The sequence below is a fragment of the Luteimonas sp. S4-F44 genome (genome assembly GCF_022637415.1).
Classification (GTDB): domain Bacteria; phylum Pseudomonadota; class Gammaproteobacteria; order Xanthomonadales; family Xanthomonadaceae; genus Luteimonas.
In genome coordinates, this window is record NZ_CP093340.1 from 57672 (window position 1) to 114173 (window position 56502).

General features: G+C 71.2%; 50 protein-coding genes and 1 pseudogene (1 of these 51 cut by a window edge). 27 read left to right on the forward strand and 24 right to left on the reverse strand.

Going from position 1 to position 56502, the window contains the following annotated elements; translation table 11 throughout:
- Positions 1-10: 10 nt before the first annotated feature.
- Entirely contained in the window at positions 11-442 is a 432-nt protein-coding gene (locus MNO14_RS00285; RefSeq protein ID WP_241944833.1) for a hypothetical protein, read from the reverse strand.
- An 85-nt stretch (positions 443-527) separates the two neighbouring features.
- On the opposite strand from MNO14_RS00285, the gene oleC reads away from it, so the two are divergent.
- Positions 528-2195 (forward strand): olefin beta-lactone synthetase, encoded by a 1668-nt coding sequence (gene oleC / locus MNO14_RS00290; protein ID WP_241944834.1) that lies wholly within the window; start codon positions 528-530, stop codon positions 2193-2195.
- Positions 2188-3771, forward strand: coding sequence for a winged helix-turn-helix domain-containing protein (locus tag MNO14_RS00295; RefSeq protein WP_241944835.1), 1584 nt, complete (start codon positions 2188-2190; stop codon positions 3769-3771). The genes oleC and MNO14_RS00295 overlap by 8 nt, the downstream gene beginning before the upstream one ends.
- Here the strand turns inward: MNO14_RS00295 and MNO14_RS00300 are convergent.
- Complete coding sequence (locus MNO14_RS00300) at positions 3755-4861, reverse strand: serine hydrolase (RefSeq protein ID WP_241944836.1); 1107 nt, start codon at positions 4859-4861, stop codon at positions 3755-3757. The genes MNO14_RS00295 and MNO14_RS00300 overlap by 17 nt on opposite strands.
- A gap of 170 nt (positions 4862-5031) precedes the next feature.
- Between MNO14_RS00300 and oleD the strand changes: the two genes are divergently transcribed.
- The 4 genes from oleD (at position 5032) to ubiB (ending at position 8695) form a co-directional block, all read left to right on the forward strand.
- Positions 5032-6051 (forward strand): 2-alkyl-3-oxoalkanoate reductase, encoded by a 1020-nt coding sequence (gene oleD, locus MNO14_RS00305; RefSeq protein WP_241944837.1) that lies wholly within the window; start codon positions 5032-5034, stop codon positions 6049-6051.
- A 57-nt stretch (positions 6052-6108) separates the two neighbouring features.
- A complete protein-coding gene (locus tag MNO14_RS00310) occupies positions 6109-6267 on the forward strand; it encodes a DUF1328 domain-containing protein (RefSeq protein ID WP_047137175.1) in 159 nt (52 codons plus the stop codon).
- 104 nt (positions 6268-6371) lie between these two features.
- A complete protein-coding gene (locus tag MNO14_RS00315; RefSeq protein WP_241944838.1) occupies positions 6372-7016 on the forward strand; it encodes an SCP2 sterol-binding domain-containing protein in 645 nt (214 codons plus the stop codon).
- Complete coding sequence (gene ubiB, locus MNO14_RS00320; RefSeq protein ID WP_241944839.1) at positions 7013-8695, forward strand: ubiquinone biosynthesis regulatory protein kinase UbiB; 1683 nt, start codon at positions 7013-7015, stop codon at positions 8693-8695. Before MNO14_RS00315 ends, ubiB begins: the two co-directional genes overlap by 4 nt.
- Before the next feature lie 36 nt (positions 8696-8731).
- Here ubiB and MNO14_RS00325 read toward each other — a convergent pair whose 3' ends face one another.
- The 3 genes from MNO14_RS00325 to MNO14_RS00335 all read right to left on the reverse strand — a co-directional run bounded on the left by MNO14_RS00325 (position 8732) and on the right by MNO14_RS00335 (position 12529).
- A complete protein-coding gene (locus MNO14_RS00325; RefSeq protein ID WP_241944840.1) occupies positions 8732-9628 on the reverse strand; it encodes a pirin family protein in 897 nt (298 codons plus the stop codon).
- Between the two features lie 232 nt (positions 9629-9860).
- Complete coding sequence (locus MNO14_RS00330) at positions 9861-10670, reverse strand: TatD family hydrolase (protein ID WP_241944841.1); 810 nt, start codon at positions 10668-10670, stop codon at positions 9861-9863.
- A 92-nt stretch (positions 10671-10762) separates the two neighbouring features.
- Complete coding sequence (locus MNO14_RS00335; RefSeq protein WP_241944842.1) at positions 10763-12529, reverse strand: endonuclease; 1767 nt, start codon at positions 12527-12529, stop codon at positions 10763-10765.
- Positions 12530-12572: 43 nt separating this feature from the next.
- Here MNO14_RS00335 and hrpB point away from each other — a divergent pair, with 43 nt between their 5' ends.
- A complete protein-coding gene (hrpB, locus tag MNO14_RS00340; RefSeq protein WP_241944843.1) occupies positions 12573-15221 on the forward strand; it encodes an ATP-dependent helicase HrpB in 2649 nt (882 codons plus the stop codon).
- 179 nt (positions 15222-15400) lie between these two features.
- Here the strand turns inward: hrpB and MNO14_RS00345 are convergent, their stop codons facing one another.
- Together MNO14_RS00345 and MNO14_RS00350 are read right to left on the reverse strand one after the other, a co-directional pair.
- On the reverse strand, positions 15401-15961 hold the full coding sequence (locus MNO14_RS00345; RefSeq protein ID WP_241944844.1) for a dihydrofolate reductase: 561 nt from the start codon (positions 15959-15961) through the stop codon (positions 15401-15403).
- Positions 15958-16587: a hypothetical protein gene (locus tag MNO14_RS00350; RefSeq protein WP_241944845.1), complete on the reverse strand. Its 630-nt coding sequence runs from the start codon at positions 16585-16587 to the stop codon at positions 15958-15960. Before MNO14_RS00350 ends, MNO14_RS00345 begins: the two co-directional genes overlap by 4 nt.
- Positions 16588-16728: 141 nt before the next feature.
- Between MNO14_RS00350 and MNO14_RS00355 the strand changes: the two genes are divergently transcribed.
- From MNO14_RS00355 to MNO14_RS00365, 3 genes are all read left to right on the forward strand, one after another.
- Positions 16729-17094 (forward strand): hypothetical protein, encoded by a 366-nt coding sequence (locus MNO14_RS00355; protein ID WP_241944846.1) that lies wholly within the window; start codon positions 16729-16731, stop codon positions 17092-17094.
- 205 nt (positions 17095-17299) lie between these two features.
- A complete protein-coding gene (locus tag MNO14_RS00360; protein WP_241944847.1) occupies positions 17300-18349 on the forward strand; it encodes a patatin-like phospholipase family protein in 1050 nt (349 codons plus the stop codon).
- A 337-nt stretch (positions 18350-18686) separates the two neighbouring features.
- A complete protein-coding gene (locus MNO14_RS00365) occupies positions 18687-20300 on the forward strand; it encodes a mechanosensitive ion channel (RefSeq protein ID WP_241944848.1) in 1614 nt (537 codons plus the stop codon).
- Between the two features lie 76 nt (positions 20301-20376).
- On the opposite strand, the gene MNO14_RS00370 is transcribed toward MNO14_RS00365, so the two are convergent.
- The 4 genes and pseudogenes from MNO14_RS00370 to coaBC form a co-directional block, all read right to left on the reverse strand.
- The gene (locus MNO14_RS00370) at positions 20377-21282 is read right to left on the reverse strand and encodes a DNA ligase (RefSeq protein WP_241944849.1); all 906 of its coding nucleotides are present in this window, start codon (positions 21280-21282) and stop codon (positions 20377-20379) included.
- A gap of 126 nt (positions 21283-21408) precedes the next feature.
- On the reverse strand, positions 21409-23712 hold the full coding sequence (locus MNO14_RS00375; protein ID WP_241944850.1) for a phosphomannomutase/phosphoglucomutase: 2304 nt from the start codon (positions 23710-23712) through the stop codon (positions 21409-21411).
- A 12-nt stretch (positions 23713-23724) separates the two neighbouring features.
- On the reverse strand, positions 23725-24183 hold the full coding sequence (gene dut / locus MNO14_RS00380) for a dUTP diphosphatase (RefSeq protein WP_241944851.1): 459 nt from the start codon (positions 24181-24183) through the stop codon (positions 23725-23727).
- A pseudogene (coaBC, locus tag MNO14_RS00385) lies at positions 24180-25396 on the reverse strand (bifunctional phosphopantothenoylcysteine decarboxylase/phosphopantothenate--cysteine ligase CoaBC). Before coaBC ends, dut begins: the two are co-directional and overlap by 4 nt.
- Before the next feature lie 177 nt (positions 25397-25573).
- On the opposite strand from coaBC, the gene radC reads away from it, so the two are divergent.
- The 3 genes from radC (at position 25574) to MNO14_RS00400 (ending at position 28062) form a co-directional block, all read left to right on the forward strand.
- Entirely contained in the window at positions 25574-26248 is a 675-nt protein-coding gene (gene radC, locus MNO14_RS00390; protein WP_241944852.1) for a DNA repair protein RadC, read from the forward strand.
- 64 nt (positions 26249-26312) lie between these two features.
- Entirely contained in the window at positions 26313-26696 is a 384-nt protein-coding gene (locus MNO14_RS00395) for a YchJ family metal-binding protein (RefSeq protein WP_241946375.1), read from the forward strand.
- Positions 26697-26838: 142 nt separating this feature from the next.
- Positions 26839-28062 (forward strand): lytic murein transglycosylase, encoded by a 1224-nt coding sequence (locus tag MNO14_RS00400; RefSeq protein ID WP_241944853.1) that lies wholly within the window; start codon positions 26839-26841, stop codon positions 28060-28062.
- 90 nt (positions 28063-28152) lie between these two features.
- Here the strand turns inward: MNO14_RS00400 and MNO14_RS00405 are convergent, their stop codons facing one another.
- Positions 28153-28386 carry a hypothetical protein gene (locus tag MNO14_RS00405; RefSeq protein WP_241944854.1) on the reverse strand — a complete coding sequence of 78 codons (234 nt, stop codon included), beginning with the start codon at positions 28384-28386 and terminating at the stop codon, positions 28153-28155.
- A 164-nt stretch (positions 28387-28550) separates the two neighbouring features.
- On the opposite strand from MNO14_RS00405, the gene MNO14_RS00410 reads away from it, so the two are divergent.
- From MNO14_RS00410 to MNO14_RS00420, 3 genes are all read left to right on the forward strand, one after another.
- Complete coding sequence (locus tag MNO14_RS00410; protein WP_241944855.1) at positions 28551-28775, forward strand: hypothetical protein; 225 nt, start codon at positions 28551-28553, stop codon at positions 28773-28775.
- A gap of 331 nt (positions 28776-29106) precedes the next feature.
- Positions 29107-29967: an efflux RND transporter permease subunit gene (locus MNO14_RS00415; protein ID WP_241944856.1), complete on the forward strand. Its 861-nt coding sequence runs from the start codon at positions 29107-29109 to the stop codon at positions 29965-29967.
- Positions 29968-30142: 175 nt separating this feature from the next.
- On the forward strand, positions 30143-31795 hold the full coding sequence (locus tag MNO14_RS00420; protein WP_241946376.1) for a M28 family metallopeptidase: 1653 nt from the start codon (positions 30143-30145) through the stop codon (positions 31793-31795).
- Between the two features lie 134 nt (positions 31796-31929).
- On the opposite strand, the gene MNO14_RS00425 is transcribed toward MNO14_RS00420, so the two are convergent.
- Positions 31930-32238 carry a hypothetical protein gene (locus MNO14_RS00425; RefSeq protein ID WP_241944857.1) on the reverse strand — a complete coding sequence of 103 codons (309 nt, stop codon included), beginning with the start codon at positions 32236-32238 and terminating at the stop codon, positions 31930-31932.
- 355 nt (positions 32239-32593) lie between these two features.
- Between MNO14_RS00425 and MNO14_RS00430 the strand changes: the two genes are divergently transcribed.
- The 8 genes from MNO14_RS00430 to MNO14_RS00465 all read left to right on the forward strand — a co-directional run bounded on the left by MNO14_RS00430 (position 32594) and on the right by MNO14_RS00465 (position 40228).
- On the forward strand, positions 32594-33583 hold the full coding sequence (locus tag MNO14_RS00430) for a DUF4105 domain-containing protein (RefSeq protein ID WP_241944858.1): 990 nt from the start codon (positions 32594-32596) through the stop codon (positions 33581-33583).
- Entirely contained in the window at positions 33580-35592 is a 2013-nt protein-coding gene (locus MNO14_RS00435; protein WP_241944859.1) for an alpha/beta fold hydrolase, read from the forward strand. The genes MNO14_RS00430 and MNO14_RS00435 overlap by 4 nt, the downstream gene beginning before the upstream one ends.
- Positions 35593-35819: 227 nt before the next feature.
- Positions 35820-36596 carry an ATP-binding cassette domain-containing protein gene (locus tag MNO14_RS00440; RefSeq protein ID WP_241946377.1) on the forward strand — a complete coding sequence of 259 codons (777 nt, stop codon included), beginning with the start codon at positions 35820-35822 and terminating at the stop codon, positions 36594-36596.
- A 52-nt stretch (positions 36597-36648) separates the two neighbouring features.
- Positions 36649-37392, forward strand: coding sequence for an MlaE family lipid ABC transporter permease subunit (locus MNO14_RS00445; RefSeq protein WP_241944860.1), 744 nt, complete (start codon positions 36649-36651; stop codon positions 37390-37392).
- A 67-nt stretch (positions 37393-37459) separates the two neighbouring features.
- Entirely contained in the window at positions 37460-38005 is a 546-nt protein-coding gene (gene mlaD / locus MNO14_RS00450) for an outer membrane lipid asymmetry maintenance protein MlaD (protein ID WP_241944861.1), read from the forward strand.
- Between the two features lie 5 nt (positions 38006-38010).
- The gene (locus MNO14_RS00455) at positions 38011-38676 is read left to right on the forward strand and encodes an ABC transporter substrate-binding protein (protein ID WP_241946378.1); all 666 of its coding nucleotides are present in this window, start codon (positions 38011-38013) and stop codon (positions 38674-38676) included.
- Positions 38673-38963, forward strand: coding sequence for an STAS domain-containing protein (locus MNO14_RS00460; RefSeq protein WP_241944862.1), 291 nt, complete (start codon positions 38673-38675; stop codon positions 38961-38963). The genes MNO14_RS00455 and MNO14_RS00460 overlap by 4 nt, the downstream gene beginning before the upstream one ends.
- Before the next feature lie 182 nt (positions 38964-39145).
- Positions 39146-40228 carry an MlaA family lipoprotein gene (locus MNO14_RS00465; protein ID WP_241944863.1) on the forward strand — a complete coding sequence of 361 codons (1083 nt, stop codon included), beginning with the start codon at positions 39146-39148 and terminating at the stop codon, positions 40226-40228.
- 48 nt (positions 40229-40276) lie between these two features.
- Here the strand turns inward: MNO14_RS00465 and MNO14_RS00470 are convergent, their stop codons facing one another.
- Both MNO14_RS00470 and rmuC read right to left on the reverse strand, forming a co-directional pair.
- Entirely contained in the window at positions 40277-40822 is a 546-nt protein-coding gene (locus MNO14_RS00470) for a glutathione peroxidase (protein ID WP_241944864.1), read from the reverse strand.
- Positions 40823-40897: 75 nt separating this feature from the next.
- A complete protein-coding gene (rmuC, locus tag MNO14_RS00475; protein ID WP_241946379.1) occupies positions 40898-42331 on the reverse strand; it encodes a DNA recombination protein RmuC in 1434 nt (477 codons plus the stop codon).
- Positions 42332-42430: 99 nt separating this feature from the next.
- Here rmuC and MNO14_RS00480 point away from each other — a divergent pair, with 99 nt between their 5' ends.
- Entirely contained in the window at positions 42431-42973 is a 543-nt protein-coding gene (locus MNO14_RS00480) for a nucleoside 2-deoxyribosyltransferase domain-containing protein (RefSeq protein ID WP_241944865.1), read from the forward strand.
- Between the two features lie 18 nt (positions 42974-42991).
- Here the strand turns inward: MNO14_RS00480 and MNO14_RS00485 are convergent, their stop codons facing one another.
- Positions 42992-44140 (reverse strand): aldo/keto reductase, encoded by a 1149-nt coding sequence (locus MNO14_RS00485; protein ID WP_241944866.1) that lies wholly within the window; start codon positions 44138-44140, stop codon positions 42992-42994.
- Positions 44141-44389: 249 nt separating this feature from the next.
- Between MNO14_RS00485 and MNO14_RS00490 the strand changes: the two genes are divergently transcribed.
- Positions 44390-44962 (forward strand): LysE family transporter, encoded by a 573-nt coding sequence (locus MNO14_RS00490; protein WP_241944867.1) that lies wholly within the window; start codon positions 44390-44392, stop codon positions 44960-44962.
- A 29-nt stretch (positions 44963-44991) separates the two neighbouring features.
- Here the strand turns inward: MNO14_RS00490 and MNO14_RS00495 are convergent, their stop codons facing one another.
- From MNO14_RS00495 to MNO14_RS00515, 5 genes are all read right to left on the reverse strand, one after another.
- Positions 44992-46956 (reverse strand): S9 family peptidase, encoded by a 1965-nt coding sequence (locus MNO14_RS00495; RefSeq protein ID WP_241944868.1) that lies wholly within the window; start codon positions 46954-46956, stop codon positions 44992-44994.
- The gene (locus tag MNO14_RS00500) at positions 46953-47933 is read right to left on the reverse strand and encodes an alpha/beta hydrolase (protein WP_241944869.1); all 981 of its coding nucleotides are present in this window, start codon (positions 47931-47933) and stop codon (positions 46953-46955) included. Before MNO14_RS00500 ends, MNO14_RS00495 begins: the two co-directional genes overlap by 4 nt.
- Positions 47930-48562, reverse strand: coding sequence for an FMN-binding negative transcriptional regulator (locus tag MNO14_RS00505; RefSeq protein ID WP_241944870.1), 633 nt, complete (start codon positions 48560-48562; stop codon positions 47930-47932). Before MNO14_RS00505 ends, MNO14_RS00500 begins: the two co-directional genes overlap by 4 nt.
- Positions 48562-50016 (reverse strand): amidase family protein, encoded by a 1455-nt coding sequence (locus MNO14_RS00510; protein WP_241944871.1) that lies wholly within the window; start codon positions 50014-50016, stop codon positions 48562-48564. Before MNO14_RS00510 ends, MNO14_RS00505 begins: the two co-directional genes overlap by 1 nt.
- 70 nt (positions 50017-50086) lie before the next feature.
- The gene (locus MNO14_RS00515; RefSeq protein ID WP_241944872.1) at positions 50087-52336 is read right to left on the reverse strand and encodes a TonB-dependent receptor; all 2250 of its coding nucleotides are present in this window, start codon (positions 52334-52336) and stop codon (positions 50087-50089) included.
- Between the two features lie 295 nt (positions 52337-52631).
- Here MNO14_RS00515 and MNO14_RS00520 point away from each other — a divergent pair, with 295 nt between their 5' ends.
- Complete coding sequence (locus tag MNO14_RS00520; protein ID WP_241944873.1) at positions 52632-53123, forward strand: Lrp/AsnC family transcriptional regulator; 492 nt, start codon at positions 52632-52634, stop codon at positions 53121-53123.
- 20 nt (positions 53124-53143) lie between these two features.
- Here MNO14_RS00520 and MNO14_RS00525 read toward each other — a convergent pair whose 3' ends face one another.
- The 3 genes in view from MNO14_RS00525 to MNO14_RS00535 are tightly spaced (at most 57 nt apart) and all read right to left on the reverse strand, a layout consistent with a single transcriptional unit that may run on beyond the window.
- The gene (locus MNO14_RS00525; protein ID WP_241944874.1) at positions 53144-55249 is read right to left on the reverse strand and encodes an NHL repeat-containing protein; all 2106 of its coding nucleotides are present in this window, start codon (positions 55247-55249) and stop codon (positions 53144-53146) included.
- Position 55250: 1 nt separating this feature from the next.
- Positions 55251-56423, reverse strand: a complete 1173-nt coding sequence (locus MNO14_RS00530; protein WP_183424986.1) for a class I SAM-dependent rRNA methyltransferase — start codon at positions 56421-56423, stop codon at positions 55251-55253.
- Between the two features lie 57 nt (positions 56424-56480).
- A protein-coding gene (locus MNO14_RS00535) for an endonuclease/exonuclease/phosphatase family protein (RefSeq protein ID WP_241944875.1) crosses the window boundary here: on the reverse strand, positions 56481-56502 show its final stretch. It continues 746 nt past the right edge of the window; the window shows 22 of its 768 coding nt (coding positions 747-768); its start codon lies off the right edge, out of view — the gene reads right to left on this strand; the stop codon is at positions 56481-56483.

Genomic DNA, 56502 nt, shown 5'->3' on the forward strand with positions numbered 1-56502 from the left:
CCCGGGCCGGCTATTCGCCTTCCCAGAAGTCGGGCAGGCCGCTGACGTTCCACCAGGTGCCGGCGTCCGGGTCCCAGCGCCAGCGCTCGGTGTGGCGCAGCGTGCGTTCGGCCATCGAGTGGCGGTTGACCACCCGGATCTCGACCTCGCGCAGGGCCTCGTCCTGGCCGGCCTGACCGCCGAGCGGGCGGTAGCCGGTGACCTGTAGCTGGGCGTAGCGGGCGAACGCCAGCTCGCCCATCGGTCGCTCGGCACGCACGTCCGGGTCGACCAGCTGCCAGGCGCCCTCGATGTCGTTCCAGCGCATCGCGCTCGCCCAGGCGTTATGCACTCGCTCCAGTGCGCTGCGTTGCTTGCCACTGCTGGCGCAGCCGCCGATCGCCAGCGCCAGTGCGGTGAGCAGGACCAGCAGCGGCAGGGAGGAGCGGCGGATCGCGCGCATCGGCAGGGTCCAGGACAACGGGCGTTGGTGCATCGTAGCCGCAACGCCGGTCGGCCGGGCCCGGCTCGCCGGTATCCTGTCGCCGATGACGCCTTCTGATGCCCCCAGCCCCGCCGGCGAGGCGGTCAACATCGCAGCCGCGTTGCCGCGTCTGGCGCGCGAGCGCCCGGCGCAGATCGCACTGCGCTGCCCCGGCCCCGATGGGCGCTACCGCGATGCGCATGCGCTCAGCTACGCCGCGCTCGATGCGCGCAGCGACGCGATCGCCGCGGGCCTGGCCGCGCGCGGCATCGTCCGCGGCACCCGCACGGTGCTGATGGTGCGGCCCAGCCCCGAGTTCTTCCTGCTGATGTTCGCGCTGTTCAAGGCCGGCGCAGTGCCGGTGCTGGTCGATCCGGGCATCGACCGGCGCGCGCTGCGACAGTGCCTGGACGAAGCGCAGGCGCAGGCCTTCATCGGCATTCCGCTGGCGCAGGTCGCGCGCGTGCTGCTGGGCTGGGCGCGCTCGGCGGCGATCCGCATCACCACCGGTCGCCGCGCTGTGCTGGCCGACGCGACCCTGGCCCAGGTCGAGCGCGACGGTGCGCGCGCCGGGCCGCAGTTGGCGGCGACGGCCGCCGACGAGGTCGCCGCGATCCTGTTCACCAGCGGCTCGACCGGCGTGCCCAAGGGCGTGGTCTACCGGCACCGCCATTTCGTCGCGCAGATCGCGATGCTGCGCGACGCGTTCGGTATCCCGCCCGGCGGCGTCGACCTGCCGACGTTTCCGCCGTTCGCCCTGTTCGACCCGGCGCTGGGGCTGACCTCGATCGTCCCGGACATGGACCCGACCCGCCCGGCGCGGGCCGACCCGCACAAGCTGCACGCCGCGATCGCGCGCTTCGGCGTCGACCAGCTGTTCGGCTCGCCGGCGCTGATGCGGGTGCTCGCCGAGCACGGTGCGCCGCTGCCGGGCGTGCGCCGGGTCACCTCGGCCGGGGCGCCGGTGCCGCCGGATGTCGTGGCGACGATGCTCGCGCTGTTGCCGCCCGAGGCGTCGCTGTGGACACCGTACGGCGCCACCGAATGTCTGCCGGTCGCGGTCGTCGAAGGACGCGAACTGCTGGCACTGCGCAGTCGCACCGAGCAGGGCGCAGGCACCTGCGTCGGCCGGCCGGTCCCGCCCAACGAGGTGCGCATCATCGGTGTCGACGATGCCGCGATCGCCACGTGGTCGGATGCGCTGGAGGTGCCGCGCGGGCAGATCGGCGAGATCACCGTCGCCGGACCCACCGCGACCGATACCTACTTCGGCCGCGAAGCGCAGACCCGGCTGGCGAAGATCGCCGAGACCCTGCCTGACGGCAGTACGCGCGTCGTCCACCGCATGGGCGACCTGGGCTATTTCGACAGCGAGGGCCGGCTGTGGTTCTGCGGGCGCAAGGGCCATCGCGTCGTTACCGCCGGCGGCACGCTGTGCACCGAACAGGTCGAGCCGGTGTTCAACGTCCATCCCGATGTGGCGCGCACCGCGCTGGTCGGCGTGGGCCCTGCCGGTCGACAGACCCCGGTGCTGTGCGTGGAGCTGCAACCCGGTGTGGGCAAGAGCGAGCACGCCCGCATTGCCGACGAACTGCGTCACATCGGTGCCGGCTTCGTGCACACCGCCGGCATCGCGACGGTGCTGTTCCACCCGCGCTTCCCGGTCGATATCCGCCACAACGCCAAGATCGGCCGCGAGACGCTGGCGGCTTGGGCCGCCGCCCGTGTCTGAGTCCGCCGCCGCGTCGCCTGCGCACTATCGTCTCGACGATCTGCGCATCGACGTGGCCCGGCAGCGGGTGGTGCGCGACGACGGCCAGGTGCTGGAGGTGGCCGGGCTCAGCTTCCGCCTGCTGCGCTACCTGCTGATGCAGGGCACGCGGGTGGTCGGCTTCGACGAATTGATCGCACAGGTCTGGGCGCCAGCGCTGGTCGGCGAGGAAACGGTCACCCAGCGCGTGCGCCTACTGCGCCAGGCGCTGGGCGACGACGGACGCCGGGCGCGTTACCTGCGCTCGGTGCGCGGCTGCGGCTATCAGCTGTGCAGCCCACCACGTCCTGACGACGACGCGCTGCGCGTGTCCGACGTCCGCGGCCGGACGCTCGTTGCCGCTGCGGTGCTGGCGCTGCTGCCGGTGATCGCTGCGGTCGGCTGGTGGTCGTGGCCGAGGCCGGCTGCGCAGGCGCTGTCGCCGCTGCTGCAGCGTGCCGACTACTACGCCAGCATCGGCCAGCGCGAGAACAACGCGCGTGCGCTCGCGCTGTACCGCGAGCGGCTGCACGAGGCCCCCGACGACATGCAGGCCGCGCTGGGCTTGGCCCGCGCCCATGCCGCGCGACTGTGCCTGTATGGCGGCGACCTCGCCGATGCCGACCGCGCGCAGGCGCTCGCCGAACACGTGCTCGCGCGCCAGCCGCGCCTGGCGGCCGCGCACGCGGCACTGGCCTATGCGCACGACTGCCGGGGCGAGGTGGCCGCGGCGCTGGCCGGCTACGAACGCGCGGTGGCCCTGGACCCCGACGCCGATGCCGCGCGGGCGTCGGCCGCCTACCTGTACGCGCGCCAGGGCCGGCTGGCCGATGCGCTGGCGGCCAACCTGGCCGTGCACCGTCCCGAGGATGCGCGGTTTCTGGCGCTGCAGATCGCCGCCGACCTCGACCTGCTCGGCTATACCGACGCGGCCGAAGGGCGCTACCGGCGCAGCTTCCAGCTCTACCCCGACAACGTGTTCTCCAATCTCGCTTGGCCGAACTTCCTGTACCGCCATGGGCGCGGCGCGCAGGCGCAGGCGGCGCTGGACGAGGCGCTGTCGCGCGGCACCGACCACGCGGGCCTGCAACTGCTGGCTGCCGAACTGGCCTTGCAGCGCGGCGATCTCGATGCCGCGCGGTATGCGGCGCAGCGTGCGCGTGCGCTCAAGCCGCATGCGAGCCTGCCGGAGACGGTCGCCTGGATCGTCGCTGCCGAGTCGCGGCCCGCGGCGCCGGCGCTGCGCGCACGCATCGCCGCGCTGCGTACGGGGCTGGCGGCCGGTGGCGATCCGCTGGACGGACTCGATGCCGCGCTGCTGGCATCGCTGGCCGGCGATCGCGCCGCGGCACTCGATGCGCTGGACGCCGCGGTCACGGCGGGCCACCGCGATGCGGACTACCTGCGCGTCTCGCCGCTGTTCGCCGACCTGCGCGGCGAGCCCGGCTTCGCCGCGGTACTGGCGCGGATCGATGCCGGCATCGCGCGCGAGCGGGCGCGCGTTCGCGCCGAAGGACGCTTGCCGGCCGACGCGGTTGCGGTCACGGCAGCGCGCTGAGCACGTAGTCCGACAGCAACGCCCGGGTCTGCGTGTGCATGCCCGGCTGGTTGTAGTGGGTCCGGGTCACGACCACGACCAAGCGCGCTTCGGGGATCACGAAGACCGCGTTGCCGCCATTGCCCGACATCGTCCAGGCCTGCCACCGCCGCGCGCCGGCGGCGACGTCGAAGCGCCACAGCTGATACCCGTAGTCGGCCTCGAACGGCGTCCGCGCGCGCGGCTGCAGCATCGCGTCGATCCACGCCGCCGACAGCACGCGGCGGCCGTGCCAGCGTCCGCCATCGGCGAGCAACTGGCCGAGCCGGGCAAGATCCCGGCTGCGGTATCCGGTGCCGCCACCGCCCATGCCCGTGCCCTCGGGCGCGCGCTTCCAGGCTGCCTCCGCGATGCCCAGCGGCCGCTCCAGCGTCTCGCGTGCAAAGTCGGGCAGCGCCAGGCCGCTGGCGCGCTCGACGATCGCACCCAGCAGCAGGCTGTTGGCGGTGCAGTAGGCGAACGCCCGCCCGTACGGACTGTCGGCCGGTCGCGTCTGCCACGGCGCGTAGCCGCGCTCGGGCAGATCGAGCGCGAAGCCCGTCCAGTCCGCGCTCACGTACATGCGTTCCTCGTGGCCACTGGAGAAGGTGTTGTTGTCGTCGCACTCCCACTGCGCGCTCATCGTCAGCAGGTCCTCGACGGTCGTCGCGTCCTTGAACGCGCCGGGGTGGGCCGGCCGGCGGTCGGGAAAGAAGCCCAGCACCGGGGCCCGGACATCGGCGATCAGGCCGCGATCGATCGCCGCGCCCACCAGCAACGCGGTCACGCTCTTGGTCAGCGAGCGGGTGTCGTGCAGCGTGCTGCGATCGGCACCGTCGAAGTAGGCCTCGTGGATCAACGCGCCACGGTGGACGACCAGCACGCTGGTGGTGTCGGGCGCCGCGCCTGCGTTGATCGCGGCATCGAGCGCCGCGAGCTTTGCGGCGTCCCAGCCCAGACGGACGGGATCGGCGACCGGCCAGCCGTCGTCCAGCGCCGGGGGCGATGCGGCGGCGGTGGACAGCGGACAGGCGAGGGCGGCCAGCAGAAGCAGGCGCGGCAGGATGGACATCGTCGGCACTCCGTTCGGGGAGCGGCCAGCCCACCAGAGCGGCGGATGAAGTGCCCGGTGGCGGGATGAAGGTTTCTGAAGGGCTTGCCGATTAAGCGCTTGCACGCGCCTGCGTCGCCAGTCCGGCAGGCGCCCGCTATCGTGTGCGCTCCTCAAGCGTGGAGCGCGACATGCAGATCCTGGTCACCGGCGGCGGCGGCTTTCTCGGGCAGGCCCTGTGCCGCGGCCTGGTCGCGCGCGGCCACACGGTCTCCAGCTTCAACCGCGGTCACTATCCCGAACTCGAGGCGCTGGGCGTGCGCCAGATCCGTGGCGACCTTGCCGACCGCGACGCCGTGCGCGCGGCGGCGGCCGGCATGGATGCGCTCTTCCACAACGCCGCCAAGGCCGGCGCGTGGGGCGACTACGACAGCTACCACCAGGCCAACGTCGTCGGCACCCAGCACGTGCTCGACGCCTGCCGGGCGCAGGGCGTCGGCCGGCTGGTCTACACCTCCACACCGAGCGTCACTCATCGCGCCACGCACCCGGTCGAAGGCGGCACGGCCGACACTGTGCCCTACGGCGAGGGGTTCAAGGCGCCGTACGCGGCGACCAAGGCGATCGCCGAGCGCGCCGTGCTGGCGGCCAACGGCCCGGAGCTGGCGACGGTTGCGCTGCGACCGCGGCTGATCTGGGGGCCGGGCGACCAGCAACTCCTGCCGCGCCTGGTCGAGCGGGCTCGCGCCGGCCGCCTGCGCTTCGTCGGCGATGGCGAGAACCGCATCGACACCACCTATATCGACAACGCCGCGCAGGCGCACTTCGACGCCTTCGCGCATTTGGCGCCGGGCGCGGCCTGCGCGGGCCGGGCGTACTTCATCAGCAACGGTGAGCCGACCACGGTCCGCTGGATCATCAACGCGCTGCTCGAGGCGGCCGGTGCACCGCCGGTGCGCAAGACGATCCCGTTCCGCGCGGCGTATGCGGTGGGCGCGATGTGCGAAACGCTGTGGCCGCTGTTGCGCCTGTCCGGCGAGCCGCCGATGACCCGTTTCCTCGCCGAACAGCTGAGCACCGCGCATTGGTACGACATGGCGCCAGCGACGCGGGACTTCGGCTATCAGCCCGCTGTGTCCCTTCACGACGGACTCATCCGGCTGAAAGATTCGCTGGAATCGTCGGCGCGCCATCACCTGATCGCGACCTGACCGGGCATACGGTGGGGCCCGCAGCCGCTACTGGCCGAATCCCACCAGGAGACCACCATGCTCAGATATGCCGTCATCTTCCTCGTCGTCGCCATCATCGCCGGTGTTCTCGGCTTCAGCGGCGTGGCCGGTGCCGCCACCAATATCGCTTGGATCCTGTTTGTGGTGTTCCTGATCCTGGCTGTGATCTCGATGCTGCGTGGACGAGGGGTCTGACGCCCCGACCGCATCGTCGCGATGACGCAAAAGGCCCGCCACCGGCGGGCCTTTTGCGTTGCGGCGCGAGCGCTGCGGCCTGGGCCCGACGCTACAATCGGGCCATGGCCGACCTTCCGTTCTCTCCGTTCTCCCTGCTCAAGCCGATGGCCGGCCGCGCGCTGGAGACCGCGCTCAACCGCGCGATCGCGCTCGATGCCGACACCGGGGCGGCGCTGCGCGCGCTCGACGGCCAGCAGATCGCCCTCGCGCTGAGCGCGCCGCCGCTGGCGCTGACCCTGCGCGTGGACGGCGACCGCCTGCGCGTAGGCCCGGTCGATCCGGAGGTCGAGGCCCACCTGTCGGTGCGGACCACGCTGGCCGGCGCACTCGGCCAGCTGCCGTTTCTGCGTCGCGGCGACGCGCCGCCGATCGGCCAGGTCCGGGTCTCGGGCGATGCCGAGCTCGCGCGCCGGCTGCAGCGCATGGCCGCGGGCTTTGATCCCGACTGGCAGCGCCCGTTCGTCGCCGTGCTTGGCGAGGTCGTCGGCGTGCAGGTCGCCAACGCCTTCGCCGCGGCCCTGCGCCAGGCACAGGACGTCGGCCGCAACCTGGCCCAGAGCGCGGCCGAGTACGTAACCGAGGAAACGCGCGATGTGGTGCCGCGCGCCGAACTCGACGCCTTTCACGACGATGTCGACGGCCTGCGCGACGACGTCGAGCGGCTCGCAGTGCGAGTGGCCCGGCTCGATCGCGGGACCGCCGCATGAAGGGCCTGCTGCGCGCCTCGCGCATCGGCCGGGTGCTGTTGCGTTACCGGCTCGACGACCTGCTCGACGGCACGCCGGCCGAGCGCTGGCTGCGGCTGGCACGGCCGTTCGTGCCACGGGCCTCGACGGCGATCGCGGCGCAGTCGCGCGGTGCCCGGCTGCGACTGGCGCTGCAGGAGCTTGGGCCCATCTTCGTCAAGTTCGGGCAGATCCTTTCGACCCGTCGCGACATCGTGCCGCCGGACATCGTCGACGATCTGGCGCTGCTGCAGGACCGGGTGGCGCCGTTCGACGGCGCATTGGCGCAGGCGATCGTCGAGCGCGAGCTGGCGATGCCGATCGCGCAGGCTTTCGTCGCCTTCGACCCGGTGCCGCTGGCCTCGGCGTCGATCGCGCAGGTGCACGCGGCGATGCTGCCCGGCACCGATGATGGCCCGCCGCGCGAGGTTGTGGTCAAGGTGCTGCGCCCGGGCATCGAAAAGCAGATTGCCGCCGACGTCGCCCTGCTGCGCAATCTCGCCGCGCTGGTCGCGCGCACCCATCCCAACGCCGACAAGATCCGCCCGCGCGAGGTCGTGGCCGAGATCGAGAACACCCTCGCCGCCGAGCTCGACCTGCAGCGCGAGGGCGCCAACGCCTCGGTGCTGCGCCGCTTCTGGGCGCAGTCGAGCGATCTCTATGTGCCGGCGCCGGTCTGGGAGCGCACCGCCCAACGCGTGCTCACGCTCGAGCGCGTCTATGGCATTCCCAGCGACGACATCGCCGCGCTCGACGCGGCGGGCATCGACCGGTCCGCGCTGGCGGCCAAGGGCGTGCGGGTGTTCTACACCCAGGTCTTCCGCGACAACTTCTTCCATGCCGACGCGCACGCGGGCAACATCTGGGTCGATCCCGAGCGCACGACCAATCCGCGCTTCATCGCGCTCGACTTCGGCATCATGGGCCAGCTCTCGCGCGAGGATCAGTACTACCTCGCCGAGAACTTCATGGCGATCTTCCGGCGCGACTATCGCCGCATCGCCGAACTGCACGTGCAGGCGGGCTGGATGCCGGCGCATCTGCGCATCGACGAGCTCGAGGCGGCGGTGCGTGCGGTGTGCGAGCCGTACTTCACCCGCCCCCTGTCGGAGATCTCGCTGGGCGAGGTGCTGGGCAAGCTGTTCCGCACCGCGCAGCGCTATGAGCTGACGCTGCAGCCGCAGCTGATCCTGCTGCAGAAGACCCTGCTGAGCATCGAAGGCATCGGCCGGCTGCTCGACCCGAAGCTCGACATCTGGGCCGTCGCCCGCCCGGTGCTCGAGCGCATCCTCGTCGAGCGCTACAGCCCGCCGCGGTTGCTGCGCGAGTTCCGCGATCGCCTGCCCGAGCTGGTCACCCGCGCGCCGGAAATGCCGCAACTACTGCACACCTGGCTCAAGCAGCAGGTCGAGGGCCGGCACGAACTGCGCATGCGCTCCGATGACCTGGCGATGCTGACCACGACGATGCAGGGCATGCAGCGGCGGGTGGTCGCAGCGATCCTCGGCGTGGGCCTGTTGATCGTCGCGGCGGTGCTCTACGCGCTCGAGGCCGGCGGCCCACGCGTCGTCGGCGTGCCGGTCGCGACCTGGGTCGCGGGTATCGGCGGTGTCTGGGCCCTGCTCGCCGCTTGGCCGCGGCGCGGGCGCGTGCTGCGCTAGCCGTGTCGCGGGTACGCGCTCCTGCGCTCGCTCGCGTTACGACATCGCCGGTGGCGCCGGAAACGGCGTGTTGTCGGGAAGCGGGATGAACTCCGCATCGTCGGCGTCGGGCAGTTTCATCCGGCCAGCCGTCCAGTCCGCGGCCGCTTGTGCCAGACGCTCGCGCGAGGACGAGACGAAGTTCCAATAGATGAAGCGCTCGCCGACCGGCTCCCCGCCCAGCACCATCACCGTGGCCTGCTCGGCGGCGCGCACGCGCGATGCCGCCGCGCCCAGCACCAGCATCGTCCCGGCGCCGTAGCGCGCGCCGTCCAGTTCGACTGCGCCGGTGGCGACGTAGAGGCCGCGTTCCCGGTAACCGCCTGGAATCTCCGCGACCGCGCCGGGGGCCAGGTCGAGGTGGGCGTAAAACAGCGGCGACAGCGTCTTGGCGCCCGCGTGCAGCCCGTAGGCGCTGCCGGCGATGAGATGACCGGTCACGCCCGCCTCGTCCCATTGCGGCAGGTCGTGCCCGGCGTGATGCGAGAACGCGGGCGCGATCTCCTCCTGCCCATCGGGCAACGCCACCCAGGCCTGGATGCCGTGCACGCGGTCGCCGTGCTGCCGCGCATGATCGAACCGCTCGCTGTGGGTGATGCCGCTGCCGGCGGTCATCCAGTTGACCTCGTGCGGTTTGACCGCCTGGGCGTAGCCGAGGCTGTCGCGATGCATGATCTGGCCCGAGAACAGATAGCTCACGGTCGACAGGCCGATGTGCGGATGCGGACGGACATCGACGCTGCGATCGATGCCAGCGGGCAGGTCGACCGGGCCCATGTGGTCGAAGAACACGAAGGGCCCGATCATGCGTCGCTTGGCGAACGGCAGCACCCGGCCGACCGAGAAGCCGCCCCCCAGGTCGTGGCGGCGCTGGGGAATGATCATGTCGATCATGCGGTCTGTCCTGATGGCGGAAGGGCGAGCATCGCATGCCCGCCATTGGCGGTGCGTCGCACCGTGCGCGGGCGCGACGCGGTGGGCCCGGATCACCGGCATCGCGATGCAGACTCCGGTCCACGGGGCAGGGAATGATGCGCTGCCTGGGGCCGTTGGCCCGACGGCGTCACCGTTGGCCGGTGTTTCCGGGGGCGGGTGACATGGGGCGCATTGCACCGGGCCCGGGTGATCAGCCCAGACCGAAGAATGCCGCCGCGGTGGCCGTGGTCGCCTGCGCGGTCGCCTCGGGCGTTTCGTTCCGGTCGCGTGCGAGCTCGGCGACGATGTGCGGCAGGAACGCCGGCTCGTTGCGACGGTCCTTGGGCATGGGATCGAGCGTGCGTGGCAACAGATACGGCGCGTCGGTCTCCACCATCAGCCGATGCGCGGGGATGTTGGGCACCAGCTCGCGCAGGTGACGGCCGCGACGTTCGTCGCATAGCCAGCCGGTGATGCCGATGTGCCAGTCGCGGTCGAGGCAGTCGAACAGTTCGCGCCGGCCGGCGGTGAAGCAGTGCACGACTGCCGGTCCGATCCGGCCCTCGAAGTCCTGCATGATCGCGACGAAGTCGTCGTGCGCGTCGCGCTGGTGCAGGAACAGCGGCTTGGGCGTGCCGGCGGCGGCGAGATCGGCCGCGATCTGCAACTGGCGTTCGAAGGCGCGGCGTTGCGCCGGCCGTGGCGAGAAATCGCGGAAGTAGTCGAGCCCGCATTCGCCCACCGCCACCACTTCGGCGTGCGCATGCAGCGCGCGCAGTTCGGCGTCGCATTCCTCGGTGTACTCGGCCGCATGGTGCGGATGCACGCCGGCGGTCGCGTACAGCAGGCCCGGGTGCTGGCGCGCGAGTTCGAGCGCCTTGGGCGAGTGCTCGCGGCTGGCGCCGGTGACGATCATCCGGGTCACGCCGGCATCGCGCGCGCGCGCCAGCACGGCGTCGCGGTCGCGGTCGAAGCTGTCATGGGTGAGATTGGCGCCGATGTCGATCAGGGGCGAGGTCACGCGCGAGCACCTTGGGAACGGGCTGCGCATTGTAGGCCGGCCCGCACATTTCGCCCGGCAGGTGCCGCGTGCCGGACGCGCGCGCGGGGCGTTCAGTTCGCCAACTGGCAGCTGGTCGGCCGGCTGCTCTCGAACAAGGCGCGGGTCGCCCACTCGGGATGGTCGACGAACGGGTTGCGGTTGCCCTGGAAGCTGTAGACGACCTCGTTGCGTGCGCGCTCGGCGGCATCCGGCGGGTCGGCCTGGTGCCAGGCCAGCAGCGTCGACAACAGCCCCATGTAGGCCGGCGAGGCCGAGGTGCCGACGATGCGGCTGCGGTCGTCGGTCAGTTCCAGATCGGGCTCGGACTGGCCGGTCGACGGATGCGTGCCGCCTTCGTAGCGGATCGCCATGTACAGCACCGCGCGCGCCATGTCGCCCTTGCGATGGCGCCAGACCTGGAAGCCGGCGTTGTCGGTCCAGTTCGAATTGCCTGGGAACGTGCCGGTGCCGCCGCCGACGCCGTGATTGGCCTCGGTTGCGCGCTCGCTACAGTTGGCCTGCGTGCCGCAATCAGCGAACGGTTTGTTGCCGCGCGCGGCGTTGTGGTCGGTATCGGTGAGATAAAGCATGTGCGCGTCGGTGTGCGGCGCATGGGGCAGGCCTTTGTCGCCGGTCGCGCTCGGGAACCCCAGCGACTTGGGCCAGGTGTGCTCGCGGTTGTAGGTCAGCCCGCTGCCGGTGCCCGCGCGGCCCGATACCTTGGTGTAGCTGCGGTTGCGATAGGCGTCGAGGATGCGGCCCGGATCGTTGGGGTCCTCGTCGGCGATCTCCAGGATCGTCCAGGTGCTGGTGCCGCTGCCGCTGTAGGGATACGAGGTGTGGCCGCGGATCGTGGCGTGCAGCGAGCAGCGCAATTGCGCGGCGCTGCTGGTGTTGACGCGGGCGTAGTAGTCGCCGCCGCCGGTGCTGCTGCTGGCGACGGTGAACGCGACGCTGGCATCGCCGGCCGGCTGCCGCCCGTCGGCGTCATGGATCGCTGCGGCGCTGATGCTGAGCGTGCAGGCCTCGCCGCCATGCAACGCAGTGCCGGTCGACAATGCGAAGTGCGCGCCGCTGGTCGGGTGGTCGAGCGCGATCGTGCCCGAGGTCGCGCATTGCAGTGCGAACGCACCCGGCGACAGCGTGACCGCTTCGCTGAAGTCCACCGACAGATCGCCGGCGGGCGGGAAATCGCCGGCCCCGGCTGCCGGGTTGGTTGCGACCACTGCCGGCGGCGTGCCCGGGCCTGCGTCGCTGCTGGCGAAGGTCTGGCCGGTATTGCAGGCGCCGAAGGTCTGCGGCGCCGACGGGGCCCAGTCGAAGTCCTCGGCGGTCGCGCCGCTGCCGGTGAGCTGCAGCGAGGTGCCGACCGGCGCCGACGCGCTCTCGGACACCGGCAGGTTGCGGCTGGACCACCCGGCGGCCGGGCCGTTGCCGGCGACGATCGTGCCTTCGTAGCTGATGAACTGCACGACTTTGCCGGCCGCATCGACGAGCGCGATGCCGTCGTTGGGGCCGTTCTGCAAGCCGTCGCGCGGGAAGCTCACCGTCGCGATCGATACCGCCGCCCCGCAACTGCGCGGCTGGCCGGCAGGGACCGCCACGTTGTTGTAGGTCGTCGCCGCAGTCGGCGTGTTGCTGCCGTTGTAGAGCCACAGCCGGTAACCGGCGAGGTTCTCGCCGGCGGTGGCGACGATCTCCACCGCCTCGCCGACATCGGCGCCTGCATTGTCGTAGTGCAGCTCGTTGACGAACACCTCGGCCTGAACGGCTGGGGCGACCAGCAGGGCGAGCAGCCACGCCGCGGTACGGGTGGGACGGGCAGGGCGACGGGACATGGCGGTTCCGGGCACGGAGACGTGCCGACCTTAAGCGGCGCAGATGACGGTCGCCACCCGGGCCGACCCTTGGGCGTGGCGTGCGCCGGGGTTGCACGCCTATCGCGCGGCCGACCGGCCCGCTAGCCTGTGCGCCGTGACCACCGCCGCTGCTCCCGATTTTCCGATTGCCCCGTTGCTGCCCGAGCTCCTCGCCAGCCTGGCCGTGCACCCGCGGCTGGTGCTCGAGGCGCCGCCTGGTGCCGGCAAGACCACACAGGTGCCGCTGGCGCTGCTCGAGGCGCCTTGGATGGCCGGCCGTCGCATCGTGATGCTCGAGCCGCGCCGGGTCGCGGCGCGTTCGGCGGCGATGTTCATGGCCCGCCAACTCGGCGAGGAGGTCGGCGGTACGGTCGGTTACCGCATCCGCTTCGAGCACCGGGTGTCGGCGCGCACGCGCATCGAAGTCGTGACCGAGGGCATTCTGACCCGGATGCTGCAGGACGATCCCGAGCTCGGCGGCAGTGGGCCGGGCGGCATCGGTGCGCTGCTGTTCGACGAATTCCATGAGCGTCACCTGGCCGGCGACCTGGGATTGGCGCTGGCGCGCGAGGTGCAGGCAGGCCTGCGCGATGACCTGCGGATTGTGGTGATGTCTGCCACGCTCGATGGTGCGCGCATCGCGCAGTGGCTGGACGCGCCGCAGCTGTCGAGCGCGGGGCGCAGCTTCCCGGTGGAGATCTCTTACACGCCGCCGCGTCAGGGCGAAGCGCTGACGCAGCAGGTCCGCCGGGTGCTCGCCGACGCGCTCGCCTCGCACCCGGGGGATGCACTGGTGTTCCTGCCCGGCCAGCGCGAGATCGCGCGCGTGCAGGCGCAGCTGACAGCCGATGCCGAACGACTCGGCGCCGGCGTTGCCGGTGGCACGCCCGAGGTGCTTGCGCTGCACGGCGAACTGCCGGTCGAGGCGCAGGCGCATGTGCTGCAGCCGGCCGCCGACGGCCGGCGCCGGATCGTGCTCGCGACCAACGTCGCCGAGAGCAGCGTCACGCTACCGGGCGTGCGCATCGTGATCGACAGCGGACTGGCGCGCGAACCGCGCTTCGATCCCAACAGCGGGTTCTCGCGGTTGGACGTGGTGGCGATCAGCCAGGCCTCGGCCGACCAGCGTGCCGGCCGCGCCGGTCGCGTCGCGCCGGGCGTGGCGCTGCGCCTGTGGCCCGAATCGCAGCGGCTCGAACCGCAGCGTCGTCCCGAGATCGCGCAGGTCGAACTGGCGGCGCTCGCGCTCGAGCTGGCGGCCTGGGGCGACAACGCGCTCGCGTTCCCCGATGCGCCGCCGGTCGGCGCACTGGCGGCCGCACGCGATCTGCTGCGCCGACTCGACGCGCTCGATGCGGCGGATGCGATCACGCCGGTCGGCCGGCGCATGCTCGCGCTGGGCACCCATCCGCGGCTGGCGGCGATGCTGCTGGCCGCCGACACGCCGGCCGCGCGTGCGCTGGCCTGCGACCTGTGCGCGCTGGTCGAGGCCCGCGATCCGATGCGCGGCGCGACGCGTTCGGACGCGCTGGCGATACGTTGGCAGGCACTGGCCGCGTTCCGCGCCGGACGCGTGCCCGCCGATGCCGCGCGCTCGGCGCTGGCGGCGATCGACGCGGCGGCCCGGCAATGGCGGCGACGCCTGCGGGTCGAGATCGCGCCGCCGTCGAGCGTGCCGGCGCATGCGCTCGGCGACCTGCTGGCACACGCCTTTCCGGACCGGATCGGCCATCGCCATGCCCGCGACGCGCGGCGTTACGGCCTGAGCAACGGACGCATGGCCCGGCTGTTCGACGACAGCGCCTTGCTCGGCGAGCCGTGGATCGTCGCCAGCGACCTGCGCTTCGAGGCGCGCGACGCGCTGCTGCTGCGCGGCGCACCGGTCGACGAGGCACAGCTGCGCCGGGCCTGGCCTGCGCGCTTCGTCATCGCCGACGAGACCCATTGGGATGCCGGCAAACGCGCGCTGGTGGGCATGCGTGTGCAGCGCTTCGACGGCATCGTGCTCGACGCCCGGCCCAACGGCCGGGTCGATCCGACGCAGGCCGCGCGCGCGCTCAGCGACGCGGTCGGCGAACTCGGACTCGATGTGCTGCCGTGGCGCGACGGACTGCGCCAGTGGCAGGCGCGTGTCGAAGGCCTGCGGACGTGGATGCCAGAACTGGGCCTGCCCGACTTGTCCGATGCCGCGCTGTTGACCACCCGCGAGGACTGGCTGGCGCCGGCGTTCGCCGGTTGCACGCGGCTCGACGCGCTGGATGCCGACACGTTCGCGCAGGCATTGCAAAGCCGACTCGACTGGGCACAGCGCCAGCAGCTCGACCGCTGGGCGCCGGTGCGGATCACGGTGCCGTCCGGCCAGGCGCGCGCGATCGAGTACGGCCTCGAGGCCGACGGCACGCCGCGCGCGCCAGTGCTCGCGGTCAAGCTGCAGGAACTGTTCGGGCTGGCCGACACGCCGACGATCGCCGACGGCCGCGTCGCGCTGACGATCCACCTGCTGTCGCCGGCCGGCCGGCCGCTGCAGGTCACCCGCGATCTGCAGGGGTTTTGGGCGCGCACGTATCCGGAAGTGCGCAAGGAGATGAAGGGGCGGTATCCGAAGCATCCTTGGCCGGAGGACCCGTGGAACGCCCCCGCAACGCATCGGGCCAAACCGCGCGGCACTTAGCGACGTTGGGATCTGGACCCGTGGCGACGGTGGGACGTTGTCGCGGCTGTCGGGTGTGCGTGGCGCGGAACGCGCCGGCCACCCATCGTGCAAAGCCAAGAGGGACTTAGCGGCGTTGGGGGCCGGACCCGTGGCGACGGTGTGGGGTGACTGCGGCTGCTGGGTGTGCGTGGCGCGCGCTATCCGCGGACGACATCGTAGGTCGTGCGAACAAGTCCGTCGTCAGTCGCATGGCTGCCGCGCACGGTGAGGTGCAGTTCGGTATCGAGCGCGCCAAACAACGCGCGCCCTGACCCAAGCACGATGGGCGCGACCGAGATCGTGAGCTCGTCAACAAGACCTGCACGGAGGAACGTCTGGATAGTGCGGCCACCATCGATATACACGTCGTGGACGCCGAGCGCATCGAGGAGGTGGGTGGCCTCCTCGATCGACTCGGCCGTCCGAACACGTGAGTCGTCGATGTGGCCACGTGTGGTGAGGACAATCACATGCGTACCGTCGAACGGCCACTCTCCGAAGCCGAGGATCGTGTCGTAGGTAGCGCGCCCCATGACGATGGCGTCGACCGTCTTACAAAACGTTGTCCAGATAAGCGCGGGATGCGCGGCGGACGTGCCGACCTTGTGCTGGCGGGCCGGCAGGTCGGTCAGCCATTCGAGCGTGCCGTCTTCGCGGGCGATCTTGCCGTCGACACTCGTGCCGATGAACACGCGTCCGCGCCAGGTTCGAGCCGTCATCTCCACATCTCCAGGAATCGTTCGAGCGTGAGCAAGGGGGCCGTCTGGTCGAGGTCGACGGCAGACCGGAACAGCGCGCCATGCAGGGCATCGAGCAGCATCGTGCCGCCGGCCGCTGGGTCATTGAGTCTGGGCAGGTTCATGGATTCGAGCAGGTACGCAATTCTTTGCGCCTGGAGGGTCCAGCCTGTCGCCAGGAGCGCAGCGAGCGCCGGGTCCTGCAGATCGCTCATCGCTTCCGATAACGCGTAGACCGCGCCGGCAGTCGAGTTGGCGCCGAACTCGCGGCCAACATACGCCGCGAGGATGGCTGCAGGGTCATCACCGTCGGCGAGCGGTTCCCGCGGGACGAGTTCGATCCAGCGTTGAGTGAGGGCGCGCTGCAGGCCTGCCTTCGATCCGAATCGCTTGATGAGACCGGCTGGGCCGATTCCGGCAGAGGGTGCGACATCCGACAGCGACCAGGGCGTCAGTTCGGATCGCTGCTCAAGAAACGCCACAATGCGCGTGAGCAGCTCGTCGTCGGAAAGGCGGCGTGGACGGACCATGCTGTTAGTGAATGATAATTTACTAATCTTATCACGATAACGGACCGCGGTGCCGTAGCGGCGTTGCGGCTTGGTCACGGCGGTTGGTGATGCGTGGCGTGGCGCGGCCGCACAACGTTGGTTGAACGCACGAGCGTGCAGGGCCTGCGCTCACGCTGGATCGACGGTCGGCGACGCAGACTGGTCGCCTTTCCTCATGGTCATTTTCAGGAGCCCCCGATGAGCAAGTTCGAAGCGCTGTCCGACAAGGCCGTGTCCCTGGTCGGCCAGGCAGGTGACAGCCTGCGCCACGCGATTCCGGACACCGCGGAAAAGTGGCTCAAGACCGGCCTGACCGTGGGCGCGGCGCGTACCGGGGCGAAGGTCGCGGGCGGCTTCCTGCGCCGCAACCCGGCGATCGTGGCGGCCAGCGCCATCGGCCTGGGCCTGGTGTGGGTCGCGGCGCGGCAGTACCGCAAGAAGCAGGCGAACGGCGCCATCCAGGGCAACTCGCGTCGGATTGAGGCCGGCAACGCGGCCGCGCGCCAGCGTTCGACCAACGCCGCGCGCGGACACACCGCCCCGAGCAGCGCGGACGAGGCCTGAGCCATCCCAGGACGCCGCGTCGCGGCGTCAGTTTCGCGTGTCGATGAGGCGGCCGACCCCGACAGGGGTGGCCGCTTTTTGTCGTGCCGGTCCGACAGGCAACGATCGCCCATGCGCCTGAACGCGTCGCGCCGTGTCGCCCGGTCTCTGCCGGCGCGGGATGTGCCCCGGTATCCTCGCGCCTCGTCCCTTTGATGCCGCTGCCATGCGTCCACGCCTCCCGTCTTTTCCTGTCCCGCGCCGCGCACCGCGGATGCTCGCGCTGTGTGCATTGGCGATGCTCGCGGCGGGTTGCGGACGCGACAACGTCAAACCCGTGCCGGTCGCGCCGGCCACCACGCCCGCGGCGCCTGCGACCCGGACGCCGCCGGTCCGCATCGGCCTGGCGCTGGGCGGTGGTGCGGCCAAGGGTTTTGCGCACATCGGCGTGATCAAGATGCTCGAAGCCAATGGCATCAAGGCCGATTTCGTCGCCGGGACCAGCGCCGGCAGCGTGGTCGGCGCGTTGTACGCCAGCGGCATGGATCCGTTCCGGATGCAGGAGCGGGCGGTCGCGCTCGACGAATCGAGCATCCGCGACGTGCGGCTGTTCTCCGGCGGCCTGGTGCAGGGCGTCGCGCTGCAGGACTACGTCAATCGCGAGGTCGGCAACCGCACGATCGACCGTCTGCCGATCCCGTTCGCGGCGGTCGCCACGCGCCTGGAGACCGGTGACCGCATCGTGTTCGTCCGCGGCAATACCGGCCAGGCGGTGCGCGCTTCGAGCAGCGTGCCGGGCGTGTTCGAGCCGGTGAAGATCGGCGACCGTCACTACGTCGACGGCGGGGTCGTCAGCCCGGTGCCGGTGGACGCGGCCCGCCAACTCGGCGCCGACCTGGTGATCGCGGTCGACATTTCCAGCAAGGCCAGCGGCAGCACGCCCGGCAGCATGCTGGGCATCGTCAACCAGTCGATCGCGATCATGGGCCAGAACCTCGGGCGTCAGGAATTGGCGCGCGCGGACGTGGTGATCCGACCGCAGGTCAACGACATCGGGCCGGCCAGCTTCGAACAGCGCAACGCGGCGATTCTGCAGGGCGAGCGTGCCGCGCTGGCCGCGATGCCGCGCATCCGCGAGAAGCTCGCCGAACTTCAGCGCGCACGTGCGGCCGCGCGTGCGCCCGCCAAGCCGGTCGAGCCCGAGCCGGTGGATATCGACTGCGGTGACAGTTGGGTGCGCCGGCTCAACCCATTCGCCAAGGAGCGCGCCTGCTGACGCGCCGGGGCCTGGCGCTTTGCGGATGGGCCGGCCCGCCTGCGGCCGGGGAGGGGGCGCTGTGGCCGAGCGGCGCTCGGCTTGCCGGCGGCTTGGGGTCGACGTTGCCGTCCGTTCACTCTGAGCCGACATCGCCGTCACCAGACTGGACGCGGCCCGGTTTCGGGGATGCCGACACGGGCATCGCCCAGGCATGGGGATCGATCCTGCTTCGCCGTCGCATGACGGTGCGGTCCCGGTGCCGCCGAGTGCCTTCCGCCGTCGGCACTGCCGCCTGCGCTGCCGGCGCCATCGACGCGATGCGGTTCGTCCGCATCCCTGCGAGGAGAGACGCCCCATGCAACCCCATACGCTCGCCCGGCAACTCGAACTGAGCCTGGGCCACTATTTGCCGACCGTCCTGGCGGCGGTGGCCGTCCTGATCGTCGGACTGATCGTCGCGTTGGTCGCGCGCGGCCTCGTGCGCAGTGGACTGACCCGATTGCGCCTCAACGAACGCGTGAACGCCCAGACCGCTTCGCGCATCGACGTCGTCCGGGTGGCGGCCTCGGTCACGTTCTGGTTCGTCATCATCGTTGCGCTGATCGGCGTGTTCAGCGTGCTGCGCTTCGACGGCCTGTACGGCCCGTTCTCGGCGCTGGTGGCCGAGGTCATGCTGTACCTGCCGCGGATTATCCTGGCTGGGGTCCTGGCGCTGGTCGCGTGGCTGCTGGCCACGGCGCTGCGCGCGGGCGTCAACCGGCTGATGGCCGCGGGGCGCTGGGACGAGAAGCTGTCGGCTTCGGCCGGCGTGCGGCCGATCTCGGCGGTGCTCGGTGATGTCGTCTACTGGCTGGTGCTGCTGCTGTTCCTGCCGGCGATCGTCGCGGCGCTGCGTGTGGAAGGCCTGATGGCGCCGCTGTCGCAGATGACCGCGCAGGTCACGTCGATGCTGCCCAATGTCTTCGCCGCCGTCGTGATCGGACTGGTCGGCTGGCTGATTGCCAAGGTGTTGCGCGGTCTGGTGAGCAACCTGCTGGCGGCGACCGGCATCGACCGCTTCGGCGATCGCGGGCACACCGGCGCGGGTGTGCGCCTGTCGCAACTGGGCGGGACGCTGGCGTTCGTGCTGGTCATCGTGCCGACGCTGATCGCCGCACTCGACGCGCTCGCGATCCGCGCGATCTCCGAACCGGCCGGCGAGATGCTCGGGCTGTTCCTGACCGCGGTGCCCAACCTGCTGGCGGCGGCGCTGATCCTCCTGGTGGCGTGGTACCTGGGCCGGTTCGTCGCCGGGCTGCTGACACGCCTGCTGGAGAATCTCGGCTTCGACCGCCTGCCCGAGCGTCTGGGGTTGGGCGCTGCCTTCGGCACCACCCCGACCCGGCCGGCGCCGGTGGATACGGCGCTTGCAACCGCCGATCCGGTCGCCGCCGCCGGCACGCCCGAACCCGGGCTGCCGCTCGAGGCCACGCCGGTCGCCGCCCCGGCAGCGCCGCCTGAGGGCAACGGCCTGTCGGCAGGCGTCGGGCGCGTGGCGCTGTTCTTCATCCTGCTGTTTGCGACCGTCGAGGCCGCGCATCGGCTCGGCTTCACAGGCGTGCGCGACCTGTTGGCGACTTTCATCGCCTTCGGTGGCGACATCCTGCTGGGCGGTGTGATCCTGGTCGTCGGCTACTGGCTGGCCGACCTGGCCGCACGCGCGATCCAGCGCGCCAATCCCGGCGGCGGCGTCGGCCTGTCGCGCATCGCCCGCGTCGCGATCCTCGGTCTGGTGATCGCGATGGGGCTGCGCGCGATGGGAATCGCCGACGACATCGTCAATCTTGCGTTCGGGCTGGTGCTCGGTGCGGTCGCCGTCGCGGTCGCATTGGCCTTCGGCCTGGGCGGGCGTGCGGCGGCCGGCAAGGTCGCCGACCGGTGGGCGCAGGCGTACCTGGACCGTCGCCGCGACGACGATCCGTTGCCGTAACCCGCAGCCAGTGGTCCTGGCGGGCGCGTCCGACGCCAGGACCGCCCGCCGACGACCGCGTGATCTGCCGCCACCCTCATCGGGGCGACGACGTGCCCGGACGCCCGCCGGCACCGGACAACGGGCTGGGCGGTTCATCGTCGCGCACCCGCAGGAAGCGCGCGAAACGCGGCAGGCCGGTGCCGGTCACCCCGTTGTGGCGGTAGGTGACCAGACTGCCAATCACAGGTGGATCGCGCCGCTGCGCGTCGCGCAGCCCGCTGCCGATCCGGAACCGGCGCCCGTCGGCATGCTCGACCAGGAGTGCGCCTACCATGCCGGTGTACTGGCCTTTGCCCGGCAGATAGCCCACCACCCGCGCCTCGGCATCGTCGAACGGCTTGAGCTTGCGCAGCGCGGCACTGCGGCCGGCGGCATAGCGCGCGTCACGGTGGTGCAGCATCAATCCCTCGCCGCCGCCGTCGACGACCTCCGCCAGGCGGGCGTCGAGCGCGCTCCGCGACGGCAGTCGTGCCTGCGCAATCATGGCCAAGTGCGGATGTGCCGTGCGCGTGGTCAGCCCTCGCATCGCGGCGATGCGTTCGGAGAACGGACCGGGATGGCCGGGCAGGTCGAAGACCAGGAACCGCAACTGCCGCCAGCGCGGATCGCTCGGATCGGCGCCACGCACGAGCGCGCTCGTTTCGTCGAACCGGCCGCGGCCAAGCCACAACTCGCCGTCCATCGGCGCGTCGGGCCAGCCGCGGGTGAACGCCGCCGGGACCGCGATGCGGTGGCCGCCACGCGTCCACAGCGCGCGACCATCCCAGCGCCCGCGCACGCCGTCGAGTTTTTCGCTGACGTAGTACGCGGCCACGTCGATCTCGCCCCTCAGGTCGGTGGCCAGCATGAGCGCATCGGCGGCGGGCTGTGCAGGCACCGGCATCGGTGCGAGGCCGGTGCACAGCCACAGCAGGCAGGACAAACGGATTGGCATCGACATGACGGCACTCCTGCAAAGGTGTGCCGTCAGCCTCGATCACTGCGTCGATGCGCGGCATCGGCCTGTCGCCCGTGCCGATGTCGGACTCGGCCGCGAGCGCGGGTCAGGCGCCGCGCAGTGCGCACGTTAGAACGGCAGCGTCAGTCCCGGTTCGATCGCGAGCAGGCGCTCGCGGAACGATGCCTGAATCCGTGCCAACGCCTGCGCGTCGTCGGCATCGAAGCGCAGCACCAGCACCGGCGTCGTGTTCGACGCGCGCACCAGTCCCCAGCCATCGGGCCAGTCCGCGCGCAGCCCGTCGATCGTCGACAGCCGGGCGCCGTCGAATGCAGCCTGCGCCATGAACCGGGCGACAAAGGCCTGCGGGTCGCCGCCGGGCACGTCGACCTTGAGTTCGGGTGTCGACACGCCGACCGGCAGCGCGTGGAGCGCGGCGGTGGGATCGGCCTGAAGCGCGAGGATCTCCAGCAGCCGCGCGGCCGCGTAGAGGCCGTCGTCGAAACCGAACCAGCGCTCGGCGAAGAAGAAATGGCCGCTCATCTCGCCGGCCAGTTCGGCGCCGGTCTCGCGCATCTTGGCTTTGATCAGCGAGTGGCCGGTTTTCCACATCAGCGGGCTGCCGCCGTGGCGCAGGACGTGGCCGGTCAAGCGCCCGGTGCATTTGACGTCGTGGACGATCAACGCGCCGGGATTGCGTTCGAGCAGGTCGGCGGCGAACAGCATCAGCAAACGATCGGCGTCGATGATGGCGCCATCGGCAGCGACCACACCCAGCCGGTCGCCATCGCCGTCGAAGGCCACGCCCAGATCGGCGCCCATGCGCTTGACGACGTCGATCAGGTCGGCCAGGTTGCGCGGCTCGCTCGGATCGGGGTGGTGGTTCGGGAAGGTGCCGTCGATCTCGCAGTGCAGCGGGATCACGTCGGCGCCGATCGCCTCGAGCACGCGCGGGCCCAGGATGCCGGCCGCGCCGTTGCCGGCATCGACGACGACCTTCAGCGGCCGTGCGATCTGGATGTCGTCGACGATGCGCCGGATGTAGTCGTCGGCGAGGTCGCGTTCGACCAGTCCGCCCGGCACCGGTGCGGCGTACAGGCGCTCGCTGGCGATGCGCGCATGCAGGTCGGTGATGGCATCGCCCGACAGCGTCTCGCCGCCGACGACGATCTTGAAGCCGTTGTACTCGGGCGGATTGTGGCTGCCGGTGACCGAGACGCAGCAGCCGGTGCGCAGGTGGTAGGCGGCGAAGTAGCTCAGCGGTGTCGGCACCAGACCGATGTCGACGACGTTGCGTCCGCTCGCGCGCAGGCCGGCGACGAGGCCGGCGGTGAGGTCAGGGCCCGAGAGCCGACCGTCGCGGCCGACCACGATCTCGTCGAGCCCCTGTTCGTGCATCAGCGTGCCGATCGCGCGTCCGATCCGCTCGGCGATCGCCACATCGAGGGTGCGTCCGACGACGCCGCGGATGTCGTAGGCGCGGAAGATAGACGGATCGAGCCGCGCCGCCGCCGGCTTGGGCGCCGTTGTCGGCGCAGGACGGGGCGCCGGGCGGTGCACCTCCACGGTGTGCAGCGATTGGGCGAGCGTGGGCTCGGCATCGGGCTCGCTGCCGACACGCGAGCGCCGCCGTGCAAGCCATCCGGACACGACGGCCAGGGCCAGCAGCGCCGCGGCGAGTACCCACAACGGCAATGCGGACAAGCCGAACGGTGGACGACCCACGTGCGGAGTCGCCGCGACGATCCGCAGTTGCGTGCCCGGCACCGGTTGGCCCAGGCGCTCGGCGACGTTGGACAGTGCCGGCTCACCGCGCGCCATCAAGGTATGGCTTCCCTGCCGCAGCGCGACATAGGTTGCCGGGTCGACATCGACCGCGGCCAGGCCGGCGGTCGCGCGCTCGAGCGGGAGCGTGGCGATCGCCACGCCCACCGGGCGCTCGCCCACGCGCGCTGGCGCAGTGACCAGGACCTGCGGACCGGCGGGGCCGCCGGCCACCATCAGTACCGGCTCGCCAGCGGCGAGTGCGCTCTCCAGGGCCGCGAGCCGGCCGAAGCGGCCCTGGGCCAGGGCGTTGTATTCGTTGCGCAGGTCGCGCGGCACCACGGCGACGCCGGTCGCGCCGGGCCAGTCGCGGCCGAGTTCGACGCCGGCGGTATCCAGGCGGCCGTCCTGCAGCGCGCGCTGCACCGGCGCGCTGGCCAGGCGTTCGCCCATGCGCCGCAGTTCGGCCTGCAGCGCCTGTCCGGTCGCGTTGACGGCGGCATCGCGCGCCTGCGCCACGCTGGCGCTGCGCTGCCCGGCCTGCCATTGGCGGACGCCCTGCCAGGCGCACCACAGGGCCAGCAGCGCGAGCACCACTGCGAGCAGCGGTGCGACGCGTCGCAACTGCGTCGTCAGCTCGCGTGTGCGATGCGGATCCTTCTCGCCCATGGCCTGTCCCCGTCAGCGTACGCCCGAGTGCCCGAATCCCCCGGCGCCGCGTGCGGTGTCGACGAAAGTATCCACCACGTTGAGCGTCGCGCGCACCACCGGCAGCAGCACCAGCTGTGCGATGCGGTCGCCCGGTTCGATGGTGAAGGCGTCCTTGCCGCGGTGCCAGACGCTGATCATCAGCGGGCCCTGGTAATCGGCGTCGATCAGGCCGGTGCCGTTCCCGAGCACGATGCCGTGCTTGTGGCCCAGCCCCGAACGCGGCAACACGACCGCACACAGGCCGGGGTCGCCGATATGGATCGCCAGCCCCGAGGGCACCAGCGCGACGTCGCCGGGCAACAGCGCCAGCGGCTCGTCGAGCGCCGCGCGCAGGTCGAGACCGGCGCTGCCTTCGGTGGCGTACGCCGGCAGCGGCCACTGCTGGCCGAAGCGGGCATCGAGCACGCGGACATCGAGGACGTGGTTCATGGCGGCTCCGGATCGAGGCGGCGAGCGATCAGCGCGACCAGGTCGGCCGCGACCGCGGTCTTGGGGCCGGGCCCCAGCGCATGCTGGCCGGTGGCGTCGTGCACCACCAGCAGGTTGTCGTCGCCCTCGAACCCGCTGCCGGCGACGCCGACGCGGTTGGCCGCGATCAGGTCGGCGCGCTTGGCGGCGAGCTTGTGGCGGGCGTTGCCGTCGACGTCGTCGGTCTCGGCGGCGAAGCCGACCACCAGCCGGGGACGGCGTGGGTCGGTGGCGAGCTCGGCGAGGATGTCGCGCGTGCGCACCAGTTCGAGCGTCAGGCCGGTTTCGCCGACGCGCTTCTTGATCTTCGACGTCGCGACCTGGACCGGTGTGAAGTCCGCGACGGCGGCGGCGCCGACGTAGATGTCGGCGGGCAGGGCATCGAACACTGCGGCATGCATCTGCGCGGCCGAGCGCACGTCCACGCGTGTCACGCCCTCCGGCGTGGGCAGGTGCACGGGACCGGCCACCAGCAGCACGTCGGCGCCGGCCTGCGCGGCGGCTGCGGCGACCGCGAAGCCCATCTTGCCGCTGCTGCGGTTGCCCAGAAACCGCACCGGATCGAGGTCCTCGTAGGTCGGTCCGGCACTGACGATCACGCGCCGGCCGGCCAGCGGCCCGCTCATGCCGGCAGCGCCGCGACGATCGCGGTCGGCTCGGCCAGTCGACCGGGGCCCGATTCGCCTTCGGCCAGCGGACCATCCTCCGGCCCCACGACCTGCGCGCCGCGCTCGCGCAGCAGCGCGAGGTTGGCCTGCGTGGCCGGGTGCAGCCACATGCGGTGGTTCATCGCCGGGCACACGGTCAGCGGCGCGGTCGTCGCCAGGCACAGCGTGGTCACCAGGTTGTCGGCAAAGCCGTGCGCGAGCTTGGCCAGCGTGTTTGCAGTCGCCGGCGCCACCACCACACGCGTGGCCCACCGCGCCAGCTCGAGATGGCCCATCGCGGCCTCAGCGCCCGGGTCCCACAAGGTGGTGCGCACCGGTTCGCCCGACACCGCCTGGAAAGTCGCGGCCGAGACGAAGTGCAGCGCGCTGTCGGTCATCGCCACGCGCACCTGGGCGCCGGCATCGCGCAGACGCCGCACCAGATCGGCGGCCTTGTAGGCGGCGATGCCGCCGCACACGCACAGCAGGATGCGCTGCCCATGCAGCGAGGTCGACGCGCCAGCCATGGTCGGGGAAGCCCTACCGGAAAATCGACCGACAGCTTACCCGAAGCGGGGGGGACCGCCGGCTGCGCCGGGACCGGCGCACGCGTTGCAATACAGGTCCCGCCGGCATCGGCGATGCGCGTCCGACGCCCTCCCCGTCGCGTCGCGCCGGTGCCGGCTCCCCCAACGGAGGCGGCGATGCACATCTCGAAATGGCCCAAGAGCGAGCGACCGCGTGAAAAACTCTTCGCACGGGGCGCCGTGGCGCTGTCGGATGCGGAGTTGCTGGCGATCTTCCTGGGTTCGGGCCTGCGTGGCATGGACGCGGTGGCGACCGGCCGGCAACTGCTCAAGGACCACGGCTCGCTGCGCGCGCTGCTCGAGCGCGGGCCGCAAGGGCTCGTTGAACTGCAGGGCCTGGGCATGGCCCGCGCCAGTCGCCTGAGCGCCGCACTCGAAGTCGGCAACCGGGTGCTGGCTCAGACGCTCGAGCGCGGAGAGGCGATCACCGATCCCGGCGCCGCCGGTCGCTACTTCACCCAACGCCTGCGCGGTCTTCCCCACGAAGTCTTCGCCGTGCTCTACCTCGATGCCCGGCACCGCGCGCTGGCGTTCGAAGAGGTGTTCCAGGGCACGATCGACAATGCCGAGGTGTATCCGCGCGAGCTCGCCCGGCGCGCGCTCGCGCACAACGCCGCCGCGATCATCGTCGGCCACAACCATCCCAGCGGCAGCAACCGTCCGAGCGGCGCCGACCGCACGGTCACCAGCATGATCCGCCAGGCGTTGTCGCTGGTCGATGTACGCGTGCTCGATCACTTCGTCATCGGCGAGGGCGAAGCGGTGTCGCTGGCCGCGACGGGCTTTCTGTAAAGCGCACAGCGCGCTCGCGATCGCGCCACGCTGCTTGCACAATGTCCGGATGCCCGCGTCCGATATGTCCTCCCTGACCGCTTGTCCCTGTGGCCGCCACCTGGCGTTCGACGACTGTTGCGGTCGCATCCACGCCGGTATGCCGGCGCCGGATGCCGAAAGCCTGATGCGCGCGCGCTACAGCGCCTACGTGCGCGGCGACGTCGACTACCTGCGCGCGAGTTGGCATCCGCGTACCTGCCCGTCGGATCTCGATCTCCGCGGACCGCAGCCCACGTGGCTGGGTCTGGATGTGCGTGCATTCGACGTGCTGGACGACAATCGCGCCGAGGTCGAGTTCGTCGCGCGCTATCGCATCGGCGGCGGCAGCGTCGTGCGCATGCGCGAGCGCAGCCGCTTCGTGCGCGAGGACGGCCACTGGTACTACGTCGATGGCGATGTGGCTTGAGGCCGGGTCCACCTTCTGCGCGTTCCACCGTGGGTCGTGCGCTGTCGCCTGAGCGGCGCGTTAAACCCGAATCCACGCACGCGTCCGCGGCCGGCCTCGTGAGGCACAGTGGCATGGCAGTTCTGCCCAGGAGTTCCGTTCAATGAAGACCCGTCTGCGTGCCGTTACGACCTTTGCGCTGCTGGGCGCGGCTGGCGCCGTGTCCGCGGCCACGCCGTCGCCACCGCCGGCCGACCCGGCCGCGTTCGCCCAGTGCCTGGCCGGCCTCCGCGGCGATGCCGCCAAGCGCGGTATTCCCGGTGAGGCCTTCGACCGGCTGACGTCCGACCTGCAGCCGGACATGAGCGTGTTGCCGTTACTCGATGCGCAGCCCGAATTCACCACACCGCTGTGGGACTACCTGGCCGGGCTGGTGGACGCGCAGCGCGTCGAGGATGGCCGCGCGATGCTGGCCGAGCACCGCGACCTGCTGGCGCGGGTGTCGGCGCAGTACGGGGTCGACGCCGAGACCGTCGTCGCGGTCTGGGGCGTGGAGAGCGACTACGGCCGCATCTCGGGCAAGCGGCCGCTGCGCGTGTCGCTCGCCACGCTGGCCTGCAACGGGCGCCGGCAGCCGTTCTTCCGTGGCGAGTTCTTGGCGCTGCTCAAGCTGCTGCACGACGGCGATCTGCGCGATCCGGGCTTGACCGGCTCCTGGGCCGGCGCGTTCGGCCACACGCAGTTCATGCCCAGCACCTACGCGCGTATCGCGGTGGATTTCGACGGCGACGGCCGCCGCGATCTCGTCGACAGCATTCCCGACGCCCTGGCCTCGACGGCGAACTACCTCGCGCGCGCCGGCTGGCGCAGCGGTCAGCCCTGGGGCTACGAGGTCCGGCTGCCACCGGGCTTTGCGATCGCCCAGGCCGGCCGCACGAACCGCCGGCCGGTGTCCGACTGGGCTGCGCGCGGCGTGACCCGCGTCGATGGCGGCGCGCTGCCGGCCGGCGACACGCGCGCGGCGGTGATCGCACCGACCGGGGCCTCGGGCCCGGCGTTCTTGGTGCTGCGCAACTACGACGCGATCTATTCGTACAACGCCGCCGAGAGCTACGCGCTGGCGATCGCCTTGCTCGCCGACCAGTTGCGCGGCGGGACGGGCCTGACGACGCCGTGGCCGACCGACGATCCTGGGCTGTCGCGCGCCGACCGCCGCGCACTGCAGACCCTGCTCGCTGCGCGCGGACACGACATCGGCGAGGTCGACGGCATGATCGGGACCGCCACCCGGCGTGCGATCCAGGCCGAGCAGCGCCGTCTCGGGCTCACCCCCGACGACGGCCGGGCAGGGCGCCGTATTCTCGAGGCCTTGCAGGCCGGCCGTTAGCGTTCGTCCTCGCGTGCTCGTTTTCCGGTGCGCGTGCCGTCCGAGCGCGTACGCGGACGGCGACGGCGTGGGTCCCCCAGCGCGCTGCGATCACTGGTGGGGTTGGTAGCGCCCGTTGAAGCCAGCGCCGTTGCCGCATAGTGCGGCGTTGGCCTGGACAACGACACTGGCCTCCTCGAAGCGGACCGTCACCGATGCCGGGACGCGGTTGAGGTAGGCGGCGACCGCGCACGCATCAACGGCCGGCGCGAGCGGTGCGGACGGTTCAGGCGAGGCGTGCAGGCCGCCGTTGGCGGGCCGCTCGGCATCCGGCAATCGGCTCAACGCGCCGGGCGCGGTCGGGATATCGCATCCCCACGATGTCGACGGTGTCGGCGCCGGCCGTGGGAACCGCAGCGCTGCGCACAGCGAATGGTCGACTGGCCCGCCTTGCAGAAGCGGCGCGTCCCTGCGATCGTCGAGCCCCTCACGCAACGGAGCTTGCAATCATGCGCAGCCTGGGGAGCTTGGCGGCGGCCTTGCCGCTCGCCGCCTGCGGCACGATGGACTATCGCGACACCAACGTCGCGGTCGACAACAACCCCTTGTGCGTCAGCCAGCCCGACCAGCCGGGCGAGCCGGTGTCGCGCGAATGCGAGCGTTACAGCGAGTGGCGTTGGCGCAACAAGTCCGACGCCCAACCGGTCGAGTTCGGCAGACGCGACGAGCGCTGATCGCCGCGTGCTGCCGAACTGCTCGGTGCCCGCGGACACGATATCGGCGAGGTCGACGGCATGATCGGGGTCGCCGCCTGGCGCGCATTTCAGACCAGCAGCGCCGGCTCGGGCGCACGCCTGAGGACGGCCGGGCGGGTCGCCGCAGGCTCGACGTGCTGCAGGCCGGCCGTTAGCCGCTACACCCCAATTCGGAAGACCGTGCCGGACCGCCACACGCCCTGATGCCAGTCACGATTCTGGCGGCGGTGCCGCTGTGCGCAGGGGGCGCGTTCGGCGCGCTGCTGCTGACCCAGAGCAGCTCTCGCTGCCCGCGCTGCCCGGCCTGCTGATGCTGATCGGCATCGCCCCCCAGAACTCGATCCGGCTGGTTAACTATGCGGTGATCGCCGAGGACGAGCTGGGCATGAGCCGGCACGACGCGCTGGTCGACGCCTGCCGCAAGCGCGCCCAGCCGATCATCATGACGACGCTGGCGATGGGCGCGAGCATGATGCCGATCGCGTTGGGCTTTGCGGGCGATTCGAGTTTTCGCGCGCCGATGGCGATCGCGGTGATCGGCGGCCCTGATCACCTCGACGCTGCTGAGCCTGATCGTGATCCCGGCCGCGTTCACGGTGATCGACGACCTGGGCGACTGGCTGTCGCGCAGGTTCCGCCATCGCGCGTCGCATCCGGCCGCGCACGGCGCGGCATGAGGAGCATGGGGCCCGGCACAGACGTGCCGGAGCCCCGGGGGATGGCGGTGCGCCCAGGCGCGCCGCCTGCAACGGCATCAGCCGCAGCGGAATCCGGTGATCCGGCCTTCGGCGTCGAGGTCGATGTTCAGCCGGTCCTCACGGAAATCCATCGTCACCGCATCGCCCGGACGGATCACGCGATGGGTACGGGCGCCGGCGTCCTGCCGGGCCTTGTCGAAGAGTGCCTCGCTGCCGGCCTGACCGATCATCGCCTGCACCGCTTCGGTGTCGCAGGGCGTGATGCCGATCGCGCCCTCGGCCGACGGCTCGCCGGCCGCCGCTTCGGTTTCGATCGCACTGCCGGCGCCGGTGTTGGCATCGGCGACGTCGGCGGCGGGCGGCTCTTCCTCGAAGCCCTCGTCATGGGCGGGTGCGCAGGCGGCCAGTGCGAACGCGGGCACCAGCAAGGCGGCCAGCATGGGCCGGGGCAGCGAAACGCGGAGGCGTTGTGACATGCAGTGCTCCTGTCGGGGGGACCATTCTCCACTGTAGCCGCTGGCAGGGGCCCGGGCCAATTGCGGCATGATGGGAAGAATTCATGTGAGGAAGCCCCCACCGATGCCACCCCGCGCTGTGCCTGTCGCTCTCCTGTCTACCGCTCTGGCGCTGTCGTTCGCCGGCGGACCGGTGCTCGCCGCTGTCGCCGGTCCCGACCCAGGCCCGGCGCCGGCCACAACAGCCGATGTGCCGGGTGGCGGGATCGTCGCCGACAACCTCGCGCGGCACCTGTCGGTGCTCGCCTCCGACGCCTTCGAGGGCCGCGCGCCGACGACCGAGGGCGAGCGCAAGACCATCGCCTACATCGCCGAACAGTTCGCGCAGGCCGGGCTGTCGCCGGGTGGCGACGACGGCGGCTGGACCCAGGCGGTGGTGCTCGAGCGCAGCGCGATCGTCGGTCCGGTCGAAGCGCGCGTGCACGTCGGCGGCCAAACCCGCGCGCTCGCCAATGGCGACGACATCGCGGTCGAGACCTTGCGTCCGGGCGGACGCGTGGACCTGGCCGATCTGCCGGTGGTGTTCGCCGGCTACGGCATCACGGCGCCGGAACTCGACTGGGACGACTACGCCGGGCTCGACGTCGCCGGCAAGCTGGTCGTAGTGCTGATCAACGATCCCGATTTCGAGGCCGAGGCGCCGGGGCGCTTCGGCGGGCGGGCGCTGACCTGGTACGGCCGCTGGACCTACAAGTACGAAGAGGCCGCACGACGCGGCGCGGCCGGCGTGCTGATCGTCCACGAGACCGAGCCGGCGTCGTATCCGTGGGCGACGGTGCGCAACGGGCGTGCCGGGCCGCAGTACGACATCGTCCGCGCCGACGCCCAGACCCATCACCTGCCGATGCGCGGCTGGATGCAGCGCGAGGTCGCCGTACGCTTGTTCGCCGATGCCGGGCTCGATTTCGACGCCGAAAAGCGCCGGGCGCAGCAGCCGGGCTTTCGCGGCGGCGCGCTCGGCGATGCACGCCTGGACATCGCCTTCGATGTGCAGCGCGAGCGCGTGACCAGCCACAACGTGGTCGGCGTGCTGCCGGGCGCGTCGCGTCCCGACGAGACGGTCGTGCTGTCGGGGCATTGGGACAGCTTCGGCGTTGGCGAGCCCGATGCCAGCGGCGATGCGATCATCAACGGCGCGGTCGACAACGCGACCGCGATCGCGTCGCTGATCGAACTGGCGCGCGTGTTCGCCGCCGGCCCGCGCCCGGCGCGCACCCTGCAGTTCATCGCGTTGACGGCCGAGGAGAACGGCCTGCTCGGTGCGACCTACTACGCGGCCAATCCGCTGCGTCCGCTCGAGACCACGGCCGCGGTACTGAACATGGAAATGTGGAGCCCGGACGGCGAAACCCGCGACATCTCGTCGTGGGGCAACGGCCGCGTCTCGCTCGAGCGCGACCTGGCTGCGGCGGCCGCCATCGACGGCCGCAGCTGGTCGCCCGATCCCAATCTCGAAGCGGGGCTGTTCTACCGCGCCGACCATTTCGCATTCGCCCAGGCCGGCGTGCCGGCGCTGACGATCGGGCCGGGCATGGATCAGCTCGACGGCGGTGTCGCAGGCGGCAAGGCGGCGCGCGCCGAGTACTTCGCCCACCGCTATCACCAGCCCGGCGACGCCTTCGACGACAGCTGGGACATGGCCGGACCGACTGCCGACACGCGCACGGTCTACCGTCTGGCGGCCGCGCTCGCCAACACGACCGACTGGCCGCAATGGAATGATGACAGTGAGTTCCGAGCGCGTCGCGTCGTCAGTGACGACGCCCGGCACGGCGCGCCGCGCTGAGGCGCGGATCGACCAATTGGGAGAATTCGCAATAAAAAGCCGCCCGTGAGACACGGGCGGCAACACCGGTTGAGAGAGAGTGTCGCGCCTGCTGCGCGCCGAACCGGCAGATCAACAGGTCGAGCGCCGCGCGATCAGGTACCGGTGGTCGACTCCTGGCCGGTCGGCGCCGGCGGCGTCGTGGTCGGATCGGTGGGCGGCTGCATCGTGGGATCGGTCGGCGGCGGCATGGTCGGATCGACCGGATCGTTGGGCGGCAGCGTCGGGTCGGTCGGCGGCGGTGTCATCGGATCGCTCGGCGGGGGCGTCTGCGAGTCCATCGGTGGCGGTGCGGTGGCCGGGTCGGTCGTCGGTGCAGGACCGGTGGCCGGTGTGTCGTGGTTGTTGCATGCGGTCAGCGCGAAGACGGCCGCGGCCGCGAGCGGAAGCACGATACGACGCATGGAAAGCTCCTGGGTCGGTCGGAAGTGACGCGCCCAGTCTTCCGTGCCGCGTGTGGCGGATGTGTGGTGGTTTGGCTCAAATTGCGTGAGTTGCTCGCCCAGGTTGGCCTCGCTCGTTCAGGCTCGTAGCACCCATTGAGACACGTCCCGCGGCACCGTACGCGCCTGTGGACGGCGTGCTGGCGGCATTCGAGCGTGTGCTCAAATAGTGTACTTGCGGGTTCAAATATTGCTAGGATGAACACGTCCTGCCATCGCAGGCCCGGCTCAGACCGCGACCATGGCGCCCGATTCCCGCACAACCCCTCCGCCCACGACATCCCGCAGCCTGGCAAGGCGCTGGCTCGGCGCCGCCGTGGCCGCGCTGGCTGTCGTGCCCGTGGCCGTGTGGGGCGCGTTCGCGCTGGGCTACCAGGCGCCGGCGCCTTGGCGGTGGCTGCTGATCGCAGGCTGGCTGGCCGTCGCCGTGGCCGTGCTGGTGTCTCTGCCGCCGCGGCCGCTGCGGGCGCGCGGTCGCATCGCCCCGGTTATCGGCGGGATCGCGCTGCTGATGCTGCTCGGCTGGTGGCAGACCTTGATGCCCTCGCACGCGCGACTGTGGGCTGACGATGTCGCGCGATTGCTCGAGGCCGACGTCGAAGACAATCGGGTCACGCTGCGCAACGTCCGCAACTTCGACTGGCGCAGCGACGATGACTACACCGTGCGCTGGGAGACGCGGAGCTACGACCTCGAGCGCCTGGTGTCGGCCGACCTGATCCTGTCGTACTGGATGGGCCCGCACATCGCCCACACGCTGGTTTCGTTCGGTTTCGACGATGGCCGTCAGCTGGTGTTTTCGCTGGAAATCCGCAAGGAGCGCGACGAGTCGTTCTCCGCGGTCGGCGGCTTCTTCCGCCAGTTCGAAACGGTGCTGGTGGCCGCCGACGAACACGACATCGTGCGCGTGCGCAGCAATGTCCGTGGCGAGGATGTGTACCTGTACCGGCTCGACGTGCCGCCGGCGCAACTGCGCGAGGTGTTCCTGGGCTATCTCGACGAGGCGGCCCGGCTGCGTCGCAAGCCGCGTTTCTACAACACGCTGACCAGCAACTGCACGACGATCGTGTTCGCGCTCGCGCGACGCATCGCGCCGGCGCTGCCGCTCGATTCCCGGCTATTGCTGTCGGGGCACTTCGCCGGCTATGCCTACGATCATGACGGGCTGGTGCCGGGCTACGACCTGGACACCTTGCGTGCGACCGGTCGCATCACCGCGCGCGCCCGCGCCTTCGACGGGCCGGAAGCCGACTTCTCGCGCGCGATCCGCGAAGGCGTGCCGGTCGTGCCCGCCGCAGCGCCATGACCAGCCATCCGTCTACGTGGCTGTGGCGGACCGTCACCGCCGCGCTGCTGGTGGTTGCGCTCGGCGGCTGCGCGATCCTGCGCGAGTTCGGCCCCTCGGTCGCCGTCGAGTCGATGACGCCCGGCGAGACCATCGCGCTGCAGCGTGGTGACATCCTGACCACCGGTCGCCTCAGCGCCGCCACGGCGCAGACGATCCGCGTCGCCGGCCTCGACACCGCCGCTTGCGCGCAGCCGTCGATCGACTGCATCCGCGCATTGCCGGACGTGGAGGGGGTCACGGACGAGCGTCTGCAATCGGCGCTGTCGGAACTGTGGTTGCAGCACGCTCTGGCGCTGCCGACGCCGGTGTCCGGGAAGCCGGTCGATCCGGCGAGCGCCGACGCCCGGCTGCAGGCGCTGTTCGAAGCCGCGCGCCATGCCTATGTCTACCTGTTCTACACCGCGCGCTCGCCAGGGGAGCGGGCATTCGAGGATCGCCAGACTCAGGTTCGCGACTGGTACAACTACGCTGTCCAGGCGGCGGCGACGCAACTGTTCGACACCCGGGTGCGCAACGCGCCTGCGGCCGAGCGCATCGAGGTCGCCGGTTGGACCTTGCACCTGGACATGGATGGCGTGCGGCTTCCCGGCGGCACCGATATGCCGCAGGAAGTGCTGCCGGCGACGGCGCTGTCGTTCAAAGGGCTGCGCAGCATCTACCGGCGCGATGGCTTTGGCGCCGAACTGGTGGCGGTAAGGGACGACCCGGTGGCCGCTGCCGTTCTGGCCACGCCCGAAACGCACGCCCGTCGCGGCCGGGCCTCGCCGGCGTGGAGCGAGATGCCGTCTCCGAGCCTGACCCTGCTGTTCCGCTTCCCGGGCGAGAATGCGGCCGAGGTGCTGGCCACGCGCGAGGTGCTGGCTAGTGCGCACGACCCCTATATCGAAGACACCGTCGTGCTGCGCGGCCAGCCGGTGCCGCTGGCGGCGAACTTCAGTGCCGGCTACGGACTGTGGTTGGCGCGCTCGGGGTTCGCCGCGCAGTCGCTGCGCACCCTGCTCGGCCGCGAGCGCGGGATCGAGCGCCCGCACCTGTACATGATGCAGCCCTACGATCCGCAGCGGCGCATCGTGCTGATGATCCACGGCCTGGCCAGCAGCCCCGAGGCCTGGGTCAATGTCGCCAACGAGATCATGGGCGACGAGGCGCTGCGCCGGAACTACCAGGTCTGGCAGGTCTACTACCCGACCAACATGCCGATCGCGCTGAACCAGGCCGCGATCCGGCGGCTGGTGATTGACGCGCTGGCGCATGTCGATCCAGACGGGCAGGCGCCGGCCTCGCACGACATCGTGCTGGTCGGCCACAGCATGGGCGGAGTGATCGCGCGATTGCTGGTGTCCTCGTCGGGCGATGCGTTGTGGGACGCGGTGGTCGAGGCGCGCGAGATCGAGCCGGCGCGGCTGGCGCGGATCCGGCCCAGGCTCGAGCCGATGCTGCGCTTCGAACCGCTGCCCCAGGTCGGGCGCGCGGTGTTCATCGCCGCGCCGCACCGCGGCACCGAGGTCGCCGGGACCCGGCTCGGGCGCTGGGTGTCGGGCCTGGTGCGCTTGCCGCTGACCTTGCTCGAGGGCTTTGGCGACGTAATCCAGGCCTTTGCCGGCGAGGACCCGGGCAGGCGTGGGGGGCGTTCGCCCAACAGCATCGACAACCTATCCAAGGACGATCCGTTCGTGCGGGCGTCGGCGCAGTTGCCGCTTTCGCCCACTGTGCGGCTGCATTCGATCGTGGCCCGCCGCAGCGCCGAGGGTGCGCTGGAAGACAGCGACGATGGCCTGGTGCCCTATCGCAGTGCGCACCTGGCTGGCGCACTGTCGGAGAAGGTGATCGTGTCGGGGCACAGCGTGCAGGAGACGGCGCCGGCGGTTCTGGAGATCCGCCGGATTCTGCACGAGGACATGGCGGGGCGCACGGACACCACGCCGGCGCAGCCTGCCCGTGAGGCGGTTGCCGACCCGGGTGCCTGAGGCGCGACGCCGGCCGGGCGATCGAGGAGATCGGCGTTCGGCCAGCCAGCGGACGCGACCCTGCTGCAATCCAGCGAGCACGCGGCTGTGCATGCCGGGGCGTTCAGGCAGTCGGGAATTACTGTACTATTCGGTTCAGTCACTCCGCCTGTGTTCAGTTGCACTTCGCCAACCTTGACGGGTTTTTAACTTCGGCTGCCTGCGTGTCCTTCGATCCCGCCCCCGACATCACTGTCCGTCTCGACCGGGTCCGCCTCGATCGCGGCGGCCGGACCGTGCTCGCGGACATCGACCTGACGGTGCCGCGCGGCAGCGTGACCGCGGTGCTGGGGCCGTCGGGCAGCGGCAAGTCGACCCTGCTCTCGGCGCTGACCGGCGAGCTGGTGCCCGCCGCCGGCACGGTCGAGGTGTTCGGCCGACCGGTGCCGCAGCGTCAGCGCGCACTGTTGGAGATGCGCAAGGGCATCGGCGTGCTGCTGCAGGGCAACGGCCTGCTGACCGATCTCACCGCCGCCGAGAACATCGCCTTGCCGCTGCGCATTCACACCGACCTGCCCAAGCCGGTGATCGCGCGGCTGGTCGACATGAAGCTGCAGGCGGTGGGCCTGCGCGCGGCTGCCGACCTGTACCCGCGCGAGCTATCGGGCGGCATGGCGCGCCGCGTCGCGCTGGCCCGCGCGCTGGCGCTCGATCCGCCGCTGATGATCTACGACGAGCCGCTGACCGGCCTGGATCCGATCGCCTCGGGCGTGATCATGAGCCTGATCGCCCGGCTCAATACCAGCCTGGGGCTGACCAGCATCGTGGTGACCCACCATGTGCACGAGACGCTGCCGGTCGCCGATCGCGCGGTCGTGATCGCCAACGGCCGGATCGTATTCGCCGGCACCCCGGCCGCGCTCGAGGCCTCCGACGACCCGCTGGTGCAGCAGTTCCTGCGCGGCGAGCCCGATGGGCCGATCGCGTTTGACCGTGCCGACCTCGCCCGGACGGAGGCCGCATGATGCGTTCGATCCGCCTGTGGACCGCCCGCCCTCGCTGCCCGGAGGGCCGCCGATGACCGCCGCCATCCGCTCGCTCGGCCGCGCCGGGCTGTTCTCGCTGTCGGTACTGCGCGCCTCCCGGCCGACCGCCGATTTCTTCGCCGAGCTGCTGCGCGAGGTCTACAAGATCGGCGGCCGTTCGTTGCCGATCATCGCCGTGGGCGGCGCCTTCGTCGGCCTGTCGCTGACGCTGCTGGGTTATCGCGCGCTGGAGACCTACGGTGCCAGCAACCAGGTCAGCGTGCTGATCGGGCTGGGCCTGTACCGGGAACTGGCGCCGGTGCTGACCGCGCTGCTGTTCGTGGGCCGCGCCGGCAGCTCGATCGCCGCCGAACTGGGCCTGATGCGGGCGACCGACCAGATCACCGCGCTCGGCCTGATGGCGATCGATCCGGTGGCCAAGGCGGTCGCGCCGCGGTTCTGGGCGGCGGTGCTCTGCGTGCCGCTGCTGACCGCGTTCTTCTGCAGCCTGGCACTGTCGGCGAGCTGGTTCCAGGCCGTCCAGGTGCTGGGCATCGACAACGGCATGTTCTGGCAGACGATGCAGGACGCGGTCGACTTCCGCAGCGATTTCCTGACCGCGTTCCTGAAGTCGGCCGTGTTCGGCGGCACCGCGGCGCTGGTCGCGTCCTATGTCGGCTTCCATGCCGAGCCGACGATCGAGGGCACCTCGGTCGCCACCACGCGCGCGGTGGTCAACGCCTCGCTGCTGGTGCTGATGTTCAACTTCGTGATGTCCGCATTCCTGTTCCGTTGATGCCCGTCCCGGCGTCCGGTCCTTTCCTTCACCGCCGCGCAGGCGGCCCGCTGCAAAGGTGACACCCATGACAAGCGCCCGTGGTCCCCGTCTCGAGTTCGCCGTCGGCGCGTTCCTGCTGCTGGCGCTCGGCTCGCTGCTGGTGCTGGCGATCGCCTCGACCAACGGCAAGTTCGGTTTCGGTCGTGGCGGCACGTACGAACTCACCGCGCGTTTCAGCAATCTCGGCCAGTTGCGTCCCAATGCGCCGGTCAAGATCGGCGGCGTGACCATCGGCCGGGTCGAGAAGATCGACCTGGACCCGGTGAAGTTCGATTCGATCGCGACCCTGGCGATCGAGGACCGCTACGCCGAGATTCCGGCCGACACCTCGGCCGCGATCCTCACCGGCGGTCTGCTCGGCGAGAGCTACGTCGGCCTGTCGCCCGGCGGCGATCTCGAATCGCTGCAGCCCGGCGAAGAGATCGCGTTCACCTCGCCGGCAGTCGACCTGATCCAGATGGTCGGCAAATACATGTTCAGCGGTGGCGGCGATGCCGCCCCGTCGGCGGACGAACCACCCGCCGCCGCGTCCCCCCACGCGTCCCCCCGTGACGAAGGAGTGCTCCCATGATCCGCATGCCCCTGATCCGCCGTGCGCTGCCGTTGGCGCTGGCCGCCGCCCTCGCCCTGCCGGCCGCGACCGTGTTCGCGCAGGCCCGCCCGGCCGCCGCACCGGCCGCCGATGTCCAGGCCGGCTCGCCGAGCCAGCTGGTGCTGGCCAACAGCGAGCGCGTGCTCAAGACCATCGAGTCCCGCCGCGCGGAGTTCAGCCGTGACCGCGCCGCGCTGCAGCGCTTCATCACCGGCGAATTCGACACCATGTTCGACCGCGACTACGCCGCGCGCCAGGTGCTCGGCCGGCATAGCCGCGGGGCCTCGGACGCCGACGTCAAGGCATTCGGCGATGCGCTGGCCGAGAACCTGATGCGTCGCTACGGCTCGTCGCTGCTGGACTTCAACACCCAGCTGCGGGTGCGCATCAAGTCCGAGGCGCCGCTGCCGCGCGGCCTGGGCGTGCGCGTAACCAGCGAACTGCTGCGCAGCGGTGGCGAGCCGGTGCCGGTCGATTACCTGATGCGCCAGAGCGGCGGCACCTGGAAGGTGTTCGACGTCATGGTCGAGGGCGTGTCGTTCGTGCGCACGTTCCGCGAGCAGTTCGATCCCGAGCTGCAGCGCAAGTCGATCCAGCAGGTCGCGCGCGAGCTGCGCGCCGGGCAGATCCAGGCCGACGCCGGCAAATGAGCGCGCCTGCCGCCGCCTCGGTCCGGCGCGACGGCGATGCCCTGGCGTTCGCCGGCGCGGTGTCGGCGGCCACGGTGCCGGCGCTGTGGCCGCGCGTGCAGCCGCTGCGCGCCGGCGCCCGCGCGCTCGACCTGACCGCTGTCACCGTGGTCGACAGCGCCGGACTCGCGCTGCTGGCCGAACTGGCCGGCGACGGCGCGCTCGCGATCCAGGGCGAGCCGCCGGGCCTGGCCGAACTGCGCAGCGCCTACCGGCTGACCCCGGCGCTGGCCTACGTGCGCGCGTGAAGCGCGGCGCGCAGGACGGCCGGGTGTATCGTCACCGTTGCCGACGCGGTCGGTCCCGCCCCGAGGTCGCACCTGCGCGACCGACCGGCGCAGGACCCCGGGGGGACGACGGCGCCGCCGCCGCGCCCCGCACGACGCGATCCCTCCCGATGTTCCACCGGCACCCCCACCGGACTTCCCCGATGTCGACTCCACCTCGCACTTTCCGCCCGCTCCTGCCCCTGCTGGCCGCGGCCACGCTCGTCGCCTGCGCCGGGACCGGCACCCCGCGCGACCGGGTTCCTTCGCCGGTCGCCGTCGATGCGCCTGCGCCGACCACCGTGCCCGATGCCGTCCAGGCGGACGCGTCCGAGCAGCCGGCGCCCCCCGACACCGCGACAGTGGTGGAGGCCTTCGACGATGCCGCGCGCATTGCTGGTGATGCCACCCCCGCCGGCGGCACGCCGGTCGCCGACGCACCGACCCAGGCCGAACTCGACTATGCGGCCATCTACGGCGAGCCGGTCTACGATCCGGTCGCCGATCCCACGCTGCCGGCTGCCGCACAGATGCCGCGCAGCTACGACCCGTGGGAACCGTTCAACCGCAAGATGTTCGCGTTCAACAGCGCGGTCGATCGCGGCGTTGCCAAGCCGCTCGCCAAGGCGTACGCAAAGGTCGTCCCGCGGACCGTGCGGTTGGGCGTGAGCAACTTCTTCAGCAACCTCGGTCAGCCGGTCGCCGCGCTCAATGCGCTGCTGCAGGGGCGGCCGAAGGACGCCGGCCAGTCACTGGGTCGTTTCGTGGTCAACAGCACGCTGGGCATCGGCGGCATCTTCGATCCGGCAACCGACGCCGACATCCCGCATCGCGATGCCGATTTCGGCCAGACGCTGGGCGTGTGGGGCTGGCGCAACTCGCGCTATCTCGAACTGCCGTTGTTCGGCCCGCGCACGTTGCGTGACGGTTTCGGCATGGTCGGCGACGCGCCGCTGTCGCCGCTGCGCCAGCTCGACGACGATACTTGGCGCTACGGCCTACAGGGCCTGCAACTGGTCGACCTGCGCACGCGGCTGTTCGTCGTCGACAGCATGCGCGAGGGCGCGACCGACGAGTACGCACTGATCCGCGATGCCTGGATGCAGCGCCGCGCCTACCAGATCGAGTCGGTGCGCCGGCATCGCAGTGACGAGGACGACCTGCCGGATTACCTCTACGAAGACGACGCGATGCCGACCGTGCCGGTCGACGCGATCCCGGTGGTGCCCGGTATCTCCAACCCCTGAGTCACGGCGGGGGCCGCACGCGGCCCCTCCCCGTCGGGGCGTACTCGCTCACCCCGCCAGCGCGGCCTCGACCGCCGCGCGCAAGCGCGGATCGTCGGCGGTCACGTCCGGGGCAAAGCGGTCGACGACGTGGCCGTGGCGGTCGATCAGGAACTTCTCGAAATTCCACAGCACGCCCGGCGCCGGGTTGGGGGTCATGCCGTGGTCGCGCAGGCGTTCGCGCATCGGACCGTCGCCGGTCGCCTCCGGCCGCGCCGCGGTCAGCGCGGCATACAGCGGATGCGCGTCCGGCCCGGTGACCGCGATCTTGGAAAACAGCGGAAAGTCCACGTCGTAGTGGAGCGTGCAGAACTGCTGGATCTCCGCGTCGTTGCCCGGCTCCTGGCCGGCGAAGTCGTTGGCCGGAAAACCGAGGATCTCCAGCCCCGCGTCGCGCTTCTCGCGATACAGCGTCTCGAGTCCGGCGTACTGCGGCGTCAGTCCGCACTTGGAGGCCACATTGACCACCAGCAGCGTCTTCCCGGTGTAGGCGCCGAGCGTCGTGGTGTCGCCGTCGATGGTGGTCAGCGGGATATCGGTCAGCGCTGCGGTCATGGCGTGCGTCGGTAGGTGGGGAGCGGCGATCATGCCATCGCCTCGCAGGCATTGCCGCGGCGTTGCGTTGGCCGGTCAGTCCTGCGCGTCGACGTTGTCGTCGAGCGCATCGCCCAACAGCGCCTGCGCGTCGGGGCCGGGTAGCGACTCGACGCCGCGCAACTGGCGCTCGATCGCGCGCGTGCGCACGCCGGCCGCCTTGATGCTGTTCTGCACGGTGTCGAGCTGGCTTGTGGCCCGCTCGAGAACAGTCGCGAACTTGCCGAACTCGGTCTTGACCGCGCCCAGCACCTGCCACACCTCGCTCGAGCGCTTCTCGATCGCCAGCGTGCGAAAGCCCATCTGCAGGCTGTTGAGCAGCGCGGTGATCGTCGTCGGTCCGGCGACCACGATGCGATGCTCGCGCTGCAGCAGGTCGACCAGACCGGCGCGGCGGATGACCTCGGCATAGAGCCCTTCGGTCGGCAGGAACATCACCGCGAAATCGGTCGTGTGTGGCGGGCACACGTACTTGTCGCAGATCGACTTGGCTTGCACCCGGATCGCGCGTTCGAGCTGGGCGACCGCGGTCTTCACGGCCTCCGCGTCGCCTTGTTCCTGCGCGTCGAGCAGGCGTTCGTAATCCTCGCGCGGGAATTTCGCATCGACCGGCAGCCACACGACGGCATCGGCGTCTCCGCGGCCGGGCAGGCGGATCGCAAAATCCACGATCTCCGCGGCGCCCGGCTTGACCCGCACGCCACGGCCGTACTGGTCCTGCGTCAGCGTCTGCTCGAGGATGTTCTCCAGCTGCACCTCGCCCCATCCGCCGCGATTTTTGACGTTGCTCAGCACGCGCTTGAGGTCGCCCACGCCGGTCGCCAGTTGCTGCATCTCGCCCAGGCCACGCTGCACCTGTTCGAGCCGCTCGGACACCAGCTTGAACGACGCGCCCAGGCGCGCCTCGAGCGTGGTCTGCAGCTTCTCGTCGACGGTCGCGCGCATCTGTTCGAGCTTGGCTGCGTTGTCGGCCTGCAAGGCGCGCAGCTGCTGCTCGAGCGTGGCGCGCATCTCGCCGATGCGCTGCTCGTTGCGCTGGGTCAGTTCGTTCAGGCGCGCGCCCAGCGCGTCTGCGAACCGCTGCTGCTGGTCCGCGGCCTCGGTGCGGGCCTTGCGCGCGTCCTCGCCCAGCGCCGCGCGCAGCACGTCGAGGCGTTCGTCGGTGGTGCGCGTGAACGCGTCGAGCCGCGCATCGGTGCGCACAGTGAATTCGTCCAGCCGCTGGTCGGTGCGTGCGGCGACTGCCTGCAACTGCGCGCCGAACGCGTCGATACGCTGCGCCTGCGCTGCGGCGAAGCCGTCGAGCTGCTGGCGCAACTCGGTCCGGCCCGCGCGCTGCTCCTCGCGCAGGGCCCGCTCCAGCGCCTCGCCGCCCGCGCCGGGACGACGCAACAACAGCAGCACGAGCAGGCCCGTCGCGACCGCGACGAGGACGAGGATCAGGGCGAGCAGAACGACATGCGGGTTCATTGGTGCCAAGTGTAGCCAGCCCGGTCTCATGCGGGGCGTCGGCGGCGGCTATGGCCGCGCGTCTGCGATCATGGCGGGCCCTGTGCAGGTATGGCCACGATGCTCCGATCCTTGCTCGCGCCGTTGCTCGCGATCGCCACCCTCGCGCCGCTGTCGGCGTTCGCGGCGACGACGGTCGTCTCGCCCGACCCGCTGCCCGACGACGGCCGACCGACGGTGTTTCTGGCCGGCAGCATCGAGATGGGCCGTGCTGGCGATTGGCAGCAGCAGATCCAGGCCGCGCTCGCCGATCTGGACGTGGTGCTGCTCAATCCGCGCCGTGCGGACTGGAACCCGGCCTGGCGGCCGGAGGCGGACGAGCCCGAGTTCCGGCGCCAGGTGGAGTGGGAGCTCGCGGCGCTGGAGCGGGCGGATCTGGTGCTGATGTATTTCGCGCCGGGCACGCAGAGCCCGATCACGTTGCTGGAATTCGGCTTGTACGCGCGCTCGGGCAAGCTGCTGCTGGCAGCGCCAGCCGGTTACTTCCGCAAGGGCAACCTGGACATCACTGCCGAGCGTTACGGCGTGCCGCGGGTGGAGACGCTGCCGGCGCTGATCGACTCGGTGCGTGCCCGGTTGGCCGCCTCGCACCCGGCGCCGTAGCGCCGGGCGCAGGGCCCGTCAGCCCGCTGCGGGCACTGGCGCGTGCTCGGCGACGATGCCGGCGCGCCGCAGGTCGTCCCAGACGCCGCCGGGAATCGCCACCGACATCGAGGCGATGTTCTCCTGCACCTGCCGCGCGTTGCGCGCGCCGGGCACGATCGCCGAGACGACCTCGGGTGCATTGGCGAACTGCAGGGCCACGGTGCGCAGGTCGACGCCATGTGCGCGCACGATCTCTTCGGCCTTCGCGCGCTTTTGCTGGGCATCGGCCGGCACCGGCTGCGACCCGTACAGGTAGCGGTCGCGCCCGGTCAGGAAGCCGGCCAGCAGCGGCGAGCCGACGATGACCGAGATGTCCTTTGCGGCGAGCTTGGGGAAGGTGTCGTCGAGCGCGCGCTGGTGGTCGAGCAATGAGTACTGGCAGGCGAGCAGGAAGATGTCCGGATCGGCGACCTCGATCGCGCGCAGGGCAGGGTCGGGCGTGTTGACGCCCATGCCCCAGGCCTTGATCAGGCCTTCCTCGCGCATCTTGGTCAGCTCGACGAAGGCGCCGGTGCGGGCCTGCTCGAAGTACTCGGTCCAGCGCTCTTTCATGTCGCCGTTGTCGGGCGACAGGTCGTGGATCAGCACGATGTCGATCGCGTCGATGCCCAGGCGCTGCAAGCTGTCCTCGATCGAACGGCGGGTGCCGGCCGCGCTGTAGTCGTAGCGGTAGTCGAACGGCGGCGGGTCCTTCCAGCCGACCTTGGGCGTTTCCTGCGTCGCGGTCAGCAGACGGCCGACCTTGCTGGAGATGACGTACTCCGCGCGCGGCTTCTGGCCCAGCACGTGGCCGAAACGACGCTCGGAGCGGCCGAGGCCGTACCAGGGCGAGGTGTCGAACAGGCGCATGCCGCCGTCCCACGCGGCCTCCAGCGTGGCCTGCGCGTCGTCTTCGGTGACGACCGCCCAGTTGTTGCCGAGCGGCGCGCCGCCGAGTCCGACGCGCGCGCTCGGGCGGTATCTGCGGCCGCCCGCGGGATTGGTCGGCAGCGCAGTGGACCGGCGACGGCCCTGCGTCGGCAGGACATCGCCGGGTGTGGTCTGCGCGCTGGCGACCAGCGGCGCGGCGGCGAGGGTGGCGGCGCCGAGTGCGGCGGCGGACAGGAAGCTGCGACGTGAATGCATGGGAATCTCCGGCGACAGGGGATGGCGGCCATCGCGTCCCGACCGTCCGGCCGCCCTGCATCGATGCCCGCGACTGCCTACCGTGCCGGCCATGCCGACGAGGCGACGTGAATCCGACCGGCGCCGCGGCGGCCCTGCGTGTCCCGCAGGCGGGGATGGTCGGTTGCCTGCGTATCATGCGTGCTCGATCCGGGGTGCTGACGACATGGGCTGGATGGGCATCTCCGATCTGACGACCTTCGGTTCGCGGTGCTCGTGTTCCTCGCGATTCCGGGGCCGGGCACGTTCGCGCTGTTGACCGCGACCGCGCGTGGTGGCGTGCGCAGCGGCTATGCGGCGCTCTTCGGCCTGGCGCTCGGCGATCAGGTGCTGCTGTGGCTGGCCGCCGGTGGCGTGGCCGCGCTGCTCGCCGCCAACCCGATGCTGTTCCGTGGCGTGCAATGGCTCGGTGCCGTGTATCTGGTGTGGATCGGCGTGCAACTGCTGCGCAGGCGCGGCGATGGTGCGGGCATGGTCGAGATGGGCAACGGTCACTGGTTCGGCGAGGGCGTGCTGATCACGCTGCTCAATCCGAGAGCCGTGCTGTTCTACATGGCGTTCTTTCCGCTGTTCATCGATGCGGCGCAGCACCGCGATGTCGCGACATTCGCGGCGATGGCCGGGCTGATCTGGATGCTCGGGCTGCTGTACTGCTCGCTGCTGATCCTTGTTGGCCACGCGCTGCGCGCGCATGTCGCCCGCGATCCGCGCATCACCGGCTGGATGCGACGGATCGCCGGCGCGTGCCTGGTTGGCTTCGGCGTGCGGCTGGCGTTCAATTGACGCACGCGCCTTGTCTGCGTCAGACGCGCTCAGCGCAGGGTGCGATCCAGCCAGTCGACGACGCGTTGCTGCAGGTCAATCTCGTGCGCCTTTTCGTGGAACCAATGTGGGCCGCGCGGATAGGTGACCAGTTCGACCGGTGTGCCGTTGAAGCGCAGCGCGCGATGGAACATCTGCGCCTGCGACAGCGGCACGCGCGCGTCGGCCTCGCCGTGCAGGATCAGCACCGGCACGCGGACAGCGCGCGCATGGTGGACCGGCGATTGCGCGTCGTAGCGCGCGCGCTCGTGCAGCGGATCGCCGAAGTAGCCGGGCAGGTAGTCGGGGACGTCGTTGGTCAGCGCCGCGCTCGCCAGATCGAGCACGCCGGCGCCGACGATCGCGGTGCGGAAGCGGTCGCTGCGCGCGACTGCCCAGGCGGACAGATAACCGCCGTAGCTCCAGCCGCCGATCGCGACGCGGGCCGGATCGGCGATGCCGTCGCGCTCGAGCAGGTCGAGCCCGTCGAGCACGTCTTGCAACGGGCCGTCGCCCCAGTCGCCGCGGGCGAGCTCGGCGAAGGCGTTGCCGTGTCCTTCCGAACCGCGCGGATTGGGCAGCAGCACCGCGTAGCCGCGTGCGGCGAGCAACTGCGCCCATTCGTGCCACGAGCCCTGCCAGCCCGACCACCACGCCCAGGCGGGTCCACCGTGGATCTGCACCAGCGTCGGCAGCCGCGTCGTGCCATCCCAGTCGGACGGGGTGACCAGCAGCGCGCTGATCACGCGGCCATCGCGCGAGGCCGGCCATTCGAGTTCGCGCACCCGGCCCAGCCGCCAGCCGGCGACCTGCGGATGGTGGTCGCTGCGTTGCGTCAGTCGCGCGCCGTCGAAGGTCCAGACATTGCCGGGGCTGTCGTCGCGCAGGCCGAGATACGCGGCACGGCCATCGGTGGCGACGGTGAAGCTGCGAAATGGAATCTGCGGCCGCGCGCGTTCGATCGCCGCGCCGGTCGCCGCATCCAGTTGCACGAAGGCGCCGCGCATGCCGCGCTGGCCTTGCCCGAGCAGCGTCGCATCGTCCTGCCAGCGCGCGAGCCACAACGTGCCCGGCCAGTGTGCGCCGAGCGCGATGCGGGTACGGCGATCAATGTCGTGCACGATCGGTGTGGCGACCATGCCGTGCGTGCCCAGGCGCCCGTACAGCAGTCGGCGGCCGTCGGGCGACCACTGCAGCGGATGGGCAGAGGCGTGCGGCTCTAGCGGCGCGCCGATGCGTCCGCTGGCGACATCGAGCAGCACCACCGCCGAGTCGTACCAGTAGTCGTTGAGCGTGGTGCCCGAGGACGTGCGCAGCGCCAGCGTGCGGCCGTCGGGCGACCACGCCAGGTCGTGGACCTGCAGGCCGACCGGCGTGAGCGCACGTGCCGCGCCATCGGGCAGCGCACGCAGCCACACGCGCGAGAAACGCGTCGGGCGCTCGACGACGACGGCATCGTCCTTGGCCGCCAGACGCGCAGCTTCGATCGGCGACGGCGGGTCGGTCTGCAGCCAGGCGAGCTGCGCGCCATCAAACGACAGGTCGAACGCAGTGACATCGGCGGGCGTGTCGGTCAGCGGTGTCGCCGCATCGCCGTCGGCGTCGACGCGCCAGACCTGGGTCGGGCCGGTGGCGTCGGCGCCCGGCCGCCGCCGGTCGGACAGGAATAGCAACTGCCGACCGTCGCGCGACCAGCGCGGCTGGCGGTCCTGGGCCGCGTCCGGCACCGGTAGGGCGCGCGGCGCGGTGTCGCCGTCGAACGCCACGCGCCATACCTGCGTGCGCGGCGCGGCGCCGCCGGGCTGCGGCGTGCCGACGGTGTAAGCGATGCGACGCCCGTCGGGCGCGATCTGCGGATCGTCCACGGCAGCCAGCGCGGCGATGTCCTCGGGCGTCGGCAGGTGATTGCGTGCGGTGGTGTTTGCCGCGGCCAGTACGGGCAGGAGCAGCAGGCCCAGGCTCAGGCGGCGGATCATGCGCCCACGCCTGCAGGCGCCAGCCGCGCACGCAGCCAGCCGGCGCCGCGCGCCAGCGCATCGCGGGCGATCTCGGACACCGACATCGCCTCCAGGAAACTGTGCGGCGCGCCGGCATAGGCCTGCGCGTCGACCTCGACACCGCTCGCACGCAGGCGCGCCGCCATCGCCGCGTTCTGCGCAGCGAGCACGTCGCGTTCGCCCCACAGCAGCAGCGTCGGCGGCAGGGCGTGCAATGCGGCGTGGGCGGGCACGGCCGCAGGATCACGACAATGCTCCGCCGCAGGGCCGAGGTAGGCGCGCCAGTAGTCGGCCATCTCGTCGGCGCCGAGCATGGCGTCGGCGGCGCCCAGCGTCGCCGCCGAGTCGGCGTCGATCGCGGTGTCGAACGCGCCGTAGTGCAACAGCAAGCCGGCCAGTCCCGTGTGCCCGTCCGCGTCGCGCAACTGCAGCGCGGTGGCGAGTGCGAGGTTGGCGCCGGCCGAGTCGCCGCCGATCGCCAGCCGCGTGGCATCGAGGCCGAAGTCGTCGGCGCGCGCACGCACCGCACGCACCGCGTCCACGCATTGCCGCAGCGCGGTCGGATAGGGATGCTCGGGGGCGAGTGCGTAGTCGATCCCGACCACCACGATGCCCGCGCGCGCGGCCAGTTCGCGCATCAGCCGGTCGTGGGTGTCGAGACTGAAGAGGCACCAGCCGCCGCCGTGCACGTAGATCAGCGCAGGCGCGGGGGTGCTCGCCATTGCCGGGCGATAGAGGCGCAGGTCGAAGGCGCCCGCCGCGCTGTCGATGCGATGCGTCGTGGTCTGCGCCATCGTCGGCCCGCCCGTGCGCCAAGGCGCGCGCACGGTCTCGGCGATCGCGCGCCGCTGTGGCCAGTCGAGGACGCGGCCGCCGGCCAGGCGTGCGCCTTCGCTGCAGATCGCGGTCACGAAGCCGCGCAGCATCGGGTCCAGCGCGTCGGACGCTGCGCTCATGCGTCGCGGTCCGCGGCGAAGTCGCGCATCCAGTCCACCAGCGCGTGCTCGCCGCCGCGGGTCAGTCCGGCGAGCAGTTGCGCAAAGTCGTGCGATGCCTCGTCCTGGCCGAGTTTGAACGTGGCGCGGGTGTCGACGATGTGCCCGCGGATGGCGGTGACGCCGCTCGCCAGGCGCGCGTAGCGCTCGCCCATCTCCTGTATCGACCAGGCGTTCGGGCGGCCGGCTTCCATCGACGTCACCAGCGCATCGAGTTCGTCGGCGATGTCGGCCTCGCGCTCGCTGCAGGCGACCTCCAGCGTGAACGCCGCAGCGGCGTAGTTCCAGCTCGGGGCCTGGGTGCGGTCGTCGAGCCAGCTCGGCGACACGTAGGCGTGCGGCCCGATGACCAGGGCATGGGCCCGCGGATCGCGTTGCAGCCTGGCCACGTGCGGATTGCGCCGTGCCAGGTGTCCGCGCAGCGCCACCAGTCGCCCTTGGGCATCGCACTCCACGCGAAGCGGCAACGGCGTGAACGCGGCATCGTCGCCGCCGGGCGAGACCAGCCAGGCGAAGGGCTGCGCCTGGATCAGGCGCACGATGTCGCCGTCGTCGCGGGGCGCATAGCGGGTGTCGCGGGCGTGACCCATCAGCGTGTGTCCTCGTAGGTGGCCACCGATGTCGGTGGCCAACGATCTTGCCAGGGTGCGGCCGCTTCCAGTTCGTAGGCCAGCGCCAGCAGCAGCGCCTCCTGGCCGCGATCGGCGGCGAACTGCACCCCGATCGGCAGGCCGTCAGCGCCATGCGCCAGCGGCAGCGAGATCGCGGGTGTGCCGGCAAGATTCTGCAGCGGTGTGTAGGCGATCCATTCGAACATCGCCGGCAACAGCGCGGCGAAGTCGCGGTCGGGGGCCAGCGTGCCCAGCGTCGGCGGCAGCGTGCGCAGGGTCGGGCATAGCAGCACGTCGTAGTGGGCGTGGAAGCGCGAGAACACATCGGGCAGCGCGGCCACGGTGGTCCAGGCGCGTTCGAGCTCCGCGACCCCGCAGTGCGCCTCGTGCCAGTGCGCCAGGCCCAAGGTCCACGGCTCGAGTGCGCGCTGCGCGAATGCGGCGCCGCCCTGGGCGGTCGCCAGTTCGACCGCGTCCACGCCCAGCCGCGACCACAGGGTGTGCAGCGCCGCCCACACCGCGTCGCTGTCGAGCGGCCAGGTCACGGCGTCGACGTCATGGCCCAGCGATGCGCACAGGTGGGCCGCCGACTGCGTCGCCGCCGCGACCTTGGGGTCGGGCGCCAGGCCAGGCAGCGATTCGAGCACCAGGCCGATCCGCAGCCGCCGCCGATCCGGCCCGGTGACCTGGAGCGGCCGGTCGGGATGTGCGGTGGCGAAGGCCCAGGCGGTATCGCGGACGCTGCGCGACATCAGACTGTCGGCCACGATCAGGTCCTCGATCGCATGCCGGCCGCGCACCGGCACGCAGGCGCCGCGTCCGGGCTTGAGCCCGACGACGCCGCAGGCCGAGGCCGGAATGCGGATCGAGCCGGCGCCGTCGCTGCCGTGCGCCAGCGGCACGATGCCGGCTGCGAGTGCGGCACCGGCCCCGCCGCTGGAGCCGCCGGGCGAATGCGCACGCGACCACGGGTTGCGCGTGACCGGCCCGAGCAGCGGCTCGGTCGAGCCCATCAGGCCGAACTCGGGCATCGCGCTCTTGCCGATCGCCACCAGGCCCGCGGCGTCGAAGCGCTGCACGAACGGCGGTGCGTCGGTCGCCGGTTCGCTGCTGCGGCTGCGTGAGCCACCGCGGGTGGGCATGCCCGGCACGCGCAGCGAATCCTTCGCCAGCCACGGCACGCCGGCCAGCGGTGCGGCCGGGTCCGGGCCCGCGGCATCGAGTGCGCGGGCGCGCTGCCGGGCCGCATCGAAGGCCTGGTGGCTCAACGCGCCGAGTGCGGGATCGAGCAGTTGCGCGCGGACGATCGCCGCCTCGGTGAGGTCGAGTGCGGACAACGCGCCGTCGTTGCGCAGCGCCGCCTGCGCGTGCGCGTCCAGCCGGCCCAGCGCCAGCGCGTCGGCGCGTCCGGCCGGGGAATCGAATGACGTCATGGGGTCGTGCATCTCCTGTCGCGCCGTGCGCGCATGGGTCGAACGGGACCGGCGGCGGCCCCGCGCAGCATCAATAGCGCCAGTGCACCGTCACGCCGAAGGTGCGCGGCCGCACCAGGCCCTGGCCGATGCCGTTGACCTCGGACACGCTGCGGGTGATGCCGCGCACATCGCCGAGGTTGCTGCCGAACAGCGTCAGGTCGGTGGTCCCGAAGGTCATGCGGTAGCGCAGGTCGACCGTGGTGTAGTTGCCCTGGGTGTGGCGGACCGCGCCGGGCACCGCCGATGCCAGGTCACTGATGCCGCTGCCGATGTACTGATGGGCGAGCGTGAGCGTCGGCGCAAAGCGCGTGTCGAACTGGTAATTGAGCACGTTGCTGACGGTCCAGTCGGCCGAACCGGGCAACTGCGCGCCGGCCGGCGCGGTGCCGGCCCAGAGGATCTCCAGGTCCTCGTCCAGCCGGGCTTGTTGCCAGGTGGCGGCCAACTGCCAGTCGAAGCCGGCGACCGGCCGCCAGGTCGTCGCCAGTTCGACACCGCGGCTGTAGGCCTGGCCGCCGTTGCTGGCGTAGTTGTAGAAGTCCGGCGTCTGCAGGCGCAACTGGATGTCCTTCCAGTCGACATAGAACAGCGTCGCGTCGACGAGCCAGCGGCCGTCGGCGAAGCTGCTGCGCGCGCCCAGTTCGTAATTGACCAGGCTGTCGCTGCGCGAGCCCGGCGGAATCGGATAGGCGCTCAGGCCACCGGTGTTGGGCTCGCCGAAGCGGAAGCCCTCCGACACCAGCGCGTAGACCATCAGATCCTGCGACGGCGTCCAGGTCAGCGACGCCTTCGGATTGAAGCCGTCCTCGTCGGTGCGCGCGCGGGTGACGAGCGGATCGCCCGGCCAGGTCGAGAAACCGACCTGGGTGCTGCGCGATTCGACCCGGGTGCGGAAGAAACGGCCGCCGAGCGTGGCTTTCCACTGGTCGTTGAAGTGGAACGTCCCCTCGCCGAAGATTGCCAGTTCGGTGCCGTCGAGATGGCTGTAGAACGCGTTGAAGATTGCATCGTCGGGCGCGATCACCGCGCCGCTGCCCGGCCCGAACAGCGGCGAACGATCGAACGCGCCGGCTGCGCCCTGCGCGCCGAGCGCCTCGTATGTGGCCTTGTCGGTCTCGAACACCATGCCGCCCACCAGCCATTCGAGCCGCTGGGCGCCGGACGAGGCCAGTCGCAGTTCCAGGCTGCGGCCGGTGCTCTCGCCACCGGAGGCGATGTACAGCGGGGTGTCGAGGTCGAGCCCGAGGTCGGCGTTGTAGGCGCCGCGGATCGGGGTGTAGTCGAACTGCCAGTCCTGGCGCTTGTCCTGCTGGGCGAGCAGCGCGGTCAGAGTGGCGAAGCCTAGGTCCTGGTCTAGCCGCAGGCTGTGCACCGCGACCTTGGTGTCGGTGAACTCGGGGATCGCGGTGGTGCGCTCGAACTCGCCGAGCCCGGCGATGCGATAGCTGTTGTCGTCGGCATCGGTGTTCTGCCACAGGCTCAACCAGCTCAGCGTGGTGGCCTGCGACGGCGTCAGCGTGATCGACAGGCGACCGCCGGCGGTGCGACTGTCATTGCTGCCGTCGCGGCCCAGGCCGACGTTGTCGAGGTAGCCCGGATCCTCGCGCAGCTGCGCAACCGCCCGCACCGCGAGCACGTCCTCGGCAATCGGCAGGTTGACCATCGCCTTGGCGCCGAAGCCGACGTCGGCATTGCGAGTCTGGCTGGCGGTGAGCTCGGCGGCGGCGTCAAAGCCCGAGGCGTCTGCGAGGTTGGCGACATAGTTGATCGCTCCGCCCATCGATGCCGAGCCGAACAGCGTGCCCTGTGGTCCGCGCAGCACCTCGACGCGATTGATGTCGAAGGCGTCGATGTCGGGGACGACGATCGTCCAGCCCGGCTCGGTCAGCGGTACTTCGTTGAGGAAGTAGCCGGTGGTGGTCTGCCCCTGCACGTTGCCCGAGCTGGTCGCGATGCCGCGCATGACCACGTGCGAGACGCCGGGCTGGTAGTTGTTGAACACCACGCCGGGCGTGCGCTGGATGTAGTCGGCCAGCGACTGTGCGCCGAGGTCTTCGAGCTGCTGGCCGGTGACCGCCGAGACCGATCCGGCGATCTCGCGTACCGATTCCTGGCGCTTGCCAGCGGTGACGACGATGGTGTCGAGCTCGGTGGTCGAGGGCGGGGCGTCGGCGGCGGCCGGGTCCTGCGCCAGCGCCAGGCCCGAGGCCATCAGGGGAACACACAGGCAGGCCAGATGAAGCGCGCGGGCCAGACGTGAAACGGTGAGCGGCTGCATGGAAATCCCCGGTTGGCGGTGGCTGGACACGGATCCGTGTCATGGCGGCGCCGGGCGTCCCCTTCCCGGCGCGGTTGCGACGCGTTTCGAGTATTGGAAGACGCGCGCGACCGCGTCCAGCAGATTCCACGGCGGGCGGATATCACGTAAGCAATTGAATCTAAAATAGAAGAGATAGAAATGCCCGCATATGCGGCGGAATCGGCCGCACAATTTCGCAGGATCTGCGTTCCATGCCCCGAAATTCGGTACGTTGTACCGTCCCTGCCACCGCCAGGCTTGCCCGCCGACCGCCATGACGATCCGCTCGCCCGACCGCACCGATCTGAGAATCCTCGACGTGCTGCAGCAGGACGCGCGTATCACCAACCAAGCGCTGGCCGAGCGCGTCGCGTTGTCGCCCAGCGCGTGTCTGGCGCGCGTGCGAGCGCTGGAGCAGCGCGGCCTGATCCACAGCTACCGCGCGCAGGTCGCGGTCGATCGCATCCGCTCGGCGACGATCGTCATGGCGCAGGTCAGCTTCCGCCAACACGCGCTCGAGGGCTTCACCGAGTTCGACCGGCGGATCCTGGCGATGCCCGAGATCGTCGAGGCCAGCCGCGTGTCCGGCCCTTACGACTACATGCTGCGGGTCATCGTCCGCGACGTGCACCACTGGAAGGACGTCGCCCGCGCGCTGCTCAGCGGCGACGACGGCGTGGAGAAGATCGTCTCGCACTTCCTGATGGACGAGGTCAAGGCCTTCGCCGGCTATCCCTTGACCGACGACGCGCCCGCGTTGCGCTGATCCGGTGCGCGCCGCGCGCGCTAGTGCAGCCGCAGCGGCAGCTCGCGCGTCGCGGTGTTGCCGCTGGCGTCGCGCACCACCGCGCGCAGCACGTAGTCGCCGCCCGTCAATGTTGCCGGGTCCCACAGCGCCGGTTCGAGGCGACCGTCGCGCACGACGTTGTTGACCGCATAGCGGAAGCGCGTGCGCGAGGCGCCGTGCACGGTGATGCCGCTATCGGCCGCGTAGGCCACGCGCACCGCCTCGCGGTGCGGCGGCATGCGATCGAAGTCGATCGTCATCATCGGGGTCTCGAAGCCGGGCAGCGGCGTGCCGTCGGCCGTCAGCAATTGCCAGCCCAGCGCGTGCAGGCCCAGGCGCCGGCGCGGCAGGTTGCCGTCGACCTGGTCCCAGGCCTCGACGACGATCTGTACGCCGCCGCCTTCGCGCGGCACGCGCAGCCGGCCGTCTTCGCGCTCGACGATCGGCCGGTCGCTCGCGTCGAGCAAGGCGAGGTCGTCGATGCGCGGCGCGACGGTGTCGACGAAGTGGCGGAAGCCAAGCCCGATCGCGTTGCGCTGATAGCCGGGTGGACCGACCATGAGATGCACGTGCGCCTGCGCGTTGATGGTGCCGATCGCATCGCCTGCGCGCAGCCGCGTGCCGCGCGCGATGCGCACGCGCGCGGTGCGCCCGTCGTCTCCGGCGATCAGCTGGAAGCGCGGGTCGAGCGCCTCGCCACGCGGCGTGCGGCCCACGCGCATGTGCATGTAGGTCAGGTCGTCGAGGACCAGGTGCTCGGCCTGGTCGCCGAACCCGGCGGCGGCGAACGGGCTGGCGATCTTGGCGTCGGCGATCACCAGCACCGGGCTGCCGACATCGCCGCGCACGTCGAACCCCGCATGCAGGTGGTGGCGCGACTCGCCGCGGAAGTTGCCGCGCACCTCGCCGAGCGTGCCGACGACTTCGTGCCAGCCGTCCTGCGGCGCCAGCGGCCAACGGCCGCGGGTGTCGGGCAGCGCGCTGTCCGGCGCCGGGCCGACGGCGGCATTGGTGAGATTCTGCTTGGTGCGTTGCGGGCGGACCTGCACGACGCGGTGGACGCGATACGCGGCGGCGTCGGCGACCCACAGCCGGTTCCAGGCATCGAATGCGAGCCCGGTCGGCCGCGCCAGCCGCTGGGCCATGTCGCGGCCGGTCAGCACGTGCGTGCGGCCGTCGGGCGCGATCTGCAGCACGCGTCCGCGCGCGAGTTCGCCGAGGTACAGGCGGCCTTGCGCGTCGATCGCGATCGAGACCGGCGCCGACGGGGCCGCATCGGGGTCGTTGCCGTACAGGCCCTGCGTCGTGGTGGTGCCATCGGTCGCGATGCGGCGCAGCGCATGGTTGCCGGTATCGGCGACCCACACGATCCCCTCGGCATCGACCGCGACGCCGCTCGGCGTGTCGAAGCGCGCCTGCCTCCCACTGCCATCGGCGAAACCCGGCTGGCCGTCGCCGGCCAGCGTGCGCACCTGGCCGTGCTCGATCACGCGGATGCGGTCGTTGAAGCCGTCGGCCACGAGCACCCGTCCCGCCGCGTCGACTGCGACCCCGGTCGGCGCATGGAAGCGGGCCTGCGCGGCTGGGCCGTCGGCGAAGCCGGCCTCGCCGGTGCCGGCGAGCGTCGTCACCGTGCCGTCGGGCGCGATCGCGCGGATCGCGTGGTTGCCGGTATCGGCGACCAGCAGCGTGCCGGCAGCGTCGATCGCCAGGCCCGAGGGCGTGTGCAAGCGCGCCTGCGCGCCGCGGCCGTCGGCGAAGCCCTCGGCCCCGCCGGCGAACGTGTCGACGCGACCGTCGGCCGCGATGCGCCGGATGCGGTTGGACGCGCCGCCCTCGGCGACGAAGACCGTGCCATCGGCGGCGACCGCGATGCCGTAGGGATCGTCAAAGCGCGCCTGTGCCCAATCGCCGTCGACCGTGCCGCGATGCCCGTCGCCGGCCACCAGTTCGAGACGCGCCGGCAGGCCCGCCGACGGTGGACCGAGCGGTGGCGGTTCGCTGTGTCGACGCTCCCACCAGACGCTGACCGCGAGTGCGATGAGCGTCAGCGCCGCCACGCCCCACAGCGCCCGGCGTGCGCCGGGCCGCAGCCGCGCCGTCACGCTAGTCGAGCACGCGGCAGAACACCGCCTTCAGATATCGCGATTCCTGCACGTGCGCCAGGAACGGGTGGTCGGGGCCGGCGCCGGCGACCTTGAGCACCTGGATCGTGCGGCCAGCGTAGAACGCCGCGCGCCGCAGCATGTCCAGAAACTGCTCCTCGCTGACCAGGCCGGTGCACGAGAACGTCGCCAGCAGGCCGCCCGGCTTCACCACGCCGAGCGCCAGCTTGTTCATGTCCAGGTATTTCTTCAGCGCCGGGATCACCTGATCGCGATCGCGGGTCATCTTGGCCGGGTCGAGCACGACGACGTCGTAGGCGTCGCCCGCGTTCGCCGCGTCGCGCAGCCACGGGAAGATGTCGGCCTGCACGAAGCGGATGCGCACGTCATTGAGGCGGGCGTTGCCCTTGGCGATCTCGATCACGTCCTCATCGATGTCGACGCCGACCACTTCGCTGGCGCCGCGCACGGCCGCGTACACGCCGAAGCCGCCGGTGTTGCAGCACAGGTCGAGCATGCGCTTGCCCGCGACTTGGCGGCTGAGCCATTCGCGGTTCTCGCGCTGGTCGGCGAAGAAGCCGGTCTTGTGTGCACCGGCCGGATCGGCGCGGAAGCGCACGCCGTGCTCGGTGATGATCGCAGGCTCGGCCGGCGTGCTGCCGCGGAAGTCGAAGCTCTCCTGCTTCTGCACGTGTTCGTCGGCGAAGCTGTGGAACCGGCAGCCGGGGAACTGCTCGCGCAGTGCTTCGAAGATCCAGTCGCGGTGGCGGAATGCGCCGGCGCTGAAGAACTCGACCACCAGCAGATCGCCGTAGCGGTCGACGACCAGGCCGCTGATGCCGTCGCCTTCGCTGTGCACCACGCGCCAGGCGTCGGAGACGGCGTCGAGCCCGAGCACCTCGCGGCGCAGCGCGACCGCGTCGGCGATCTTGCGCGAGAACCAGCCCGCGTCGACCGGGACATCGGGATGGGTTTCGAGAATGCGCACGGCGATGCGCGAATGGCCGTTGTAGAAGCCGCGGCCGATCCATTCGCCGTCGACGCCGACGACTTCGACGATGCTGCCGGGCTTGGGCCGCTGTGCGGGCTTGTCGACCAGGCGCTGGAAGATCCAGGGATGACTCGAACGCCAGGCATTCTTGAGGCGGACAACGGGATTGGGGGTGTTGGTCATCGCGGCATTCTACGCGCTCGCCGCGCAGCGGCCCGCCCGCAGGCGGGCGTGCGCGACTCAGCGGCGCAGCGCGTTGGCC

Bases quoted from the DNA above. Each gene is read 5' to 3' on its own strand.
- MNO14_RS00285 (WP_241944833.1), bottom strand. From the start codon at position 442: ATGCGCGCGATCCGCCGCTCCTCCCTGCCGCTGCTGGTCCTGCTCACC.
- oleC (WP_241944834.1), top strand. From the start codon at position 528: ATGACGCCTTCTGATGCCCCCAGCCCCGCCGGCGAGGCGGTCAACATC.
- MNO14_RS00300 (WP_241944836.1), bottom strand. From the start codon at position 4,861: ATGTCCATCCTGCCGCGCCTGCTTCTGCTGGCCGCCCTCGCCTGTCCG.
- oleD (WP_241944837.1), top strand. From the start codon at position 5,032: ATGCAGATCCTGGTCACCGGCGGCGGCGGCTTTCTCGGGCAGGCCCTG.
- MNO14_RS00310 (WP_047137175.1), top strand. From the start codon at position 6,109: ATGCTCAGATATGCCGTCATCTTCCTCGTCGTCGCCATCATCGCCGGT.
- MNO14_RS00315 (WP_241944838.1), top strand. From the start codon at position 6,372: ATGGCCGACCTTCCGTTCTCTCCGTTCTCCCTGCTCAAGCCGATGGCC.
- ubiB (WP_241944839.1), top strand. From the start codon at position 7,013: ATGAAGGGCCTGCTGCGCGCCTCGCGCATCGGCCGGGTGCTGTTGCGT.
- MNO14_RS00325 (WP_241944840.1), bottom strand. From the start codon at position 9,628: ATGATCGACATGATCATTCCCCAGCGCCGCCACGACCTGGGGGGCGGC.
- MNO14_RS00335 (WP_241944842.1), bottom strand. From the start codon at position 12,529: ATGTCCCGTCGCCCTGCCCGTCCCACCCGTACCGCGGCGTGGCTGCTC.
- hrpB (WP_241944843.1), top strand. From the start codon at position 12,573: ATGACGGTCGCCACCCGGGCCGACCCTTGGGCGTGGCGTGCGCCGGGG.
- MNO14_RS00345 (WP_241944844.1), bottom strand. From the start codon at position 15,961: ATGACGGCTCGAACCTGGCGCGGACGCGTGTTCATCGGCACGAGTGTC.
- MNO14_RS00355 (WP_241944846.1), top strand. From the start codon at position 16,729: ATGAGCAAGTTCGAAGCGCTGTCCGACAAGGCCGTGTCCCTGGTCGGC.
- MNO14_RS00360 (WP_241944847.1), top strand. From the start codon at position 17,300: ATGCGTCCACGCCTCCCGTCTTTTCCTGTCCCGCGCCGCGCACCGCGG.
- MNO14_RS00365 (WP_241944848.1), top strand. From the start codon at position 18,687: ATGCAACCCCATACGCTCGCCCGGCAACTCGAACTGAGCCTGGGCCAC.
- MNO14_RS00370 (WP_241944849.1), bottom strand. From the start codon at position 21,282: ATGTCGATGCCAATCCGTTTGTCCTGCCTGCTGTGGCTGTGCACCGGC.
- MNO14_RS00375 (WP_241944850.1), bottom strand. From the start codon at position 23,712: ATGGGCGAGAAGGATCCGCATCGCACACGCGAGCTGACGACGCAGTTG.
- dut (WP_241944851.1), bottom strand. From the start codon at position 24,183: ATGAACCACGTCCTCGATGTCCGCGTGCTCGATGCCCGCTTCGGCCAG.
- radC (WP_241944852.1), top strand. From the start codon at position 25,574: ATGCACATCTCGAAATGGCCCAAGAGCGAGCGACCGCGTGAAAAACTC.
- MNO14_RS00395 (WP_241946375.1), top strand. From the start codon at position 26,313: ATGTCCTCCCTGACCGCTTGTCCCTGTGGCCGCCACCTGGCGTTCGAC.
- MNO14_RS00400 (WP_241944853.1), top strand. From the start codon at position 26,839: ATGAAGACCCGTCTGCGTGCCGTTACGACCTTTGCGCTGCTGGGCGCG.
- MNO14_RS00410 (WP_241944855.1), top strand. From the start codon at position 28,551: ATGCGCAGCCTGGGGAGCTTGGCGGCGGCCTTGCCGCTCGCCGCCTGC.
- MNO14_RS00415 (WP_241944856.1), top strand. From the start codon at position 29,107: ATGCTGATCGGCATCGCCCCCCAGAACTCGATCCGGCTGGTTAACTAT.
- MNO14_RS00425 (WP_241944857.1), bottom strand. From the start codon at position 32,238: ATGCGTCGTATCGTGCTTCCGCTCGCGGCCGCGGCCGTCTTCGCGCTG.
- MNO14_RS00435 (WP_241944859.1), top strand. From the start codon at position 33,580: ATGACCAGCCATCCGTCTACGTGGCTGTGGCGGACCGTCACCGCCGCG.
- MNO14_RS00445 (WP_241944860.1), top strand. From the start codon at position 36,649: ATGACCGCCGCCATCCGCTCGCTCGGCCGCGCCGGGCTGTTCTCGCTG.
- mlaD (WP_241944861.1), top strand. From the start codon at position 37,460: ATGACAAGCGCCCGTGGTCCCCGTCTCGAGTTCGCCGTCGGCGCGTTC.
- MNO14_RS00455 (WP_241946378.1), top strand. From the start codon at position 38,011: ATGCCCCTGATCCGCCGTGCGCTGCCGTTGGCGCTGGCCGCCGCCCTC.
- MNO14_RS00460 (WP_241944862.1), top strand. From the start codon at position 38,673: ATGAGCGCGCCTGCCGCCGCCTCGGTCCGGCGCGACGGCGATGCCCTG.
- MNO14_RS00465 (WP_241944863.1), top strand. From the start codon at position 39,146: ATGTCGACTCCACCTCGCACTTTCCGCCCGCTCCTGCCCCTGCTGGCC.
- MNO14_RS00470 (WP_241944864.1), bottom strand. From the start codon at position 40,822: ATGACCGCAGCGCTGACCGATATCCCGCTGACCACCATCGACGGCGAC.
- rmuC (WP_241946379.1), bottom strand. From the start codon at position 42,331: ATGAACCCGCATGTCGTTCTGCTCGCCCTGATCCTCGTCCTCGTCGCG.
- MNO14_RS00480 (WP_241944865.1), top strand. From the start codon at position 42,431: ATGCTCCGATCCTTGCTCGCGCCGTTGCTCGCGATCGCCACCCTCGCG.
- MNO14_RS00485 (WP_241944866.1), bottom strand. From the start codon at position 44,140: ATGCATTCACGTCGCAGCTTCCTGTCCGCCGCCGCACTCGGCGCCGCC.
- MNO14_RS00495 (WP_241944868.1), bottom strand. From the start codon at position 46,956: ATGATCCGCCGCCTGAGCCTGGGCCTGCTGCTCCTGCCCGTACTGGCC.
- MNO14_RS00500 (WP_241944869.1), bottom strand. From the start codon at position 47,933: ATGAGCGCAGCGTCCGACGCGCTGGACCCGATGCTGCGCGGCTTCGTG.
- MNO14_RS00505 (WP_241944870.1), bottom strand. From the start codon at position 48,562: ATGGGTCACGCCCGCGACACCCGCTATGCGCCCCGCGACGACGGCGAC.
- MNO14_RS00510 (WP_241944871.1), bottom strand. From the start codon at position 50,016: ATGACGTCATTCGATTCCCCGGCCGGACGCGCCGACGCGCTGGCGCTG.
- MNO14_RS00515 (WP_241944872.1), bottom strand. From the start codon at position 52,336: ATGCAGCCGCTCACCGTTTCACGTCTGGCCCGCGCGCTTCATCTGGCC.
- MNO14_RS00520 (WP_241944873.1), top strand. From the start codon at position 52,632: ATGACGATCCGCTCGCCCGACCGCACCGATCTGAGAATCCTCGACGTG.
- MNO14_RS00530 (WP_183424986.1), bottom strand. From the start codon at position 56,423: ATGACCAACACCCCCAATCCCGTTGTCCGCCTCAAGAATGCCTGGCGT.